53 protein-coding genes and 2 pseudogenes (2 of these 55 cut by a window edge) are annotated in these 57,671 nt (G+C 62.1%); 29 read left to right on the top strand and 26 right to left on the bottom strand.

What is annotated here, in order from left to right; genetic code table 11:
- The 5 genes from EQG66_RS06395 to EQG66_RS06370 all read right to left on the bottom strand — a co-directional run.
- Window positions 1-1,243, bottom strand: the 5' portion of a protein-coding gene (locus EQG66_RS06395) for a TonB-dependent receptor plug domain-containing protein (RefSeq protein WP_164975611.1). Its footprint begins 1,091 nt before the window's first position; only the first 1,243 of its 2,334 coding nucleotides appear in the window; the start codon lies at window positions 1,241-1,243; the stop codon falls past the left edge of the window.
- A 116-nt stretch (window positions 1,244-1,359) separates the two neighbouring features.
- On the bottom strand, window positions 1,360-4,281 hold the full coding sequence (locus EQG66_RS06390; RefSeq protein WP_129403757.1) for a valine--tRNA ligase: 2,922 nt from the start codon (window positions 4,279-4,281) through the stop codon (window positions 1,360-1,362).
- Window positions 4,282-4,344: 63 nt separating this feature from the next.
- A complete protein-coding gene (locus EQG66_RS06385) occupies window positions 4,345-5,019 on the bottom strand; it encodes a DUF2497 domain-containing protein (RefSeq protein WP_245987908.1) in 675 nt (224 codons plus the stop codon).
- Between the two features lie 120 nt (window positions 5,020-5,139).
- Entirely contained in the window at window positions 5,140-5,727 is a 588-nt protein-coding gene (locus tag EQG66_RS06375) for a protein-L-isoaspartate O-methyltransferase family protein (protein WP_129403756.1), read from the bottom strand.
- Window positions 5,728-5,815: 88 nt separating this feature from the next.
- Window positions 5,816-6,601 (bottom strand): 3-hydroxybutyrate dehydrogenase, encoded by a 786-nt coding sequence (locus EQG66_RS06370; protein WP_129403755.1) that lies wholly within the window; start codon window positions 6,599-6,601, stop codon window positions 5,816-5,818.
- A 142-nt stretch (window positions 6,602-6,743) separates the two neighbouring features.
- On the opposite strand from EQG66_RS06370, the gene ypfJ reads away from it, so the two are divergent.
- Window positions 6,744-7,640: a KPN_02809 family neutral zinc metallopeptidase gene (gene ypfJ, locus EQG66_RS06365; RefSeq protein WP_129403754.1), complete on the top strand. Its 897-nt coding sequence runs from the start codon at window positions 6,744-6,746 to the stop codon at window positions 7,638-7,640.
- A 200-nt stretch (window positions 7,641-7,840) separates the two neighbouring features.
- Here ypfJ and EQG66_RS06360 read toward each other — a convergent pair whose 3' ends face one another.
- Window positions 7,841-8,458 (bottom strand): DUF4136 domain-containing protein, encoded by a 618-nt coding sequence (locus EQG66_RS06360; protein ID WP_425470224.1) that lies wholly within the window; start codon window positions 8,456-8,458, stop codon window positions 7,841-7,843.
- Window positions 8,459-8,642: 184 nt separating this feature from the next.
- On the opposite strand from EQG66_RS06360, the gene ykgO reads away from it, so the two are divergent.
- Window positions 8,643-8,768, top strand: coding sequence for a type B 50S ribosomal protein L36 (gene ykgO / locus EQG66_RS06355; RefSeq protein ID WP_003046794.1), 126 nt, complete (start codon window positions 8,643-8,645; stop codon window positions 8,766-8,768).
- A 78-nt stretch (window positions 8,769-8,846) separates the two neighbouring features.
- Here ykgO and EQG66_RS06350 read toward each other — a convergent pair whose 3' ends face one another.
- From EQG66_RS06350 to EQG66_RS06340, 3 genes are all read right to left on the bottom strand, one after another.
- Window positions 8,847-9,296, bottom strand: coding sequence for an acyl-CoA thioesterase (locus tag EQG66_RS06350; protein WP_129403753.1), 450 nt, complete (start codon window positions 9,294-9,296; stop codon window positions 8,847-8,849).
- A 115-nt stretch (window positions 9,297-9,411) separates the two neighbouring features.
- Window positions 9,412-9,822, bottom strand: a complete 411-nt coding sequence (locus tag EQG66_RS06345) for a flagellar basal body protein (protein ID WP_245987907.1) — start codon at window positions 9,820-9,822, stop codon at window positions 9,412-9,414.
- A complete protein-coding gene (locus EQG66_RS06340; RefSeq protein ID WP_129403752.1) occupies window positions 9,819-12,554 on the bottom strand; it encodes a hypothetical protein in 2,736 nt (911 codons plus the stop codon). The genes EQG66_RS06345 and EQG66_RS06340 overlap by 4 nt, the downstream gene beginning before the upstream one ends.
- A gap of 123 nt (window positions 12,555-12,677) precedes the next feature.
- Between EQG66_RS06340 and EQG66_RS06335 the strand changes: the two genes are divergently transcribed.
- The 8 genes from EQG66_RS06335 to EQG66_RS06300 all read left to right on the top strand — a co-directional run bounded on the left by EQG66_RS06335 (window position 12,678) and on the right by EQG66_RS06300 (window position 21,105).
- Entirely contained in the window at window positions 12,678-13,703 is a 1,026-nt protein-coding gene (locus EQG66_RS06335) for a flagellar motor switch protein FliG (protein WP_129403751.1), read from the top strand.
- Window positions 13,704-13,718: 15 nt separating this feature from the next.
- Window positions 13,719-14,372, top strand: a complete 654-nt coding sequence (locus tag EQG66_RS06330; protein ID WP_129403750.1) for a FliH/SctL family protein — start codon at window positions 13,719-13,721, stop codon at window positions 14,370-14,372.
- Window positions 14,373-14,474: 102 nt separating this feature from the next.
- Entirely contained in the window at window positions 14,475-16,100 is a 1,626-nt protein-coding gene (gene fliF, locus EQG66_RS06325; protein ID WP_245987905.1) for a flagellar basal-body MS-ring/collar protein FliF, read from the top strand.
- Window positions 16,101-16,107: 7 nt separating this feature from the next.
- The gene (gene fliN, locus EQG66_RS06320; protein WP_245987904.1) at window positions 16,108-16,569 is read left to right on the top strand and encodes a flagellar motor switch protein FliN; all 462 of its coding nucleotides are present in this window, start codon (window positions 16,108-16,110) and stop codon (window positions 16,567-16,569) included.
- A complete protein-coding gene (locus tag EQG66_RS15560; protein WP_129403749.1) occupies window positions 16,566-17,123 on the top strand; it encodes a helix-turn-helix domain-containing protein in 558 nt (185 codons plus the stop codon). The genes fliN and EQG66_RS15560 overlap by 4 nt, the downstream gene beginning before the upstream one ends.
- Before the next feature lie 3 nt (window positions 17,124-17,126).
- Window positions 17,127-19,208, top strand: coding sequence for a flagellar biosynthesis protein FlhA (flhA, locus tag EQG66_RS06310; RefSeq protein ID WP_129403748.1), 2,082 nt, complete (start codon window positions 17,127-17,129; stop codon window positions 19,206-19,208).
- A gap of 41 nt (window positions 19,209-19,249) precedes the next feature.
- Complete coding sequence (locus EQG66_RS06305; protein ID WP_164975610.1) at window positions 19,250-20,428, top strand: flagellar hook-length control protein FliK; 1,179 nt, start codon at window positions 19,250-19,252, stop codon at window positions 20,426-20,428.
- Window positions 20,429-20,439: 11 nt separating this feature from the next.
- On the top strand, window positions 20,440-21,105 hold the full coding sequence (locus EQG66_RS06300) for a flagellar hook assembly protein FlgD (RefSeq protein WP_129403746.1): 666 nt from the start codon (window positions 20,440-20,442) through the stop codon (window positions 21,103-21,105).
- Window positions 21,106-21,384: 279 nt separating this feature from the next.
- On the opposite strand, the gene EQG66_RS06295 is transcribed toward EQG66_RS06300, so the two are convergent.
- The 7 genes from EQG66_RS06295 to EQG66_RS06265 all read right to left on the bottom strand — a co-directional run bounded on the left by EQG66_RS06295 (window position 21,385) and on the right by EQG66_RS06265 (window position 26,153).
- Entirely contained in the window at window positions 21,385-21,711 is a 327-nt protein-coding gene (locus tag EQG66_RS06295) for a hypothetical protein (protein ID WP_129403745.1), read from the bottom strand.
- Between the two features lie 113 nt (window positions 21,712-21,824).
- Entirely contained in the window at window positions 21,825-22,244 is a 420-nt protein-coding gene (locus tag EQG66_RS15555) for a hypothetical protein (protein ID WP_245987902.1), read from the bottom strand.
- 55 nt (window positions 22,245-22,299) lie between these two features.
- Window positions 22,300-23,154 carry a flagellin gene (locus tag EQG66_RS06285; RefSeq protein ID WP_129403744.1) on the bottom strand — a complete coding sequence of 285 codons (855 nt, stop codon included), beginning with the start codon at window positions 23,152-23,154 and terminating at the stop codon, window positions 22,300-22,302.
- Window positions 23,155-23,452: 298 nt separating this feature from the next.
- The gene (flgH, locus tag EQG66_RS06280; RefSeq protein WP_129403743.1) at window positions 23,453-24,199 is read right to left on the bottom strand and encodes a flagellar basal body L-ring protein FlgH; all 747 of its coding nucleotides are present in this window, start codon (window positions 24,197-24,199) and stop codon (window positions 23,453-23,455) included.
- Entirely contained in the window at window positions 24,196-24,594 is a 399-nt protein-coding gene (flgA, locus tag EQG66_RS06275) for a flagellar basal body P-ring formation chaperone FlgA (RefSeq protein ID WP_129403742.1), read from the bottom strand. Before flgA ends, flgH begins: the two co-directional genes overlap by 4 nt.
- A 14-nt stretch (window positions 24,595-24,608) precedes the next feature.
- A complete protein-coding gene (gene flgG, locus EQG66_RS06270) occupies window positions 24,609-25,388 on the bottom strand; it encodes a flagellar basal-body rod protein FlgG (protein ID WP_129403741.1) in 780 nt (259 codons plus the stop codon).
- Window positions 25,389-25,397: 9 nt separating this feature from the next.
- Entirely contained in the window at window positions 25,398-26,153 is a 756-nt protein-coding gene (locus EQG66_RS06265) for a flagellar hook basal-body protein (RefSeq protein ID WP_129403740.1), read from the bottom strand.
- A gap of 137 nt (window positions 26,154-26,290) precedes the next feature.
- Between EQG66_RS06265 and EQG66_RS06260 the strand changes: the two genes are divergently transcribed.
- The 4 genes from EQG66_RS06260 to EQG66_RS06245 are packed head-to-tail and all read left to right on the top strand — an operon-like array spanning window position 26,291 to window position 28,918.
- Window positions 26,291-26,920 carry a flagellar basal body-associated FliL family protein gene (locus EQG66_RS06260; protein ID WP_245987900.1) on the top strand — a complete coding sequence of 210 codons (630 nt, stop codon included), beginning with the start codon at window positions 26,291-26,293 and terminating at the stop codon, window positions 26,918-26,920.
- Complete coding sequence (fliM, locus tag EQG66_RS06255; protein ID WP_129403739.1) at window positions 26,917-27,951, top strand: flagellar motor switch protein FliM; 1,035 nt, start codon at window positions 26,917-26,919, stop codon at window positions 27,949-27,951. Before EQG66_RS06260 ends, fliM begins: the two co-directional genes overlap by 4 nt.
- Window positions 27,948-28,337, top strand: a complete 390-nt coding sequence (locus EQG66_RS06250) for a DUF6468 domain-containing protein (RefSeq protein WP_129403738.1) — start codon at window positions 27,948-27,950, stop codon at window positions 28,335-28,337. The genes fliM and EQG66_RS06250 overlap by 4 nt, the downstream gene beginning before the upstream one ends.
- The gene (locus EQG66_RS06245; protein ID WP_129403737.1) at window positions 28,334-28,918 is read left to right on the top strand and encodes a MotE family protein; all 585 of its coding nucleotides are present in this window, start codon (window positions 28,334-28,336) and stop codon (window positions 28,916-28,918) included. The genes EQG66_RS06250 and EQG66_RS06245 overlap by 4 nt, the downstream gene beginning before the upstream one ends.
- Here EQG66_RS06245 and EQG66_RS06240 read toward each other — a convergent pair.
- Window positions 28,915-30,528, bottom strand: a complete 1,614-nt coding sequence (locus EQG66_RS06240) for a methyl-accepting chemotaxis protein (RefSeq protein WP_164975609.1) — start codon at window positions 30,526-30,528, stop codon at window positions 28,915-28,917. The genes EQG66_RS06245 and EQG66_RS06240 overlap by 4 nt on opposite strands.
- A gap of 277 nt (window positions 30,529-30,805) precedes the next feature.
- On the opposite strand from EQG66_RS06240, the gene wecB reads away from it, so the two are divergent.
- From wecB to EQG66_RS06225, 3 genes are read left to right on the top strand one after another with little or no spacing between them, the layout of a single operon-like run.
- Window positions 30,806-31,930 (top strand): non-hydrolyzing UDP-N-acetylglucosamine 2-epimerase, encoded by a 1,125-nt coding sequence (gene wecB, locus EQG66_RS06235; RefSeq protein WP_129403735.1) that lies wholly within the window; start codon window positions 30,806-30,808, stop codon window positions 31,928-31,930.
- On the top strand, window positions 31,914-33,215 hold the full coding sequence (wecC, locus tag EQG66_RS06230; RefSeq protein WP_129403734.1) for a UDP-N-acetyl-D-mannosamine dehydrogenase: 1,302 nt from the start codon (window positions 31,914-31,916) through the stop codon (window positions 33,213-33,215). The genes wecB and wecC overlap by 17 nt, the downstream gene beginning before the upstream one ends.
- Before the next feature lie 55 nt (window positions 33,216-33,270).
- Window positions 33,271-33,975: a fatty acid desaturase CarF family protein gene (locus EQG66_RS06225; protein ID WP_129403733.1), complete on the top strand. Its 705-nt coding sequence runs from the start codon at window positions 33,271-33,273 to the stop codon at window positions 33,973-33,975.
- A gap of 72 nt (window positions 33,976-34,047) precedes the next feature.
- Here EQG66_RS06225 and EQG66_RS06220 read toward each other — a convergent pair whose 3' ends face one another.
- The 8 genes from EQG66_RS06220 to EQG66_RS06185 form a co-directional block, all read right to left on the bottom strand.
- The gene (locus EQG66_RS06220) at window positions 34,048-34,332 is read right to left on the bottom strand and encodes a hypothetical protein (protein WP_129403732.1); all 285 of its coding nucleotides are present in this window, start codon (window positions 34,330-34,332) and stop codon (window positions 34,048-34,050) included.
- An 87-nt stretch (window positions 34,333-34,419) separates the two neighbouring features.
- On the bottom strand, window positions 34,420-36,399 hold the full coding sequence (gene parE, locus EQG66_RS06215; protein WP_129403731.1) for a DNA topoisomerase IV subunit B: 1,980 nt from the start codon (window positions 36,397-36,399) through the stop codon (window positions 34,420-34,422).
- A gap of 86 nt (window positions 36,400-36,485) precedes the next feature.
- The gene (locus tag EQG66_RS06210) at window positions 36,486-36,827 is read right to left on the bottom strand and encodes a hypothetical protein (protein WP_129403730.1); all 342 of its coding nucleotides are present in this window, start codon (window positions 36,825-36,827) and stop codon (window positions 36,486-36,488) included.
- 80 nt (window positions 36,828-36,907) lie between these two features.
- The gene (locus tag EQG66_RS06205) at window positions 36,908-37,252 is read right to left on the bottom strand and encodes a hypothetical protein (RefSeq protein ID WP_129403729.1); all 345 of its coding nucleotides are present in this window, start codon (window positions 37,250-37,252) and stop codon (window positions 36,908-36,910) included.
- A 203-nt stretch (window positions 37,253-37,455) separates the two neighbouring features.
- Window positions 37,456-38,577: a sensor histidine kinase gene (locus tag EQG66_RS06200; protein WP_164975608.1), complete on the bottom strand. Its 1,122-nt coding sequence runs from the start codon at window positions 38,575-38,577 to the stop codon at window positions 37,456-37,458.
- A 239-nt stretch (window positions 38,578-38,816) separates the two neighbouring features.
- A complete protein-coding gene (locus EQG66_RS06195; protein ID WP_129403727.1) occupies window positions 38,817-39,641 on the bottom strand; it encodes a response regulator transcription factor in 825 nt (274 codons plus the stop codon).
- Between the two features lie 30 nt (window positions 39,642-39,671).
- Window positions 39,672-41,741: a serine/threonine protein kinase gene (locus EQG66_RS06190; protein WP_129403726.1), complete on the bottom strand. Its 2,070-nt coding sequence runs from the start codon at window positions 41,739-41,741 to the stop codon at window positions 39,672-39,674.
- Between the two features lie 3 nt (window positions 41,742-41,744).
- Window positions 41,745-42,827: a hypothetical protein gene (locus tag EQG66_RS06185; protein ID WP_129403725.1), complete on the bottom strand. Its 1,083-nt coding sequence runs from the start codon at window positions 42,825-42,827 to the stop codon at window positions 41,745-41,747.
- Window positions 42,828-43,134: 307 nt separating this feature from the next.
- Between EQG66_RS06185 and EQG66_RS06180 the strand changes: the two genes are divergently transcribed.
- The 12 genes and pseudogenes from EQG66_RS06180 to EQG66_RS06125 form a co-directional block, all read left to right on the top strand.
- Window positions 43,135-44,070: a hypothetical protein gene (locus EQG66_RS06180; RefSeq protein ID WP_129403724.1), complete on the top strand. Its 936-nt coding sequence runs from the start codon at window positions 43,135-43,137 to the stop codon at window positions 44,068-44,070.
- A 30-nt stretch (window positions 44,071-44,100) separates the two neighbouring features.
- Complete coding sequence (locus tag EQG66_RS06175) at window positions 44,101-46,404, top strand: ATP-binding cassette domain-containing protein (protein WP_129403723.1); 2,304 nt, start codon at window positions 44,101-44,103, stop codon at window positions 46,402-46,404.
- Window positions 46,405-46,423: 19 nt separating this feature from the next.
- On the top strand, window positions 46,424-47,833 hold the full coding sequence (locus EQG66_RS06170; protein WP_164975606.1) for an FHA domain-containing protein: 1,410 nt from the start codon (window positions 46,424-46,426) through the stop codon (window positions 47,831-47,833).
- Between the two features lie 2 nt (window positions 47,834-47,835).
- Entirely contained in the window at window positions 47,836-49,374 is a 1,539-nt protein-coding gene (locus EQG66_RS06165) for a trypsin-like peptidase domain-containing protein (RefSeq protein ID WP_129403721.1), read from the top strand.
- A 15-nt stretch (window positions 49,375-49,389) separates the two neighbouring features.
- Entirely contained in the window at window positions 49,390-50,019 is a 630-nt protein-coding gene (locus EQG66_RS06160; protein ID WP_129403720.1) for an FHA domain-containing protein, read from the top strand.
- Window positions 50,016-51,284 (top strand): PP2C family protein-serine/threonine phosphatase, encoded by a 1,269-nt coding sequence (locus tag EQG66_RS06155; protein ID WP_129403719.1) that lies wholly within the window; start codon window positions 50,016-50,018, stop codon window positions 51,282-51,284. Before EQG66_RS06160 ends, EQG66_RS06155 begins: the two co-directional genes overlap by 4 nt.
- Before the next feature lie 220 nt (window positions 51,285-51,504).
- Entirely contained in the window at window positions 51,505-51,840 is a 336-nt protein-coding gene (locus tag EQG66_RS06150; protein ID WP_129403718.1) for an FHA domain-containing protein, read from the top strand.
- 10 nt (window positions 51,841-51,850) lie between these two features.
- Window positions 51,851-52,993, top strand: a complete 1,143-nt coding sequence (locus EQG66_RS06145; protein WP_164975605.1) for a Ppx/GppA phosphatase family protein — start codon at window positions 51,851-51,853, stop codon at window positions 52,991-52,993.
- A gap of 154 nt (window positions 52,994-53,147) precedes the next feature.
- Window positions 53,148-54,905, top strand: a complete 1,758-nt coding sequence (locus EQG66_RS06140) for a serine/threonine-protein kinase (protein WP_129403716.1) — start codon at window positions 53,148-53,150, stop codon at window positions 54,903-54,905.
- Between the two features lie 178 nt (window positions 54,906-55,083).
- Window positions 55,084-55,575 (top strand): hypothetical protein, encoded by a 492-nt coding sequence (locus EQG66_RS06135; protein WP_129403715.1) that lies wholly within the window; start codon window positions 55,084-55,086, stop codon window positions 55,573-55,575.
- A complete protein-coding gene (locus tag EQG66_RS06130) occupies window positions 55,565-56,227 on the top strand; it encodes a hypothetical protein (protein WP_129403714.1) in 663 nt (220 codons plus the stop codon). The genes EQG66_RS06135 and EQG66_RS06130 overlap by 11 nt, the downstream gene beginning before the upstream one ends.
- A 284-nt stretch (window positions 56,228-56,511) precedes the next feature.
- Window positions 56,512-57,189: pseudogene (locus tag EQG66_RS06125) on the top strand (leucine zipper domain-containing protein); the annotation flags it as partial.
- A 191-nt stretch (window positions 57,190-57,380) separates the two neighbouring features.
- Here EQG66_RS06125 and EQG66_RS06120 read toward each other — a convergent pair.
- Window positions 57,381-57,671: pseudogene (locus tag EQG66_RS06120) on the bottom strand (IS110 family RNA-guided transposase) (it continues 1,006 nt past the right edge of the window).

The raw sequence follows: 57,671 nt of genomic DNA, 5'->3' as shown, positions 1-57,671 counted from the left end.
TCTTGATCGGCGCCCAGCTGAACCCGCCGCCAAAGCCGCGCACAGTGCCGAAATCAGACAGTGTTTCGCCCTGCACATTGGCGTTAAGGGAGAGGTCGCCGATCCAGCGCGTCGGGCTGTCCAGCACAGGAACATCGAGGCTGAGCGAGCCGAGGCCGCTGGTGCGCTTCAGGGAGGCGGACTGCTGATTAGCGGCGCGCAGGGACTGGCTGTCATAGCGGGAAAGCGTGCCGCCCGCCCGCGCGGTCAGCGATACCTCGCCCGCGGGCAGCCGTGCCACCGGTCCATTAATGCTAATGTCACTCACTAGCAGATCATTGTTGCTGCGCGCCTGATCCGCCGGCTGGCCAGGCGCTATCACCGTGGAAATAGCCCTCGATTCGCTATGATCATACGCGCTCGTCCACGTCCCCCGCCACCGCGCGACATCGAGGTTCATCGTCGTGCCAAGATGCGCGGTCTGGCTGCTGGTGGTGCGCGTCTGCGCGCCTATCGCGCCGGTGAGCGCCCGGCTCTCGTCGCTGCTCAACACGCCGTTGACGCTGGCATCCAGCCGCTCGGACAACGGGCGGTGATAGGCGACATTCGCCTCGAACTCCCGCCGTGATGCGATCAGCGAGCGCCCGCTTGCGCCCCCCGCCGCCGCCAGCCCGCGCTCCGCCTCGGTCAGCATCGCGGTGTCGATATATTCGGCACTGAGGTTGAAACGCGCACCATCCCGCACCGAGAAATAGCTCGCCTCCGCGTTGGTCCGCCCGCCGCCCCCCTCGGTGGCGAACCGCTGCCGCCCGTCCAGCGTCCACGCGCGAAACCGTTTGCGCAGCACGAAGTTGACGACCTTCTGATCGGCCGGATAGCCATATTTGAGCGCCACCTGCTCCGGCAGAACATCGACCCGCGCGATCGCCTCGGAGGGGATGCGCTCTATCTCCTGCCGCCCGGAAACCCGCCGCCCTTCGAGCAGGATCAGCGGCTGGCCGCCGCCCGTCCCCCTGATCTGGGGCGCCAGCTCGGCCAAAATCTCGGTCACGCTGCTGACGCCCAGCGCCCGCACATCCGCCGCGCCCAGCGACACCTCCGGCTTGATCTCGCCCAATGCGCCACCAGGCAGGCGCGATGAGGCGGTGACGACGATCTCCTCCTCGGCCTGATCGTCCACCTGCGGCTTTTGCGCCTGCCCCTGCGCGACGGCTGGGACAAAGCTGGCTACGAGGAGGCTGGCTGGCAACAGGAGTGGGCGCATAAAAGGCATGTCCTTGGCGGCTAAAACTTCATCCGGCAAGCGCGCCTCTCCCCTCGCACCTGCTCGCAGCGGCGATAGGGCGGCGCGGATGAACCGCCGCTGACTCTGGTATGCGCCTATCCCAACCGCGCCAGCGCCGCCGCCAGCCGCTCCGCCTCGGCGGATTTTTCAGCATGATCCGCGCGGGCCTTCTCCACCGCTTCAGGCTTGGCCTTCTCGACGAACGCGGGGTTATTGAGGCGGGCAGAGAGCGACGCCGCCTCCTTTTCTGCCGCGTCCTTTGCCTTGCTGAGGCGCGCTTTCTCGGCAGCGATGTCGATCACGCCTTCGAGGAGAAGCACAAATGTCGCTTCGTCAACGACAACTTGAGCTGATCCGCCAACGAGCAAATCTTTATCTGGTGGGCCTGCTGCCGGTCCAGTCAATGTTATTTCAGAACCAAATTTGAATTTCCGTTCGAACAGCTCAGAAACACGCGCCAACCGGCTTATCGAGGGCAGATTTTGTGAAATACGTGACAGCGTTAGATCGTTCGCTTCGGTAATTACCGCTTTCAATTTAGCTGACGCTGGCACTCCCAGTTCGGTCCTGACCGCACGAATTTCGTTCACTAGTTTAACGAGCCATTCTATGTCGGCCGTCGCCTCAGCGTCCACCGCAGCTCCAGGTTCCGGCCATTTGGCGACGATAAGGTCATACTCCCGCTGCCCAAGCGCATGCCACAATTCCTCGGTGATGAACGGCATGAACGGGTGCAGCATCACCAGTATCTGGTCGAGCACCCAGCCCGCTACCGCGCGAGTTTCGGTTCGATGCTCATGATTATAATTTGTAGTTAGATGCCCGGTTTCTGTCTGTAGTACCGGCTTGATCAGCTCCAGATACCAGTCGCAAAACTGATCCCACACGAAATGATAGATCGCGTTCGCCGCCGCGTCGAAACGCAGCTCGGCAAGCGCCTTGTCCAGCGCGGCGAGGGTTTCCACCACTTCGCCGATGATCCACTTGTTCACCGCAAGCGTGGCGGGCGGCGCCGCGACCGAGGAGGAGGCGCCGATGCCGTTGCTCATCGCAAAGCGCGTCGCGTTCCACAGCTTGGTCGCGAAGTTGCGATAGCCCTCGACCCGCTTTTCATCCATCTTCACGTCGCGGCCCTGGCTTTCCATCGCCGCCATGAAAAAGCGCAGCGCATCCGCGCCATATTGATCGATCAGGCCGAGCGGATCGACGACATTGCCCTTGGATTTGGACATTTTCTGCCCATCCGCCGCGCGCACCAGCCCATGCAGATAGAGCCGCTTCCAAGGAACTTCTTTCATGAAGTGGATGCCCTGCATCGCCATCCGCGCGCACCAGAAGAACAGGATATCGAAACCGGAAATCAGCAGATCATTGGGGTAGTGCCTGGCGACCAGCGGTGCAGTATCGTCCGGCCAGCCGAGCGTGGCGAACGGCCAGAGCGCTGAGGAGAACCATGTGTCAAGGACGTCTGTTTCCCGATATAGGTCAAACTCATACGTATAAGGATCTATCTGACGGGCATGAAAAGCCTCAGACTTATACTCTGAACTGTCCTGATCTATGATCCTAATCTGAATGTTAAGGCCAGTAATCTCGGCATACTTTTTCTTGGCTGCCTCAATTACCTCATTTTCTGACTCACCCACGAACTCGAACCAAGCGTCATCTTGATACTTACCGGTAGCAACAATGGTGGTCGAGAACCCGTTAGGTGTGCGAACACAACTCGGACCATACCAAGCCGGTATCCGATGCCCCCACCAGAGCTGGCGGGAGACGCACCAAGGCTGGATATTGTCCATCCAATGGAAAAATGTTTTTTCCCAGCTCTTGGGAACTATTTCGATCGTTCCACGCTCAACAAGCCGCTTAGGTCCCCGCGTTAGAGCTTCAGCGTCTACATACCATTGATCGGTCAGCCACGGCTCGATCACCACGCCGGAGCGGTCGCCATAGGGCGTCTGGATCACGCGGTCCTCGATCTGCTCCAGTAGGCCCGCCGCCTCCAGCGCCGCGACGACAGCCTTGCGCGCCTCAAACCGGTCCAGCCCCAGATACTCGTCCGGTATCCCGCCGCACTGCACGACCTTCGCATCTGCATCGAGCATGTTGAGCATCTCGGCGGCAGCAAACCCTGCGCGCTTGCCGACCTCGAAGTCGTTGAAATCATGCCCCGGTGTGATCTTGACCGCACCACTGCCCAGCTCCGGGTCCGCATGGTCATCCGCCACAATCGGGATGCGCCGCCCGGTGATCGGCAGGGTGATATACTTGCCGATGACGCTGGCATAGCGCGCGTCCGCGCCGTTCACCGCCACCGCCATGTCTGCCAGCATGGTTTCAGGCCGCGTGGTGGCGACGACGATATAGTCGCGGCCATCATCCAGCCGCACGCCATCAGCCAGCGGATAGCGGAAGTGCCAGAACTTGCCCTGCACCTCGCGCGTTTCCACCTCAAGATCGGAAATCGCGGTCTTGAGGCCGGGGTCCCAGTTCACCAGCCGCTTGTCGCGATAGATCAGGCCCTCGTTGTAGAGATCGACGAACACCTTGACGACCGCGCGGGTGAAATGCGGATCCATCGTGAATTGCTCGCGCGACCAGTCCATAGAGCAACCGAGGCGGCGCAACTGGCCGGTGATCGTGCCGCCGCTCTCCGCCTTCCACTCCCAAACCTTGTCGATGAACGCTTCGCGGCTATAGTCCGTCCGCTTTTGCCCGGCGGCGTTCAGCTGCCGCTCGACCACCATCTGCGTCGCGATGCCGGCATGATCGGTGCCGACCACCCACAGCGCATCCTTGCCGCGCAGCCGCTCGTACCGGATCATGATGTCCTGCAACGTGTTATCGAGCGCGTGGCCGATATGCAGGCTGCCGGTCACGTTCGGCGGCGGATTGACGATGGTGAAGGGCTGCGCATCTGGGCGCTCCGGCCGGAACAGGCCGTTCGCCTCCCAATGCTGATACCATCGGGCCTCGATGGAGGCGGGATCGAATGTTTTTGCAAGCTCTGTCATGGCGAAAAGCCAATAACGCTTATGCTCCGCAGGTCAATTCGCGGATGCAGCAAGAAGAAGCAATCAGAGCGACCGGCCAGTGATCCGCGCTATTTCCTTGGCAACCATGCCCTCGACAAGGCGAGGCAGGTTCGCGTCAAGCCAGTCCTTCATCATCGGGCGCAGCATCTCGCGCACCAGCCCTTCGAGCGTATTTTCGGCTGCCTCCGGCTCGGCGGGCTTCACAAGGAGCGAAGACAGGGCGGCAAGCGACGTGCGCGCGGCAGCCTCGCTAGCATGAGAAACGATCGTCTCGGCCTCTACCGGCGCGGGCGCAGCAGATGCAACGGCTGGCATGGCAATTCCTTCCTCTACAGCAGGAACTGTGACTTCATCGGCAATGTCTAGGCTGTCGCTCAGCTCCAGCACAATGCCGTCCTGATCATCCTGCGTCAGCACAGCGTCATCAGCCCATTCCTCCAGATCGAGCGCCGCGGCAGGATCTTCAACCCTGCTTGTCTGGCCGACCCTGGGCATCTCCTCGGTCAGCTCCAGCACCTCGTCGACATAGGAGGATGCAGCAATGCCTGCGTCAGCGTCCTTGGCCAGTCCGGCCACTACAGCCTTGCGACGTGATTCGCGGTCTGCCTCACGACGCGCCGGTGTCCTGGGTTCCTTGCGCGCGGGCATCTCCCCATCATCAGCAATTATCCGCTTGATAGAAGACAATATTTCTTCCATCGACGGTTCCTTGCTCATATCACCCATATCTTTGGTCACCTGTTTGCCCACGCCCCCGCGTCTCGCGCGCACATTGACATGGTTAAATGCTGTGTCAAGCACCGTCCTTGAAGCGGTTTTACAAGCCTTTCCGACCCGTCAAAAGACGAAGCCGGCTTTCTCGGCCTCAAATCCGTTGGCGCGCACCATCTCCATATCCGCGATCGTTGCAAATCCAAGAGTGCCGCCAGCCTTGCGCCCAAGAACCAGTCTGGTGACGCCGCGCTCGATCAGGCCCGTGGCCACTCTTCCGCCTTCTGCCAGCTGCGCATTGAGCGCCGGGGGGAGAGCATCCACCGCCCCATCGATCAGGATGACATCATAAGGCGCCTGTTTGCCGTCTCCCTGCGCAGGTTTGGCGCCACACAAGACAACCTCGGCGCCCATATGCCGCAGCAACGCCAGAGTGTAGCCGGTTGCATCTCCGAGCAGCAGCACCTTCTCTCCCGGCTCGATCTGCGCGGCAGCGAGCAGACGCCCGGTGGCCAGCGGCGGGTTCATCGCCGCTCCGTTGCCCAACGGCACCGGCCTGTCGGTATAGCATGTCTCGCGCCGGGCAGCGGGCACAAACTCCTCGCGCGCCACAGATGCCATCGCCGCGAGTACGGCCGGATCGTTGACATCGCTGGTGCGGAGCTGGCTAGCCACCATGGCGGCGCGCATGGCCGCGAAATCGACATGTGTCATTTCTGCCTCCCGAATCGCGGCGAGTGTGGCCGCGTATTCACAATCCCGGATCGTCCTCTAGGGTTCAAAGCCATGAAGGACAAGTTGCCTATTGCGCCGTCCAGCCGCCATCGACGGAAATATTCGTGCCGGTTATATTGGATGCGGCATCGGAGCACAGGAACAACGCGGTCTCCGCCACTTGCTCCACCGTCACGAACTGCTTGGTCGGCTGGCCCGCAAGCAGCACATCGTTCATCACCTGCTCCCGCGTCATATTGCGGGCTTTCATCGTATCAGGGATCTGGTTTTCCACCAGCGGCGTCCAGACATAACCGGGCGAGATGCAATTTGCCGTGATGCCAAACGTGGCGGTTTCGAGCGCGATCGTCTTGGTGAGACCCGCAAGGCCGTGTTTGGCGGTAACATAGGCGCTTTTGAATGGCGATGCGGTGAGCGAATGGGCGGACGCGGTCTGGATAATCCGGCCCCATCTCTGCTGCTTCATATAGGGGATGGCGAGGCGGCAGGTATGAAAGGCAGACGTGAGGTTGAGGGCAATAATAAGATCCCATTTCTCGACCGGAAATGCCTCGACCGGGGCGACATGCTGCATCCCCGCATTGTTGATGAGGATGTCCACCCCGCCAAAGGCATCGGCTGCGTGGCGCATCATCGCCTCGATCTCATCAGGCTTGGTCATATCATGCCCGCAATAGACCGCGCGCGCGCCGCTCAATCCTTCGAGCGCCAGCCGCTCCTGCTCGATCGCTTCGGGCGCGCCAAAGCCGTTGATGATAATGTTGGCGCCTTGCCCGGCGAGCGCCTTCGCATAGGCCAGCCCGATGCCGGAGGTTGAGCCTGTAATAAGCGCTGTCTTGCCTCTGAGCGTCATGCGTTTTCCCAAAAATGATCTGCGTCCGATCGCGCTGCACCGCAATATCGTGAATTTACAAGCGCGCCAAGCCCGGCGCACTTTTCTTGAGCGGTGAATTGCCCTACTCCTGACAGAATAGACCGAACGTGGAGAGCGTCTCATGCGCCTGGACGACGAGCAAGAAAGCAGCAATTTCGAGGTCCAGCAGGGCGGCGGGGGTGGCTTCGGCGGCGGAATGGGCGGCGGCAACCTGCTTGGTATGCTTCTTCCGATGATCGGCAGCAAATTCGGCTGCGGCGGCATCGCGATTGCGCTGCTGATCTTCGCGGTAATGGGCGGCGGCCTCAACCTCGGCTCGCTGGTGGGCGGGGGTGGCTCAAGCCTGTCTCCGCAACAACAAACGCAACAGGCTGACCCAGCCGGGCTGACTGACATACAGCGCACGTCGCTGCAGGTGCTTGGCTCTACCGAACGGCGGTGGCAGGAAATATTCGCGGCCAACGGATCCGATTATCCCGAACCCACGCTTGTATTCTATAGCCAGAACGGCATGTCCGGCTGTGGCGCCGCACAATCGGCTATGGGGCCGTTTTATTGCCCCGCAGACCAGAAAATCTATATCGACACCGAGTTCTTCAACGATCTGAAAACGCGCATGGGCGCGCCTGGCGATTTTCCGATCGGATACGTCATCGCGCATGAAGTGGGCCATCATATCCAGACCGTCACCGGTATTTCAGAAAAGGTTCGGCAGGCCCAACAGCGCGCCAGTCAGGAGGAAGGCAATGCCTTGCAAGTGAGGATGGAGTTGCAGGCTGATTGTTATGCGGGCGTATGGGCCGCACGTGACCAGAATCTGATGGAACCGGGCGATCTGGAAGAAGGGCTGCGCGCCGCCCACCAGATTGGCGACGACACCCTGATGAAAGCGGCGGGGCGCAGGCCGGTCGAGAGTATGTTTACCCATGGATCCGCCGAGCAGCGGATGTATTGGCTGAAGCGCGGACTGCAAACCGGCGACCCCGGCCAGTGCGATACTTTCGCGGCCGAAGTATGAAATCTCCCCTATAGATAGGGGGTAGGTGGTCATTGGCACGCGACCCGATGGCGATACAGCTCTTGCCAATGACCCTGCTGCATCACCTGTGGGCTTCGGGAAGTCAGTCTTGGGGTGGCGCCTCCCTAAGTCCATGCAATAAAACTGTCATGTCCCGTAGCTGCGTGACAGTCATCACATGCAACGGGCGCAAGCAGCGGTCATTTGACGGTGATAGTTTCCCCAGACTTTCCGGGATAGTCACTATATAATGCACTCGCGAGCTTCGCGGCGGCGAGGCCGGGCTGGGCTGCGGGTGTGCCTTCCTTCGCCTGTGTCATCGCACGGCCCTCCCATATCGTGCTATTGTCCGCGCGCTTGCGGATTTGAACAGAGAGCGATGTCGTCACAATATTCTTGGGCTTGCCTGACAGATCAATGCCGATACCAAGGCCGACGCCGCTACCATAGCTGCCGGTCGATCCACCGACACCGACGCTGACCGGCGAGCGGTTAACAAGGGGGGATTGCACGCTGCGCTGCGCATCCACGCGCACGACATATTCGCTGGGTACAAGTGTCTGCTTGCCCGCCTCATCGGTAAAGCCGATGCGCTGCATCTCCTGGCTCACAGCGGCGGCATAGGTGCGGAACTCGATCGAGTCCGATGCCTGCGGCACCATCGACTCAATGAGAAACCCGCCCGATCGCGCCACCGGATCGGGCGCATGAAAGCGCGTCACCTCTACCGGCGACACCGCCGTCGCACAGCCGCCCAACAGGGCCACCGCCGGGAGCAGCGCGCCCATCACCCAGTGCTTTGCCATACGCTTAGACATGGCCCATCTCCCTTGCTGTTCGATATTGAACCACCATAGTATCGCTGCACACAGGCTGAACAAGCCCGATGATCGGCTGAATTGTAAAAAGCCCTCAGCCCCGGCCTTGACTTTGCGGCCTGATCCCCATAGGGGCAGCGCTTCGTTTTATCAGACACCAGAATCACGTAAAAAAGGCCAAGCCATGAAGATCCGCAACTCGCTGAAGTCGCTGAAAGACCGCCACCGGGACAACCGCGTGATCCGTCGCCGCGGCCGCACCTACGTCATCAACAAGACCAACCGCCGCTTCAAGGCGCGTCAGGGCTAAGCTTCGCGCCAGCCTGTCGCCTTGGCGACGAATGACCCGGCCCACGCAACGGCCGGGTTTTTTATTGGACAAGCGGCCTCAGTCTGCGCCCAACCGGGCCGGCCGGGCGAGATTCGCTTCCATCACGGCACGGACCTGCTGGTCAATCACGCGAGACCCCTTCGGCCCATGCAGCACCATCACGGTATCGCACGTCGCCACACATTCCCCTTGTTGAAAGGCGGCCGAATAGAGCACCCAGCTTGAATTACCGATCTGGCCGATGCCGCTGTGTATAGTGACATCGTAGGGGAAGTGCGCTTCCGTCACATATTTGAGGTCCACCGCAGCCACCAGCCAGCGCACCCCGGAATCCGACGGGTGATGCCCCAGAAGATGATGGAAATGGACGCGGGCCGTTTCAAACATTGCCGCTATCGCGACATTGTTGATGTGGCCTAATGTATCGAGGTCCGCATATCGGGGCGGGACGACGATCGAGACGGGATAGTTGTCAGCCTCCAGCCGCCATGCTTCCGCTTTTGCCATGAAATTGCCCTTGTGTAATCCCGACCATTACGCCCTCTCGCGCCGAAGGGGGAGGCAACGCGAAAGCAACGCGGTTTAGCCTATGACATAGGGGCACCAAGCGCCAGAGCTAAATTCAGGTAGAGCCGCCTTTGCCCAGCGCGGAACGGACGAGCGCCATCTGCTTACGATAAAGGCCGGTGAGCGCGGCATAATCGGCCTGGATCTGCCCCATCTTGAGCACCTGATCCTCCAGCGTCACCGTATTGCCATCTGGCTTCACCTCAGAGATCGAAGGATCGGGGATCAACGCCCCGCCGCTCGTCTGCCGTGCGCCGAGGCGGCGCATGCCCTCGCTCAGCGTGACATGCGGGCGGGCGGTGACGATGCGGCCATCGACCATCGCGGCAAAGCTGGCCTTCGGCTCGGCAAGCTCCTGCGCGCGATAGCCGGGCGTATCGCTGTTGGCGATGTTCTGTGCGATAACGCGCTGTCGCTCGCCCAAATGGCGCATCGCCTGCGCGATGGCATCATTCAGCCCGCTCATAATATGCCCGTAATGCCGCTGATGCGGGTCAGCGCATCCTGATAGCGCGCAAGCTGCGCCTGCTGATAGGGCGATGGTCCGCGCCCTCCCCCGCTGCCTGCCTCGGCAAGCGCAACCTTGCCATCATCCCAGTAAAGCGAACGATAGGCCGTCTGGCTGACCGAAATCGCGTCCTTCACCACCTTGAGGGCGATCGCGGCGTCCTTCGCCGTTCCGATCGACAATGCTTCGGTGAGCGACAGGCCAAAAGTACCGCCGGGGCGGACCTTGGGCTCCCTCGGTCCGGCAATAGCGGGAACGGTCAGGCGCTGCGGCTCCATCCCCAGCTTGGCAAGCGCATCGCTGCCTTGCGGCCCGGCGATCAGCTCTACATCCGCGCCCGCCTTCGCCTCGATCCGCAACAGCCGCTCGCCATTGACGGTCGGCGTGGTGATCGCCGCTTTGCCGGACAGCGCGGACTTCACCCGCGCGGACAAGGTGGCGAGCGTGTCCTCCGCCGCGATGGTGATCTTCCTCACCGCGCCGCTGTTGAGGCGCACGGAAAAGCTGTCCCCGGCGCGCAGTGATGTATGCGTGGTAAGCAGCCCTGAATCCTGCGGGGTCAAAGTGCCGCGCGCAAGGCCCATCGCGCCCAGCACGCTCGCCCCGCCGGGCGCAGCCGCGATCCGCACCGGCCCGGTCTGCTCCGCCACCCGACCGAACTGACTGGCGGAAAGCTGCGCGCCCGATGCAGCATTGAGCGAGACGACAAAGCCGTCGGTGGCCCCGGTGCGGATGGCGCCGGGCAGCGCGCCGCTCGTCCGCCCGCCCGCATACAAGCGGCCATTGAGGAACGCGATGCTGTCGACCTGATCGGTGCCGCTGCTGCCGATATAGCTGGTCTGCGCGCCCGTCAGGCTGGCGGTCAGGCGCGTGACAAAGCCATCCCGCCCGCCCGAAATGCCGTTGACCTGCGCGCCACCCAGCGCCGCATCCGTCGCACCGCCAACCGCGATGCTCCCATCCGCCGCCACCGCCAGCGCGCGTGCATCTGCTAGGCCAAGGTCGATGCTGGCCGTGTCGGTGGCGAGCGTTGCGCTGTCGATCTGGCGCAGCACGGCGTGGCCGGTTTCATTCGTGAGCGCGAGCAGCGAGCCATCCGCGGCAATCCCCAGTGCGCGCACGCTCTCGCTACCGCCCGCGTCTATCGTCCGCCGTGCAGTGACCAAACCATTGGCGTCGAGCTTGGCGATTACTGCATCGCCGGAACCGAAGCCGCCGACGCCCTTCGCCGTACCGCCGACATAGATGCTGCCGTCCGCGCCGGTCGCAATCGCGCTCGCCTGCTCGACGCCGATGGCGCGCACCAGCGTGGCAAACTGCTCGTCGCCGTCTTGCGTGTAACGCGCGACCAGCATGTCGCCATCGCTCGCCGCGCCGTCGAACGCGCCGCTGACCGTGCCCGCCACCACGACATCGCCATTGGCGGCGATGCTCACCGCCGCACCGCTGGCGCTGTCCGCCGCGCCGAGCATCTGCTGCCACAGCACCCGCCCCTCGCTGTCGATCTTGGTGAGCATCAGGTCCTGCGCGCCCACCGGCCGGTTCGCGTCCAGCTCGCCCGCCGTAGTGCCGACGACATAGCTGCTGCCGTCGCTTGCGGTGGCGATGGCTGCGGCGCTGGTCGGCGCAAAAACCTGCGGCTGCGAGAGGGTGACGCCTTTGGGCGCGGTGGTCTTGGGCGCGGAAAGCTTCGCCAGCTCGGTGCCGAGGCGGTCATAGCCCGCAATCGGGCCATAGCTGTGCTGCGCTCCGCCATTGGCGGGGTCGTCAAAGCGCAACAGCCGCACCTGCTCCGGCGAGTCCAGCGCAGTCTGTCCCGCCGCCACCATCACCGCGTCGGGCGCATTGTCCTGCACGATCGACACCTGCTCCTGCGCCGGGTTCTTGATCGCAAAGCCCCATTTGTCGGTGCTCTTGTCCGGCACGAAGCGCACAAGCCATTTGGGCTGCGGCTGGCCGGTGGCAGGATCGATAAACACACTTCCGTCCGGATTGCGCAGCGGAATCGCGGAAATGGCTGCGTTGATCGCGTTCGCCACGCTATCGAGCGTCGGCGGCTGGGGCGTGGAGGTCAAATCCACGCTCACCACATCGGGCGTTCCGCCTCCCGGCTTGGTCAGCGTCAGCGTGAATTGCTCGGTCCCCGCCATGCCCGGTATCGGCGTATCGCGTGCGGACAGCACGCCCTGCCCCTTCACCTCCAGCGCGGCGGGCACGGGCAGGCTCACGCTTTCCGCCCGGCGCGTGGGAATGCCGAAGGCAAGGTCGAGCGTCTCGGAAGGCGCCTGCCCCAGAAAGGCCTGAAGATCGGCCAGCCCCCTGGCAAACAGCGAATCGAGCTTCGTCCGTTCGCCGCTGCCGGTCGTGGCGGCGGACGCGGTCTGGGCGAGTACGCGCAGCCGGTCGAGCGCCTTATAGGCGGTGAAGCTGGTCTGAACATCGGCGGGCAGGCTGGCGTCGGCCTTGTCGATGATCGAGCCGAGGCGCTTGATCGCGGCCACCTGCGCGCTGTCCGGCGGTGGTGCCTTCGCATCCTTCCACGGCGGCGTGGTCGGCGCCAGCGTGAAGCCCGCCTTGGCGAGGCGCACGGCGGCGGACTCGACCTTTTGCACCCCGCCAAGCGCGGCAAAGCCGTTCCCGCCCGTAAGCAGGCTCAAGCCAACCAGACTGTTCGAAATGCTTGTCGTCACGCCGTTACGCCTTCGTCTTTGCTCCGATCCGCGATGCTCCGTCTTTCTCCTATAATAGCGGGATAGGCCTCCACCCGTGCGCGAGTGGCGGAAATTCGTGGTTAACAGGGCCAGTCCAAGCCGATGCAGCAGTTGATCGAACCCAGCGAGCTCAAGAAATTCTCCGGCATGCAGCGCGCCGCCGCGCTGATGCTGGCGCTGGGCAAGGAGAATGGCGCGCTGATCTGGCAGCAACTCGGCATCGATGAGGTGAAGGAGCTATCCACCACGATGGCGCAGCTGGGGCGCGTGCCTGCGCACATCGTCGAGCATCTGCTCGTGCTGTTTTCCAGCGAAGTATCGACCATCTCCTCGCTGCACGGCAGCTTCGAGACGACCGAGCGGCTGCTTGAAGGGATCCTGCCCGACGACAAATTGAAGGAGGTGATGGAAGATATTCGCGGGCCATCCGGCCGCACCATGTGGGACAAGCTCTCCAACGTCTCGGAAACCGTGCTCGCCGCCTTCCTGAAGAACGAATATCCCCAGACCGTCGCCGTCATCCTCGCCAAGCTGAAGCCTGAGCATTGCGCGCGCGTACTCTCCGCCCTGCCGCGCGACTTCGCCATCGACGTGATCCAGCGCATGCTGCGGATGGAGCCGGTGCAACGCGAGATCGTGCTGGAGATCGAGAACACGCTCAAGAACGAGTTCATGACGAATCTCTCCCGCTCTCAGCGCAAAGATCCACACGAGTCGATGGCGGATGTGTTCAACGCGTTCGACCGCGCGACCGAGGAGGCGATCCTCGGCGCGCTGGACGCCCGTGCGCCCGACTCGGCGGAACGCATCCGTGCGCTGATGTTCACCTTCGACGACCTTGCCAATCTGATGCCCGCCGCCATCGCCGCGCTGGTGAAAAATGCCGACAAGCGCCAGATGGCGCTGGCGCTCAAGGGCGCGCCCGAAGAGATGCGCGCCATCTTCCTCGCGGCGATGACCGAGCGCGCGGCCAAGATGCTGCGCGAGGATATGGCCAGCATGGGGCCGGTGCGCGCGCGCGAATGTGAGGAGGCTCAAGGCGGCCTCGTGCGCCTCGCCAAGCTGCTGGCCGACCGGGGAGAGATCGTGCTTGTCGATCCCAAGGACGACGAAACGATGATCATCTAACCGGAGGCCGCGCAATTGGACCAGTCTCGCGGCGCACAGCCCTTCCGCTTCGCCACACATTTTATTGACCCGCCGCAGGGCGACGACATCCCGATCACCGATGCCGCGCTGGCTCTCGCAGCCGTGCGGGCGGAGATGGAGGCGTTGCGTGCCGATCAGTCCGTCGCCATCGCCCGCGCACGCAGCGAGGGCTATATGGAGGCTCTTGCCCAGATGCGTGCCGAACGGGAGCAGGCTCTGCTTTCCGCCTGGGACGCGCTCCACACCGCATCGGAAGAGTTCGAGCATGGCCGTGACGCGATAACCGAGCAACTGCGCGAAGAGGCCACAACGCTCGCGCTCAGCATCGGCGAGGCGCTGGCGGCGCGCGCGCTATCCGATGCGCCGGGCGAGGCGATCGATCAGGCGATCGGGCGGGTCTTGAGCGAAATCGCGCGCGGGCAGGAGGTGATAATCAGCGTACACCCCGATCTCGCGCCCGATATCGAAGCGCGCATCGCCACCCGGCAGGCGGGCGACCGGCGCAGACTCAACCTCGTGGTACTGCATGACGACGCGCTTGCCATGGGCGACGCGCATCTGCGCTGGGAGGGCGGCGGCATGCGCCTTGACGCAGCCGAGCGCCAGCGCGCGATTCACGCGGAGCTTGCCGCCCTGGGCCTCACCTAATCCGGCAAAAATTGCCTCCACCCGGCAAATACTGCCCGCCTCCCTTCCTATAATGAAGTGGAAGCGGCAGGGGCCGCGCATAAACGGACTTCGGGTCGGCACTTGGAATTTTTGGCAACATTGCTGGCGCAGCTGGGGCGCGGGCGCGCGCTGGTGATTGGCGCGGTCGGCCTCGCGCTGGTCATCGGCCTCGTGATGCTGGCGCTGCGCCCCTCATCGGCGGGCCTCGCCTATCTCTACACCGATCTTGATCCTTCCTCCGCGCAGGCGATTTCCGAAAAGCTCAAGGCCCAGAACATCGAATTCCAGCTCTCGGCAGACGGCACCGCGATCCTCGCCCCGCAGGACCGGCTGGCAGAGCTGCGCATGACCCTTGCGGGTGAGCAGCTGGGCGGCAAGATCGGCTATGAGGTGCTGGATGCCGAGCAGCCCTTCGGCATGTCCGCCGCGCGCGAGAAAATGAACGAGACGCGCGCGATCGAGGGCGAGCTGGCGCGCTCCATCTCGACGCTTCAGGCGGTGAGCGCCGCGCGCGTGCATATCGTGATGCCCGACAAGGCGATCTTCGCGCGCGAGGAGCGCAAGGCATCCGCCGCCGTGACGGTGAAAACCCGCAGCCGCCTGTCGGGCGAGAATATCGAGGCGATCCGCAGCCTCGTCGCCGCCGCCGTGCCCGAACTCAGCCCCGAAGCCGTGTCGATCATCGACGCGCAGGGGCGGCTGCTGGCGCGCGCGGGCGAGGCGGGGTCAGCGGGAGGGCAGGAGATCGACGAGCGGCAACTGGCTTTGGAACAGCGGCTGCGCGGCCAGATCGAGCAACTGCTGGAGCCAATCGTCGGCGCGGGCAAGGTGCGCGCCGAGGTTTCCGCCGAGCTGGACCGCGCGCAAAAACGCGAGGAAGCGCGCATGTTCGATCCCGACGCGCAGGTCATCTCCCGCCAGATCAGCGTCGAGAGCGGCAACCAGAATCAGGAGAGCCAGGCGGGCGACGGCGGCGTGACCGTCGGCAACCAGCTCCCCACCGGCGGGGCGTCCGGCCCGGCCTCAGGCGGCACACAAACCCAGTCCCGCGCCAACGAAACATCGGAGGACGTCACCTACGACAACAGCCGCACCGACACCGTAACTGCCACCGGGCCGGGCAGCATCAAGCGGTTGTCTGTCGCCGTCTCCATCGACCCCGGCGCCAAGAAAAGCCTGCCTGCAGACCAGATGCAGAAGCTCACCCGGCTGGTGGAGAACGCTGTGGGTTATGACGCCGAGCGCGGCGACAGCGTGGTGGTGGAGGCAATGCCGTTCACGCCGACAGCCGAGGAGGAAGGCGCGGGTCTGGACATCATGCGCTATGTCCCGACCGCCCAGATATTGCCGATGCTCGAACTGCTGCTGGTGGCGGGCGTGGGGCTGATGGTGCTCAGGATAGTGCGTTCGGGCGGCGGCGGAGATGCTAATGGAAGCGCCGCCCTGCTCTCCGGCCGGCGCGCAGCCGACACGATGGAGCCAGACGCCAATGGTGACACGATGCTGCCCGCGCTGGAGGGCGACCCCGCGCTCCCTGCGCCGCCTAGCCTCGCCAACCCGTCTCACATGGCCGCGCTCGATCAGGAGATCGCGCTGGCGCAGGTGGAGGGAGGCATCAAGGCCAGTTCGCTGAAGCGCATCGGCGAGACGATCGCCAGCAACCCCGCCGAGTCCGCCTCGGTGATCCGCCAGTGGATGAACGCATGAGGACGCGATGATGGACAATCCCGCCGATCCGCCCGAAATCCCGCCCGAAGAGCCGGAGGACGCCGCCGCCCAGCCGCCAGCCGAGGGAGAAGTGCTTCCGCCCGAAACCGAAGAGGCGGCAGGGTTCGACATGGGCACCGAGCTGGCATTCGACGATCTGCCCGACCCGCCCGGCATGGACCTCCCGCTCCGCTCCGCCTTCGCGCCTGAGCTGGACGAGGACGGCGCGCCCTCGCTGGAGGCCGTTTATGACGTGCCGGTGCGCGTGCAGGCGGTGCTGGGCCGCGCGCGCATGCCCATTTCCGAGCTCGTCTCGATGCACCCCGGCCATGTGTTCGAGCTGGATCGCCGCGTGGGCGAACCGATCGACATTTTGGTGAATGACCGCATTATCGCGCGCGGCGAGATCGTGATGATCGACGGGCTGCTTGGCGTGACGCTGACCGAAATCGTGAAGAGCGACGCATGAACCGAGCCGTCCGCCTGCTGCTGGCTGGTGCGCCGGGGAGCGAACTCTCCCGCGCGGCGGAGATGGCGCTGGGCGCGGGCGCGGGCGTTGCCTTGGCCGCCAGCCGCGAGGCCGCGCTCGCTCATCTGCGCTGCGGCGCGACCGATCTCGCGATGATCGACGTGCGCCTCGATGTGCCCGCCCTCATCGCCGACCTGCGCGCGGAAAGCCTCAGCACGCCCGTCGTCGCCTGCGGGGTGGAAGCAACCGCCGAGCAGGCCGTCGCCGCGATCCGCGCGGGCGCGCGCGATTATGTGCCGCTGCCGCCCGACCGGGAGCTGATCGCCGCCGCGCTGATGCTGGTGGCAACGCAGGAGCGGGACGAGCACGATCCGCGCGGCATCGAGGCGCTCGTGGGCCAGAGCGTCTCCGCCGTCGAGCGCGCGCTGATCCTCAAGACGCTCGACAGCTGCCGCGGCAATCGCACTTCAGCGTCGGCCATTCTCGGCATTTCGGTGCGAACGATGCGCAACAAGCTGCGCGAGTTCGAGGCGGCAGGGTTCCGGGTGCGCTAGACGATGCGAGAGCGCTTCCTCTCCCTTCTCCAGCGCTTGGGCGGCGAGCGCGATCTTGCTTTAGCGCTCGCCGTCATCGCGATCATCGGCATGCTCATATTGCCGATGCCGCCGTTCCTGCTCGACATAGGCCTCACTATCTCGATCGCTCTCTCGGTGATGATCCTGATGACGGCGCTGTTCATCGAAAAGCCGCTGGAACTCTCCGCCTTCCCGACGATCCTGCTGATCGCCACCATGCTGCGCCTCGGCCTCAACCTTGCCTCCACGCGCCTGATCCTCGGCCACGGGCATGAGGGAGTCCACGCGGCGGGGGGCGTGATCGCGGCGTTTGGCGAATTTCTGATGGGCGGGCAGACCGTGATCGGCCTCACCATCTTCCTCATCCTCATCGTCATCAACTTCATCGTCATCACCAAGGGCGCGGGGCGCATCGCGGAAGTCGCTGCGCGCTTTTCCTTGGATGCCATGCCCGGCAAGCAGATGGCAATCGACGCGGATTTGAACGCCGGAATGATTGACGAGACCACCGCCCGCGCCCGCCGCACCGAGCTGGAGGCCGAAAGCGGCTTCTTCGGCGCGATGGATGGTGCGTCAAAATTTGTGAAGGGCGATGCGGTGGCGGGCCTGCTCATCACCGCAATCAATATCGTGGTCGGCCTGATCATCGGCGTCGCGATCCACGGCGTGGATTTCGTCACCGCGTTCAACACCTATACCATCCTCACCGTGGGCGACGGGCTGGTGAGCCAGATTCCGGCACTGATCGTCTCCACCGCCGCCGGGCTGCTCGTCTCGAAGGGCGGGATGAGCGGGCGCACCGGCGCGGCGCTTTCAGACCAATTGGGCCGCTTCCCCAAGGCCTTCGGGATGACGGCGGTGCTGCTCGGCACGCTGGCGCTGTTGCCCGGCCTGCCGTTCCTGCCCTTCGCGCTGCTCGCCGGGGCAACCGGCTGGGCCGCGCGAGAGCTGGGTAAGCGAGCGGAGGCGCGTTTGATAGCGCAACGCGCCGAGGAAGCCGCCGCATCCGCCCCGCCACCCCTTGCCGAGGAGCCGATAGCTCAAACGCTTAGCATTGATCCGGTGCGCGTCGAGATCGGCTACGCTCTCCTCCCGCTCGTCAACGAGGGCGGCGCGGAGCAGCGTCTCGACGATCAGGTGCGCGCGCTCCGCCGCCAGATGGCGCTCGACTATGGCTTCGTGCTGCCGCCAGTGCGCATCCTCGACAATATGGCGCTCGGCGCGAACGACTATGTGATCACCCTGCGCGAGGCAGAGATGGGGCGCGGCGAAGCGCGGATAGACCGGCTGCTCGTCATCAATCCTGATGGCGGCGACCTCGGCCTCTCCGGCGAGGAAACGCGCGAGCCGGTGTTCGGCCTGCCTGCCTTATGGATTGGGCGGGAGCTGCGCGAGGAAGCGGGCTTCCGTGGCCTCACCATGGTCGACCCCGGCACCGTCATCACCACGCACCTGACCGAAATCGTAAAAGACAACATCGCCGACCTGTTGAGCTACACCGAGACGGCAAAGCTGCTGTCCGAGCTGCACAAGGACATGGAAAAGCTGGTGGCGGACATCGTGCCCGCCCGCATCTCCATCTCCGGCATCCAGCGCGTTCTGCAAAATCTGCTGTCCGAAGGCGTCTCGATCCGCGACTTGCCGACCATCCTCGAAGGCATCGCCGAGGCCGCGCCGCTCACCCACAACCTCACGCAGATGACCGAGCATGTGCGCGCCCGCCTAGCTCGCCAGATCAGCACCACGCACATGCGCGACGGTGCGATCCCGATCCTTACCCTGTCCGGTCGGTGGGATCAGGAATTTACCGAGAGCATCGTCGGCGAGGGCGAGGAGCGGCATCTGGCGATGGCGCCCTCCTCGCTGCAAGGCTTCATCGCCAATGTGCGCGAGGCCTATGACCGCATGGCAGGCGAGGGCGAAATTCCCTGCATCCTCACCAATCCGATGATCCGCCCGTTCGTGCGCTCGATCATCGAGCGCGTGCGCCCGGCGACGGTCGTGCTCTCGCAGAACGAGGTCCACCCCCGCGCCCGCATCCGCACTTTGGGGATGATCGGATGAGCGCCGGCCCCGCCTATAATGAAAGCAGCGAAGGAGTGACCATGACCGATGCCGCATCGCCCCCTGCCCCCGCCGCCGGTGCGCCCGCGCCTGCGGCGACTATGCCCGGATCGGTCGCCCCGACAGTGCCCGTGGCGGCGGAAGGCGGTGTCCTGCCCGGTTTCGCCCAGATCCTGGGCGGAATCGAAGGTAGCGAAATCCAGACGCCGCAGGTGCCGGGGGCGGCGCGCGCCACAGTAGCGCTCCCAAAGCCTCCGCCCATGGAAGCGGAAAGCCCAGCCTCGCCTTCGCCCATCATACCGCCGCAAGCCAGCTCGATACCACTGGCAATGGTAGCGGTGGGAATCCCGACAGAGGCCGAAACGCAGCCAGATGCCGTGACCGAAACCGACGGCGAGAAGAGCGAAATCCCGTCAGACGCTGACGATCCCGTCGCCCTTTTCACCCCTCCCATTCAGCCCGCTATCGCTGCCCCCACACCCCCACCTGCCCAGCATCAGCCGACGGTCGCACCTCCCCCGCCTGAAGACCTCCCAGCGACCGATCCGGAAACACCCCCCCGCACCCTTCAGACCGGACCCAAGCGGCAGGATGCGACCCTCGTCACATCCTCGCTTTCAGACCTGAAGGGGCAACAGGCACCAAGCCAACCGGGTCTTGTACCTTCCTCCCCTGAGCAACGGGACGACACCACAAGCGCCGCCCCCTCCCCGACACTGGCATTGACCGACCAGCCGACGACGCCCTCCGCGCCCGCCCGCGCGGCCACACCGACCATCTCTACCGCTCCCGGCCGCTTCGGAGAGGAGCTGGGCATCGCGATCGCCCGCCACGTCAGTCGGGGCGACAGCGGTTCGGCGGAAACGCTTTCCCTGCGGCTCGATCCGCCCGATCATGGCCGCATAGAGGTGACGCTGAGCTTCGAGGACGGCGGCCCGCTGCGCGCCGTGGTCGCCGCAAGCCAGCCCGCCACGCTCGACCTGTTGCGGCGGGACAGCGCAGACCTCAGCCGCGCGCTGGGGCAGGCAGGCATCGGCACCGATGCGCAATCCTTCAGCTTCAGCGCACAGAGCCAGAGCAGCGGGCGCGAACGGCAGACATATAGCCAGCCGCCGAGCCTTCCCGATGCGCTTCCACTCACTGCGGATGAGGCTTCGCCCGTCCCCGCGCCAGAGTTTCGCCGCCTGCGCATAAGCGGCTCCCTCAACCTCATCGCCTGAAGGAAACGCGCATGACGGCTAACCCGATCACCACATCTCCGCCCGCCCCGCCTCAGGACGGCGCGCTATCCAAGCTCTCCAGCGACTACACAATGTTCCTGCGCCTGCTCACCACCCAGATGCAAAATCAGGATCCGCTCTCGCCGATGGACAGCAGCCAATATACGCAGCAGCTGGTGCAATATAGCCAGGTCGAGCAGTCCATACAGCAAACCGGCGCGCTGAAAGACATTCTCGCCCGCCTCGGCAGCCAGGACATGATGCAGGCCTCCACTCTGATCGGCCGCCAGGCCGCCTATGCTGGCGCGCAGGCGGGCCTCACTGCCTCCACCCCCGCACACTGGACATGGGAGACAGACGGCGCGCCAGCCAGCCTCGTCGCCAGCATACGCGACGCGGCCGGGCGCGAGGTCGAGCGCCGCACGCTCAGCCCCGATGCGCGCGGGCTGTTGTGGGATGGCGCGCTCTCCACAGGCGGAACCGCACCCGAAGGCGGCTACACACTCGCGCTCGATGCGCGCGACGCCAATGGCAAGCCCGTCACCGCCACACTCAGCGCATCGGGAACGGTCAACGCCGTCAACCGTACCGAAGATGGCATAACTCTGACGATCAATGGCCGTACCATCCCGTTTTCTGATGTGCGGAATTTTACCGCCGCCGGTGCCACCGGATAGCGCGTCCATCCTATAATAATCGAACGGAGTGTCATTCCAGCCAGTCCAGTCCCCACGAACGGGATGCTGCTCCGCCCACGCGCTGAAGCGCTTTCAGACCGCGTGCAGACGGAGCCAGTGGGCCTTGTCCCCCCACGCATGCCCGCTGGCTCCTTTTTTCGGTAGAGTATGCACATAAGGAAAATCCCGGCTCCCTCCGCCTATGTGGGCGGGACGAAGAGAGCCGGGATGCGACACGGGCCAATCAAAGGGGCCTGACCCGCACCGGTGGGGGGAAAGCTATCCGCCGCACAGCATAGGTTGTGGCCTGTCATTGCCTGCAGCACTGCGGATGGAGAACATTTCATAACGCAACCCCTCGATCGGCATCGGGCCAAGGATGGCGGCGAGGCAATCGGCAACGCTCGGATCTTCGGCGGAGCCGATCGTCTCCTCCAGCGCCGCCTCGTCCACCCCGCCAAAGGTCAATAGATGCGCCGCCGCCCTGCGCCAGAGCATGGCGGGGTCATTCACTGTCACCCGGATCGTCAGATCATAATGCGAGAACTGCGTCTCTTGCTCCAGCGGCCACGCACCGCGCGGATCTGGATGGTTCAGCATATTCATGGGAACGCTCTCCCCCGATTGTTCGCCCTCATCTGTGCTCTTGCGCCCGAAGGGTTTTTTGACCGGCTGCGTCCTATGGGATGAAGACTGATCCCTCCGGCACTGCTTGCCAATCAGTGAAGAACCCCTACGGGATTATACCTATCCCCAGCCTCGCTGCGCGCGCGGCCATGGGCGATGACGAGGCACAGCTCGGCATAGAGCCGGTCCCATAGCTGCGCGCCTATCGCGAGGGGGAAGCGCTCGTCCTGCTCGATCACCACGCGCGCTTCGCCCGCGCAATCGAGGCGAAAGCGCGCCGGGTGAGGTGTGTCTGTCTCTTCGTCCGGCATCGGGTGCGGGGCAGACAGGCGCGCGGACATCAGAAAGCCCGATAATATCTCTGCCCCATATAGGCTGAGCTGCGCGCAGGGGCGGTGCGGCTGGTCGCGCCGCTCCAGGCTCACCAGCGCGCCATGGGGCCGCGTGGAGATACTAACGCGCAGGCAGGTGCCCTGCCGGTCTTCGATATCGCGGGTGCGTGAATACATCATGGCCTCCCGGAACACGGAAGGCCGGGAGACGGCGCGCCGCCTCCCGGACCATATATTAACGGAACAACGAGATGATCGTCGAGGGCGCCTGATTGGCGATCGACAGCGCCTGCACGCCCAGCTGCTGCTTGACCTGCAACGCCTGCAACTTCGCCGATTCCTTCGCCAGATCGGCGTCGACGAGGTTGCCGATGCCGGCCTCCACCACATCACTGAGCTTGCCAGTGAAGGTCTGTTGCGCCTCGATCTTGCGCGAGGCAGCGCCCAGTGTCGAGAGCGAGGTGGCGAGGTTAGACTGCGTGGTCGTCAGCGTGTCGATCATCGCCTGCGCCGCCGCCTGCGTATTCACCTGCCCCGTCGCCGCGACAGTCACCACCGAACCGCCGAGGTCCAGACCCTGGTTCGCCACGGAGAGCGAGTCGGGATCGTATGTCGCGGTGCCGGTATTGCCATCTTTCACCGATTGCAGCGCCGTCACGGTGCCGCCACCTGTCAGCAGCAGGTTGGTGCCATTGAAGTCAGAGCTGTTGACGATCGTGGTGATCTGATCGCGCAGCGCCACGAAGTCAGAGTTGATCGCCGCGCGGCTGTTGGCATCGATGCCCGCGTCGGCGGACTGATAGGCCTTGGCCTTCATCTGGTTGATGACGTCGGAAATCTGCTCCGCGCCCGCAATCGCCACGTCGGTGACGCTCTTGGCGCGGCTTAGCGAGCTGCTGACGGACTTGAGGCCACCCAGATCACCGCGCAGCGTCTGCGCGATGGCATAGGACGCCGAGTCATCCTTGGTGGACGAGACGGACAGGCCGGTGTTGATGCGGGTCTGGACCTGCGCCAGGCCGCGGTTGGTTTCATTGAGGGACTGAAGGGCGGCCATTGCGCCCAGATTGGTGTTGACGGAAAAACCCATGATGATCCCTTTCTGGGAGAAGCGGAACCGCTTCTGCGGCCCGGAGCCGGAAACGCCGACCCACGATGCCCCGCGACACTGCGGCGCACAGGCTCATTCTGGGATGGGATGAAGGCGGGGCAAAATGGACGGGGCGATATTCGTGGTTAAGATGGGAGTAACCAGTACCGTCACCCCGGACTTGATCCGGGGTCCCGCTATTCTTTCGAAAGTGCGGCCAAGCTTGTGCCGATTAGTAAGAAGCGGGACCCCGGTTCAAGCCCAGGGTGACGATTGAGGAGAGGTGCAATGTCATTCGTCAAAACGGCGACAACACATCCAGCAATTGCTGCCCCCAGCGCGCCTGTTGTGCGTCGGTGAGTTGCCCCTTGCCGCCATAGCTGATCCGCGCCTCGGCGATCTGGGTGTGGCGGATGCTGTTGTCGCGCGCAACGTCCTGCGGGCGGACGATGCCGCTCACCAGCAGCTCGCGCAGCTCGAAGTTGACGCGGCTTTCCTGCCGCCCCTTGATGACGAGGTTGCCGTTGGGCAGCACGGCGGTGACGATCGCGGCCATCGTCATGCTGATCGTCTCGCTGCGCGTGGTGCTGCCCTTGCCGTCGTTGCTCGATTCCGTGCTGCTGCCGACGAGGGTGTTGCTGTCCACCCCGATCGCGCGCTTCACGATCTTCTCCAGCCCGAACAGCGCACTCGCCCCGCCCGCCTCTGAGCCGGATCGGGAACGGCTGGTCGCGTTGCTGACAGAGGCCTTGTCGGAAATGTCGATGCGAATGGTGAGGATGTCGCCCACTTTGGATGCGCGCTGATCCTGAAACAGCGCGCCCGCGCCATTGCGAAACAGCGAGGCGGAGGCGGCAACGGGCGGATCGGCTGCCTCCCCGCCGCGCTGCGCGGTGGAAAGCTGGGTGAGCGAAGGCTCCGCCGCCGGCGCGGGCGGCGCCTGCGTCTCGCTCAAGCCTGGCGCGCGGCCCACATCCTTCAGCCGCCCCCATGTGCCGCAGGCGGTGAGGGCGATACACAACCCAAGCGCGACATATCTCCTCATGGCGCATCTACCTCCGCCGCGCCCGGCCCTGTCACCCGCGCATCCAGCGTGCGGTCGGTCGCGAGATTGACCACGCGCACAGCCCCGCCCGCCGCGCCATCGCCCAGTGCCCGGCCCGGCGCGGTGATCGTCAGGCGGCCGGAGCGCATGACCAGCGTCACCCCCTCGCCCCGGCGCACCAACGTCGGCGGCCCGATATCGCTCGCGCGCACCGTTGCGCCAAGGGCCAGCGCGCGCCGCGCCTCCTTCCCCGCCACATCCGCCCCGCGCAGGGCAAAGCGGGCGGTGGCGGCAGGCACAGACGCACGCTCGAAATCCGCAGACGCCAACACCTCGCCGCGCGCAACCGGGCGCACCAGCACATCCGCCTCCGCAGCCCCGGCAGCAGCAGCCATAAGCAACACCGCAATCACCGCAGCTGGCTCGATGCAGCGAGCATCTCGTCCACCGTCTTCACCACCCGGCTGTTCATCTCATAGGCGCGCTGGGCGGAGATCAGCGCCGTGATCTCCTCCACCGGGTTGACGTTCGACCCTTCGACAAAGCCCTGTTGCACCGTGCCAAAGCCCGGCTCGCCGGGGTTGGCGAGGCTCGCCTGCCCAGATGCCGCGCTTTCGAGGAACAGATTGTCTCCCTGCGCCTGCAAACCCGCATCGTTGATGAAGGTCGCGAGCTGGATCTGCCCCACGGTCTGCGGCGTCGGGCTGCCTGAGGTGCGCACCTGCACCTCCCCGGTCTTCGAGATGGTCACATCCACCGTCCCCTGCGGAATCGTGATGCCCGGCTGCACGGCATAGCCCTGCGCACTCACCAGCTCGCCTTGGTCGGAAAGCTGGAAAGACCCGTCGCGCGTATATGCTGTCTCGCCCGACGGCAGCGTCACCGGGAAATAGCCGCGCCCCTCGATCGCGATGTCATAGCGATTGCCGGTCTGTTGCAGCGCTCCCTGCTGCTCGATGCGATAGATCGCGCCGGTCTTCACCCCCGCACCGATCTGGATGCCCGAAGGCGCGCGCGCGCCGTCATTGCCTGCGCCGGGTGGCGTTTCCTGCTGATAGAGCAGATCCTGAAACTCGGCCCGCTGGCGCTTGAAGCCAGTGGTGTTCATGTTGGCGATGTTGTGGGAAATCACATCGACATTGGTCTGCTGCGCCAGCATGCCGGACGAAGCGATGGAAAGTGAGCGCATAAATCCTCCTTACCCGATCCTGCCCAGCCGCCCGATCGCGTCGCGGCGCAGATCGTCGATCGCCTTGCTGATCGCCATGCTGGACTGATAGCTGCGCAATATGTCGATCAGCTCGGTCGTCTCGCTGATCGGCTGGACGTTGGAGCCTTCGACGCCCCCGCTCCTGATGCGCGTCTCGTTGGCGCCGAGCGAACGCCCACCGCTCCCCGCCATTAATCCATCACCGCGCTGGCTGAGCGCGCTGTCATCTTCAAACACCGTCACGCCGATGCGCCCCAGCGGCCCCGTCTGCGCGGAAAGCGTGCCATCGGGCGCTATCGCCAGTGTGGGCAGCGCATCGGGCGGGATCGCGATTGGCTGGCCGCCCTCGTCCAGCACTTTCGCTCCACCGGAAGTCACCAGCTCGCCCGCCTCGCTCACCTTTAGGAACCCCGCGCGTGTATAGGCGGTTTCTCCCCCCGCATCGTGAACGGCGAGCCAGCCCGGCCCGTCGATCATGATGTCGAGCGGGTTGCCTGTCGGCTGGAACGCGCCGCTGCGGGTATCCAGCCTGGCGCGATAATCCTGCACAAAGCGGGTGGCGCGCGCATCGCGCGGCGCCTCGCGGGGCGGCGGCCCTTCCATCGTCTCCACATATTCGTGAAACACCGGCGCCTCGCGCCTGAAGCCTGCCGTCTCGCTGTTCGCCATATTGTTGGCGGCGATGTCGAGCCTGCGGCGCAGCGCCTGCTCGTGGCTCAAAAGAACATAGGTCGAAATGTCCATCGCTCGATGTCCCGGCAAAAACTGCATGGATTTGGGTTGGAGGCGGAAATTTTTGCCGCCCCTCGCCTCTATAATAGGAGGGACGACGGCCCGCCCGCGCGCGACAGCCGGATTTTTGACAAGGGACAAACCGCCGCATGGCTCCACGCAAAAAACCCGAAGACACCACGCCTCCTCCCGCCAGCCCTGAGGAGGAGGCAAGCGGCCTTGTCGATGTCGGCCCCGATGCCCCTCCTCCCCCGGCAGGCAAGCTCGCCTTACTCAGGAACAAGAAGGTGATGATCGGCGGCGCGGCAGCACTGCTGCTGGTCGCGGGCGGCGGCGGCGCGGCAATGATGCTGGCGGGCGGTGAGGAAAAACCCGCCTACGGCGAGCAGGCGAAAGAAGTGCATGCGGAAGCAGAGGAAGAAGAGGCCGAGGAAGAGGAAAGCGCTGAAGGAGAAAGCGAGGGCAAGGACGGAGAACTGCCGCTCGTCGATGTGCCGCCGATGATCGTCAATCTGCGCACCACCAATGGCGAGCCGCGCTACCTCAAGATCCGCTTCATGCTGGAGGCAAAATCGGCTGAAAAGACCGAGAAACTCAAGGCCAAGCTCCCGCTCATCATCGATTCCTACCAGCCCTTCCTGCGTGAATTACGGCCGGAGGACATTTCCGGCTCCGCCGCGGTGTTCCGCATCAAGGAGGAAATGCTTGTCCGCGCGACCGAGGCCGCGGGCAAAGGCATGGTGAAGGATGTTCTCATCCAGGATCTGGTCCAGCAATGACCGAGGAAGCGCCCGACGACTTCGAGGAATTTGTCGAGTTCAAGCTGCCCGATCCGCCTGTGATCGGCGGCGCGGAAGGCGGAACCTTCGATCAGGCCAGTATCGACGCGCTGTTCGGCGGCGGCGGCGGGGCGGAGCCTCAGCGCGTGGGCCTGCGCGCCGTGCTGGAATCGGAGATCATCAACCATGAGCGCCTGCCGATGCTGGAGGTTGTGTGCGAGCGGATGGTGCGCGCGCTCTCCACCTCGATGCGCACGCTCACCTCGGACAGCATCGACATCAGCCTTGACGATGTAACCACCGCCCGCTTCGGCGATTTTATGGACCGCGTCACCCTGCCCGCGATGATCGCTGTCATCCGCGTGGAGCAATGGGAAAATTACGGCATCATCACTGTCGATTCCGGCCTTATCTATGCCATCGTCGATGCGCTTTTGGGCGGCAAGCGTGGCACCCAGATCATGATCGACGGGCGCGATTTCACCACGATCGAGACGGCGTTGGTGGCGCGCGTGCTGCGCCTCGCGATCTTCGAGTTCAGCACCGCGCTCGCGCCTATTGCGCCAGTGACGATCAAGCTGGAACGGATCGAGACAAACCCGCGCTTCGCCGCCATCGCGCGGCCGAGCAATATCGGCGCAATTTGTACCTTTCGTGTGGACATAGACGGGCGCGGCGGGCGCTTTTCGATGATGTTCCCACAGGCGACGATAGAGCCGGTACGCGACAAGCTGGCCCAGCGCTTCATGGGCGACACGGCGGGGCGCGAGAGTATCTGGCCGGATCATATGCGCCAGCAGATGCTGGCGACGCAGGTGGAGCTATCCGTCCTGCTCGGCGAGATCGCGCTGCCGCTAGAGCATGTGCAGGCACTGGAGATCGGCCAGAACCTCTCGTTTCACACCGAGCCATCGCAGCGGATGACCATGCAATGTGGCGGCCTCACCATGGCGCAGGTGCGCGCCGGGCAAAGGCGCGGCAACCTCGCCGTCAGCCTCGCCACACCGATCAGCCGGGGGAAACAACCATGAACGTAACGATCATGAGCCAGTTGCTGCTCGCCATATTGTGCGGCGGCGTCATCGTGCAGACGGTGCGGCTTATGCAAAGGCTGCGGATGGTGGCGGACGGGCGGCTGGGCGAGGCGGTGACGGCGCTCGACGCCGCCACGCGCGAGGCGCGCAATGTGCTCTCCGGCCTGCGGCAGGCGCTGGGCGGAGATGGCGCGGCGGTAGCGCGCGAGGTGATGGCGGCGCGCGAACTGAGCGAGGAGTTGCGCGTGATGATCGGCATTGCCGACGCGATGGCGGAGCGATTGTCCGGCGCGGGGTCGGTCGAGGCGCCCGCACCGGAAATGCCGCCCCCGCCTGAACCCGCCCCCAAGCGCGCCCGCAAAGCCAGGGCACCCGCGCCATGACCCGCCGCCGCGCACCGCTGCTGCTGGCCATGACCACCGTCGCCGCGCTGATGACCGGCGGCAGCACGCTCGTTTCGGCGGGTACGGCGATTGCCGAGCAGGCAAAGGCCACGCCCGCCGCCGAACCCGCCCCCACCACCCGTATGGGCGCGATGGTGGCAGATGACATGGCGAAACGAGACGCTGCGACGCGGGCGCGAGCGCGCGCGATCGATCTTCAGGAACAGGCGGTGAAGGCGGCGGCGGCGCGGCTGCAATCGGCGCTCAAATCAAGCACGCAGGCTGGTGACCCGACAACCGGACCACCCTCCGCTCCCCCGCCCCCCGGCACGCCCTCACCTTCTGCCCAGCCCGACCAGTTCGATACGCTCGCCCGCATCTATCAGGCGATGAAGCCCGCCAAGGCCGCGCCGGTATTCGAGCAGCTGGATCTTGAGGTGCAATATCTGGTCGCGAAGAAGATGCGCGAACGGTCCGCCGCGCTGTTGATGGCGGCGATGTCTCCTCAGGGCGCCGCACGGCTCTCGATGCGGATGGCGGGGCGCCCCGGCGCAAAGCCGATACGTCCTACGCCCCCCTAAGCGGCGCTTCGGTCATCCCGCAACGAAGCAAGGAAATCGTTGCTGGTGCTACGCAGCGCCTCGGATCGGGCGCGCAGCGACGCCATGATCGCGCGGATTTCCTCGGCCAGCATATCCGCCTCGCGCGCGCTTTTTGCCACCTCGTCGGCTGTCATCCGCACCTGCTGAGAGGCTGACGCGGTGCGGCCGGCCGCCTCGCTGATCTCTGAGGTCGTCAGGCGCTGGCCGGTGACGGCGCTGGCGATATGGCTGCCGCGCGCGGACATCATGGCGATTGTCTCCGCGACCGAACGCATCGCGCTGTCGGCCACGCCCATCTTCTCGCGCGTCCCCTCGATAATATCGTCTATGCGCGCAACCGCATTGTGCGTCTGGGTGGCGAGCTGCTTCACCTCGTTGGCGACGATCACGAACCCGCGCCCAGCCTCGCCCGCGCGTGCCGCCTCAATCGTGGCATTGAGCGAGAGCAGCCCGGTCTGGCCCGCCAGATCCTGGATCATGCGGACGATCTCACCGATATTGTCGGTCTGCTGCGCCAGAGCCTCAAGGCTGACAAGGCCGTTATCGCCCGCCGCGCGCGCGGCTTGCCCGATAGCAACCTGCTCGTCCGCCTCCGCGGCAATTTCGGCGGCGGATTCGTTAAGCGCGCCCGTGGCATGGGCGACAGATTCGACAGCATCGGTGGTACTGGTGGCGAGATCCAGCACATGTTGCGCCTTTTCGCGCGCATTGGCGTTAAGATGGCTGATATTCTCCGTTGCCAGCGCCAGCGCGCTGATTGCCTCGTCCAGATGCTCAGCCAGCGCCGCGACCGACTCCTCATAGCGTGTGGCGAGCGTCACCATCGCCGCCTGCCGTTCCGCCATCGCGCGTTCACGATCCTTTTCGCGCTGGGCACGGGCGGCGAGCGCGGCGGCAGAGCTGCGCTCTATCTCCTGACGCTCGGCCTCGGCCATGCGCCGCTCGGTCTCGCGGCGCTCCATGTCGGATTTCATCCGCTCGACAAAGGCCTTCGCCATCTGGAGATAGGCCTGCGCCAGCATCATCGAAAACAGTGTGACCAGCGCGGCGAGCAGCACCAGCCCGCCGCCCGGTACGCTGAAAATATGCACCTCAGCCAGCAGCCAAAGGTTGAAGATATAGACCAGCGACGCCCGTGGGATCATCGCGAAGGTCAGGCCGCCAACGCATATCACGCCCACATGCGTGGCGAGCAGCACCATCTTTTGCTCGGTGCCGCTGCCATGACTGGCAGTGACGAACAGCAGCCCCCAGCCCAGAGAGATGAAGAAGGTATATGTGGTAAAAGCCCGGAAACAGGCCGCGACCGAACGATACTGGATGCGGCTGAAACGCGTAAACGGCATCAGGAACTGCGCGGCAAGAGCAATGCCGATCTGTGTCGCGGTCAAAATCCAGAGCAGGGTGGCGTTGTGCGGGTTGGAAAAGAAGCTGCCAATCGTTAGCGCCAATACCATAACGGGCAGGGCCGTTCGCGCTACGCCCCGGCTGGCACCGCGCGCCTGCTCCATACCGATATGGCGCAGGGCGGGAGTCGAATCGGCGTCTGCGGCGGACAGCCACCAGGCAGCCTTGCGCCACGCTTTCACGAAATTCCTGTTTTCTCTAGCCATCAACGGCTTTTTTGCACCTTCTGATCCAAGGTGAAATTGTAGAGAAGAATGGTTGCCAAAAGTTTACGTGAGCGCGCGGATATGTCTCATTTCTTTGTTTTTCCATGCATTCCGGCTGCCCTATCCATAATGGAGCTTTAACCATTATCCCGTCATGACCGCATACGTGTCGTCTTCACATTGTCATGATGTTCAGCAGATGCTTACCTATTGCCGGTACAGGCGAACGCGACACCTTAATCATCAGGACTTCATGGCGAAAATCCTCATCATCTTCGGCACCCGTCCGGAAGCGATCAAGCTCTTCCCCGTGGTGCATGCCCTGCGCGCGCAGCCGGGCATCGACACGCGCGTCTGCGTCACCGCGCAGCATCGCGGCCTGCTCGATCAGGTGCTGGAGATTGCCGGGATCGTACCGGATATCGACCTTGATGTCATGCAGGAGAACCAGAGCCTCGATGCGCTGACCGCGCGGCTCATCACCAGCATCGGCGCGGCGCTCGATGCCGAAAAGCCGGACCGCGTGATCGTCCATGGCGATACGCTCACCACCATGGTCGCCAGCCTCGCCGCCTATTACCGCAAGGTGCCCGTAGGCCATGTCGAGGCGGGCCTGCGCAGCGGGGACATTCACCACCCCTGGCCCGAAGAGGTCAACCGCCGGGTCGTCGCCTGCATAGCCGACATGAACTTCGCGCCGACCCAGACGGCGGCGGACGCCCTGCTCGCGGAAAACCGCGACGCCGCCTCGATCCACATCACCGGCAACACCGTGATAGACGCGCTGCTCGCCACCCGCGCTCGCATCCATGCCGACCCAGCTCTCGCCTCTGGCCTCGACGCGCTGGCCGCGCGCTTTGCGGGCAAGCGCATCATCGCCGTCACCTCGCACCGGCGCGAGAATTTTGGGCATGGGATGGAGGCGATAGCGGGCGCGATCAAAGACATCGCCGCCCGCCCCGATGTCGCCGTGGTATTCCCGGTTCACCCCAACCCCAATGTCCGCGCGGTGATGGACAGCGCGCTCGCGAACCTCGACAATGTCGCGATGATCGACCCGCTCGATTATCCCCACTTCGTCCGTCTGCTCGATATGGCCGAGCTGGTCTTGACGGACAGCGGCGGCGTGCAGGAGGAAGCGCCCTCATTGGGCAAGCCGGTGCTGGTGATGCGCGAAACGACCGAGCGCCCGGAGGGCGTGGCCGCAGGCACCGCCCGCCTCGTCGGCACAGATCGCGCCCGCATCGTTACCGAAATGTTCAGGCTTTTGGACGATAGCGAGGCCTATTCCGCCATGTCGAAAGCGCACAACCCCTTTGGCGACGGCACGGCGGGGGAACAGATTGCAAGGATCATCGCACATGCCCACCAGCACTGAGCAACAGGTCGCCGTTATCGGCCTCGGCTATATCGGCCTGCCCACCGCCGCACTGATCGCGCGTTCGGGCGCGAAGGTCCTGGGCATCGATGTATCCGCGCATGTCGTGGACACGATCAACAGCGGCAAAGTGCATATAGAGGAGGTCGATCTCGATGGCCTGGTGCAGGGCGTGGTCGCGCGCGGCACCCTGCGCGCCTCGCTTCAGATCGAGCCGTCGGACGTTTTCGTCATCGCCGTGCCGACCCCGGTGAGCGAGGACAACGCGCCGGACATTTCCTATGTCTTGAACGCCGCCCGCACCATCGCGCCCGTCCTCGCGGCGGGCAATGTCGTGATCCTTGAGTCCACCTCTCCCGTGGGCACCACCGAGGCGATGCGCGACGTGCTCGCCGAGCTGCGCCCCGATCTCAAGATGCCGCACGCAGGCAATGGCGTAGCAGACATCGCCATCGCCTATTGCCCGGAGCGCGTACTGCCCGGCCGCATCCTTGTGGAGCTGATCGACAATGACCGCTGCATCGGCGGCATTACGCCGCGTTGCGCGCGAAAAGCGCTGTCTTTCTATCGTGGCTTCGTGCGCGGCGCGTGCATCACCACGTCGGCCCGTGCGGCGGAGATGGTGAAGCTCGTCGAAAACAGCTTCCGCGATGTCAACATCGCCTTCGCCAACGAGCTGAGCCTGATCGCCGACAAGGCGGGCATCGACGTGTGGGAGGTCATCAGCCTCGCCAACCGCCACCCGCGCGTCAACATCCTCCAGCCCGGCCCCGGTGTAGGCGGCCACTGCATCGCGGTCGACCCCTGGTTCATCGTCCATGCCGATCCGGAGAACGCGAAGCTGATCCGCACCGCGCGCGAGGTGAACCTCTCCAAGACCGATCATGTGCTTGGGCGAGCGTCTGACCTCATAGATACGTTCCCGGACGATGACATCGCGTGCCTGGGCCTCGCCTTCAAACCCAATATTGACGACTTCCGCGAGAGCCCGGCACTCGAAATCGCCCACCGCCTCGCCCGCCGCTATGGCCGCCGGGTAAAGCTGGTCGAGCCTTACGCCTCCGCCCTGCCGATGGAGTTTGCCGACACGCATGCAGAGCTGATCGACATCGACACCGCGATCGAGAGCTGCGGCATCTTCATCGTGCTGGTGGATCATGATGTGTTCAAATCAGTGCCGCTTGACGAACGCACCGGCAAAGCCGTCTACGACACCCGCGGCATCTGGCGCGACCAGCCGGAAAGGCTGACGGCGAAGGCGATGTTGAGAAGGGTCGGGGATTAGAACAGAGACTCGCTCCTCTTGCCCCCTCCCCGCTCCGGCTGGTACAAGCGCGGCCATGCTGATGCGGCTTGCCATCTTCGCGCTCATCCTGTCTGGCCTCGCCAACCTCGGCTTTGCCGCGCGCGATTTCAGTCTGTGGATGATCCCGGCGGTACTGGCGGGCTGGTATGTGGCGGACATGATCTCCGGGCTTGTGCATATGGTGATGGATTATCATCCGGCGCGGCTGGGCGCGGGGCTGGACCGGCTCTATTTCTACACCGGCTCGCGCGAGAGTGACGAATATCTGGGGATGTTCCGCACCAGCATGGCGCGGCTCAACCCTTTCGAGCGGCTGGTCTATGACTTCAAGAACCACCACCCCCGGCCCGATGCGCTGGGGCGGCGCACGATGCTGCGGCAGATCGGCTCGACGATTGTGGCGGGGTCCCTGCCGCTGTCGCTGTTGCTGAACGTGGCCTGCCTGTTGTTTCCCGTGCCGGGGTGGGCGGTGGCGGGGATGCTCAGCCTGCTCATTGGGGGCACCTTCGCGCAATATTTTCACGGGACGCTGCACCGCGCGGAGAACCCCCGGATTATCACACTGATGCGCCAGGTCGGCCTGTTAATGACACCTGCGGCGCACCAGCTCCACCACGACACTTTGCGCCGCGACTTTGCCACCAATTCGGGCTGGAGCAACGCGCTGCTCAATCCGGTATTCCGTTTCGCGCACAGGCGCGGCTGGCTAAGGGATATGGGGCTGGAGCCGCAGGGCTGACAGGCATTGCAGCCTAAAGAAACGGGGGGCAAAATGCCCCCCCGAAAACGTCTTTGAACCCGGAACGGCGCTTTATTCCTCGCCGTTGTCTTTCACACCCACCGTCGGCACATCGATCGTTTCTTCCTTGGTGCCGACAACAACCTCCTTGGAATCCACGTCAACCGCGGGCATCTCGCCTCCGGTCGCGCTCACATCGACATCCGGCAGCGCGCCTTCTTCCACATCGGCGGTCCAGAAACCGGTCGCGAACAGCAGTCCGACGATGACTGCCGCGACAATCGCGACGATCAGCACGATGCGGCCTGTTCCGCTGCGCCGCTCGTGCCCGATATTTTCATTGCGATATTCGGCCATACTCAATCTCCTCGCTTGGCGAGAAGAAAACCATCCGGGTGACATTCTGTTCCATGGTCGGGCGCGCGGCCAGACCGGGCCCGCTCGTCAGGCGTCGATCATGTCGTCGTCCACCGCCGCCGCATTGTCTTGTATGAACGCAAAGCGGTGGGCGGGGTTGGTGCCCATCAGCCGGTCGACCAGATCGCGCACCGCCGCCGCTTCCTCATATTCCTGCGGCAATGTGATGCGGATCATGCCGCGCGTCTTCGGGTCCATCGTCGTCTCGCGCAGCTGAGTCGGGTTCATCTCGCCCAGCCCCTTGAAGCGCGAGACATCGACCTTCTTGCCCTTCAGCTCGTTGGCAAGAATTTCGTCCTTGTGCGCGTCATCGCGCGCATAGATGCTCTTGCCGCCGGTGGTGAGCCGATAAAGCGGCGGCTGCGCGAGGTAGAGGTGCCCGCGCTTCACCAGCTCCGGCATTTCCTGAAAAAAGAACGTCATCAACAGGGTCGCGATATGCGCGCCGTCGACATCCGCATCAGTCATGATGACGATGCGTTCATAGCGCAGCAGATCGGGGTTGCAGTCCTTGCGCGTGCCGCAGCCTATCGCCAGAATAAGATCCGCGATCTCGCTGTTGGCAAGGATCTTGGCCGATGTGGCCGATGCTACGTTCAATATCTTGCCGCGAATGGGCAGGATCGCCTGCGTCTTGCGGTCCCGCGCCTGCTTGGCGGAGCCGCCCGCGCTATCGCCCTCGACGATGAAGATTTCGGTGCCTGCCGGGTCGTCCGCGCTGCAATCGGTGAGCTTGCCCGGCAGGCGCAGCTTGCGCCCTGAGGTCGCCGTCTTGCGCTTTACTTCCTTCTCGGCCTTGCGGGCGAGGCGCTCGTCCATCCGGTCGATCACATAGGAGAGCAGAGCCTTGCCCCGGTCCATGTTGTCGGCAAGGAAATGGTCGAAATGGTCGCGCACCGCCTTTTCGACGAGGCCTGATGCCTCCGGCGACGTCAGGCGATCTTTGGTCTGGCTCTGGAACTGCGGATCGCGGATAAAGACGCTGAGCATCAGCTCGCACCCTGTCATCACGTCTTCAGCGGTGATGTCCTTCGCCTTCTTGACCCCCGCCAAATCGCCAAAGGCGCGGATGCCCTTCACCAGCGCCGCGCGCAGCCCCGCTTCATGCGTGCCGCCATCGGGCGTGGGGATGGTGTTGCAATACCAGGAGTAGGATCCGTCTGACCAGAGCGGCCAGGCGATCGCCCATTCCGCGCGCCCGGTCGCGGTGCCGAAATCCTGCGTGCCGGTGAAGAAGTCCTTGGTGGCGCACTGCCGCTCTGCAACCTGCTCGGCGAGATGATCGGCCAGCCCGCCGGGGAACTGGAACACCGCCTCGGCGGGCGTATCGTCGCTGATCAACGCCGGGTCACAGCGCCAGCGTATCTCCACCCCCGCGAACAGATAGGCCTTGGACCGGGCGAGCTTGTGCAGGCGCGCGGGCTTGAAATTCTGCGCGCCGAAAATCTCCGTATCGGGCACGAAAGTAACGGAGGTGCCGCGCCGGTTGGGCGCCGCGCCGACCTTTTCCAGCGCGCTGACCGGATGGCCCTTGCTGAACCGCTGGCGAAACAGCTCCTTGTTGCGGGCGACCTCCACGCAAGTGTCAGACGACAGCGCGTTCACCACCGAAACGCCCACGCCGTGCAGACCGCCGGAGGTGGAATAGGCCTTGTCCGAGAATTTACCGCCCGAATGGAGCGTGGTGAGGATCACCTCAAGCGCCGACTTGTCCGGGAACTTGGGATGCGGATCGACCGGGATACCCCGGCCGTTATCGGTGATCGTCAGGCGGTTTCCCGGTTCGAACACCAGCTCGATCCGCGTCGCGTGGCCCGCCACAGCCTCGTCCATCGCATTGTCGAGCACTTCGGAAGCCAGATGATGCAACGCGCGCTCATCCGTCCCGCCGATATACATGCCGGGGCGGCGGCGGACAGGCTCCAGCCCCTCCAGCACCTCGATCGAGGAGGCGTCATAGTTGCCGGAGGATGTGGAAGGGGCGGATGCGAACAGATCATCGGACATGACAACGCTATAGTGCGCCGAGTCTCGGCAACGCAAGGCCACGCTGCTTTTGAGAGTCTGTTTGGAAACGGACTGTGAGAACCTCCCTATTTAGCAGACAGGGTACACTGCAAGGCCGCCGCCGCAACAATGGCGACAATCTCAGGATCGTTCAGCGCGTACATGCCATTGACAACATCACCCAGACTGAGGCTCCCCTGCCTTACATTACCGGGATTGCGTTCCTTCGATTTGCTGAACGAGCGGAGTTTCAACAACTGCTGTGTACTGAGCTGCTGCGCCATAGGTTTGGCCATGCACTGTGCCATCGCCGCGTTCAAGCCTGCGTCAACAAGCCCGCGCCGAATGTTTGTTTCTGGGCTTACGCAGGCAGCGAGCGCAGCCAGGCATCCCAAGGCGAAAAAGTGCTTTTTCAGGCGTAATTGCATGAGTGTTCACCGTAAAAGAGGTGCCCGGTGCGGTAAGGCACCGGGCAGTTTGGAGGAAGGAAGGCCGGCATGCCGAGAGATCAGTCTATAACATCCAGATAACTCGCTTCGCAGACATTGTAATTATACTTGTAGCGCGTCGACCCGTCAGACATGACGAATTTGAAATCAAACCGACAGTAGCCAGATCCGTCATCGACATTCCAGACCTGTGACCGGTTGCTGCCGATAGATTCGGACGCGCCAAGCTGATCGCTGTTCCAGCGCCTGCTGCCAGCATTGCTGATGTAGAGGTGATATACAGGCAGACTGGAATAATTATTGATCCGAATACGGCGGTTCTGCGTATCATACGCATTGGCCGAAGTTGATACGACGGAAAGAAGAGCCAGTGTGGCAATGGTCATTTTCTTGAAAACGGACATTGTTCAATCCTTTCATGCTATAGGTTCACATAGGCGAAACATCTCTGTCAGCTTGTTCGGGCCATCGTCTTGTTGCCAGCCCGGCTATGAACCCTGTTTAGCGGTCTGAAGGATTCGAATCTTCTGTCGAGCTTCTGGCGCGCGCCGCGCGATACGCGACAGTCCACGTCAGACGCGCAGTGCAGCAGGACAGCAGACTGATGTCAGGAAACGATCGGATCTCGTCCGATAGGGAGGCGGACGACCATGCACATCCCATCCGCAATAGGCTCTGCATAGGCGTCCCCGCCGTGACGCCGTGCCGCAGCCCGAACGAATGGCAGGCCCAGACCATAGCCTCCCCCACTGGTAACCGAGGTGGCGACATGAGGGTCGAAAATCTGATCGAGCCGATCTCCCGATACGATCGGCCCCGTGTTGGAGATGCGAACGCAGGCCATCACGCCGTCACGGGTCAGCCGGACAAGAATGGCCGTACCCGGCTTGGCGAACTTCAGCGCATTCTGCAAGAGGTTGGTAAACATGCGCTGGATCATTTCAGGCTGGCCGGGAACGTTCAGCTCCATCGGCGCTTCGAGATCAAGCGAGACGTTGCAACTGATCGAATGGTCCAGAAACATATCTTCAATCAGCATGCTGAGCTGCTCGCGCAACGGAACCGAAGTAAAGCTGGCAGTACTGGTCGTTTCTATCCGCGCAATGGCAAGCAGTTGCTCGCACCGCGCCATGAGGGCAGTCACCTTCTCCCGCGCTTCTGACATCTCTGAACCGATGTCGCTATCCCCCATTTGCTGGTGCAGCCGCCGCAAATGCCGCTGAAGAATCTCCAGCGGAGATCGCAAATCATGGGCGATATGTAGTGTGAGGCGCGACAGATTGCCGGTAAGATCGCCCATGCGAGCAATCATGGCATTCACATGATTGACCAACAGATCGAAAGCCGCGCCGCGTCCATCCGGCTCGGCCCGCACAGTGAAACCGGATGTCTCGATCGCATCAAGCACGCGCGTCAGGCGGCCTATGCGCGCCACCTGCGACTGTTCCGCGCGGCGACCCAGCACATAGGCCAATCCGACATTCAGCACGACGAGGCAGACAGCAATCAGGAGCGCAGCCTGCCTGAGCGACGGGTCGCGCTCAGCAAGCTGCGCGACCATAAACTGGCCACCAGAGTATGTACGCACGACACCAATTGCCTCGACACTATGTTCCAATGCGCAATGTTCGGGGGGATTGACGGCAACACGAAAAATGCCATCGCTTGCGCCCGGCCACGCCAGTATCGAGCCAGTTGCCTGTAGCGGCCGCCCCTCTTCACGCAGCATGACGATAAGGCTTCCGGGCGCGCTCCTTGTGCATGCGTCCAAAACAGATTGGGATTGGGCAAGCGCCCGTACATAGTCAGGAATAGTATCGCCATGTTCTGCAATGGCGACAGCTTGCGCCTCGACTCGCGCCTGAATTGCTTCCGCCTGCGAAGACGAAGCGATCCTCGCGGTCAACAACACACCAAACGCCGACAGGGATCCACCCAGGGTCGCTATCAGAAGGAAGGGGCGCATCATCATGTGTCAGGGCGCCATTCTGCGTTGTCGCGAATGACGAAACCTTCCTGCCATACATTGGCGATAACACTATGACGGTCTCGTAATCCGTCTGGCATCTGCTCGCTAAGGCGCTTGCGAACAGCCTTGATACGTGTATCGACAACATTGACATAGGTGTCTGGCCGAAATCGCCAGTCTACCCAACAACTATCCCATAACATGGTGTGGGATAAAGGAACACCTTTCGCGCGGATCAATGCCTCGATAATCGCCAAGGGCAGCTTGCCGCCTCCGGCATCGATAGCCAAGTTCTGGAAAAATAGCGTGCGCGGGCGCAGCAGAAAGCGCAGGCCGCCATAGCTGATCTCTTCGACCTCGGCTGTTCTGGCAGGCGCGGCAGGCCTGGGCGTAACCATCAACTGAGAAGCGACGCGCAGCACAACCTCCCGTTCAGGGAAGTCGACCCGTTTCGGGATATAATCGTTGGCACCGGCCATCAGTCCCTCAAGCCTGTCTTCGTCTGACCCGTACATGGATATGACGAGGGCGACGGCATCTCTGCTCGTCCGTTCAGGATCGCCAGCCGCACGAACACGGCGCAACACCTCTAGCCCATCAAGCCCCGGATTGTTTCTGTCGAGCAGCAGCACGTCAAAGCGCTGGCACATCGCAAGCGCCAACGCCTGATCGCCTGTGCTGACCAGCACCACCTCCTGGAACCCCGCATTGAGAAGTGCACGACGAACCGGCTCGCCAAAATCAGGAACATCCTCCAGCATCAGAGCAATCCGTCCTTCGAACAGAGTGCGCAGGATGCTGTCGCTGTCAACTAAGGTGGTCATACGCCCCGCCCGATAAGCCACAGGTCCATATCAGTTGATATACACCCCATCCCCACTATCGGTCTGGAGGCATGCCTGTTGACCCGCATTTGCGCGCACCAGTTCCGCCATAGCGGACTGGCCGCTGCAACTGCTGACGTAGACGTCATTAATGTTAAATCGAACATTCTTGAACACCTGTGTTACGACAACCGGATCGTTGGGGGTTGCCCCTGACATCATCATGGAAGACAGACGGCTGCGATCAGTAATGCTGCGGACAGCGATGCCCAGTTCCCCAAACCGGCGCATCTGAGCCGCTACAACGGGCGGCTCAGGCACCGCTGGCTGGGGCGCTGGCTGTGGCATTGGCAAAGGGCCGGATGGCATCTGGGGATTAAGACCAGTGACAGGAAGCTGTATTGGCGCTCCCTGCACTGGTGTTCCCTGTACTTGCGCCACGCGCGGATCCGGCTGCTGTGTCAGGTCTCCATTGGCGATTTCAGCGCCACTGCCTGCAATGTTTTGGATTTCGGAGACCGGAACGGTCGCGCTGTCAGGCGCGGCAGTTTTGCCATCCATTAATTGCATCACCCCAAATCCGAGCAACAGCACGGAGAGAGCGCCTACGCCGGCAGTAACAAGCTGGTTGTGGCTGACACGTAACCTCGGCCCCGGTGCCTCGTACGCCGACGAATCCAGGGCGTCCGCGTCATCATCCTTACTGTTATGCGTGGACCGGAACGGTTGAACCGAGAGGGTTGCCTGGTTCTCGTCCTGATCCCGGATGTCGGTATCTGCACTCTCTGATCCAAGACCCCATATTTCGGAAGCGGGGGCCACCTTACCTGTGGGAATGGCTGTTCGTGCTATACCGAACGCCTTGCGCCATTGCGCGATGGATTGAGGGCGATCCTCCGGCTCGATTGCGAGTCCCTGTTCGACAGCCCGTGCAATCGCGGTTGGGATTATGTCCGGCATGGGAGGGAGCAACGTCATCGGGTCCGGTTGCCCGCCCCTCGTCTCCATCCGGCGTGAATAAGCGGAGGGCATCGCCTTGAAATCAAGGCCGGTGCAGAGCATCCGCAATATTACCGCCATGGAATAGATATCGGTCCACGGCCCCGCGCTGGCCTTGCCACTTGCGCGGGCAGCGCTGCCTCCCTGATTGGCGGCAATCGGGTCGATCTCGATCGGGGCATAGCCCGATGTACCGCCCATCATGCTTCGCGAACGATCCCCAATCGTGTTTCGTGCCAGCCCAAAGTCGATCAGCACCGGATCGTCAGAATTCTGAGACCGGAACATGATGTTGCCCGGCTTCAGGTCGCAATGGATGAGTTGCTGATCCGGGATGCCGCAGTGCAGCTCTTCCAGCGCGTCAAGCGACTTGCCAATGAAGTGTTCAAGCTGCGCGACTTTCGGGGGGTCGATCAGATCATACTGAACACCATGATACATCTGCTTGCGGCGGCTCCCTTCGCGTCGACCCTGAGCCAGCCTGTCACGCAACGTGCGCCCATCGAGAAATTCCATCACATAATATGCGGTGCCATCAGCCAGAAAATAATCATGAACGATAGGAAGCGGGGCGGACTCAATGGCCTTGCGCGCAATATGTTCGAGATTGCCCTCAAGCTGGTTCACCAAACGCATGGCAGCCCCGGTGTTGCGCAGGAACGCCTTGTCCATGCCGCTATCCAGGCGGGTGCGGATGCTATCCTGCACCTTACGCTCGGCATCTGAGCCGGGAACGGCATCAAGCGCAGCGCGTAATGCACGCAGGCAGGTGAGAAAGTATAGCCGTTCCGCCTCGCGCAGGAACCTGTCGAACGACTGCTGGAATATCTCTTTGTAATCGTCTTCCGTGTCCAAGACCACTACTTCGAGGCCGCGCCGTTCGGCTATCTCGTCCGGGAAAAATTCCTTGATCGCGACCCGCTGATAGGGAGCAAGCCAGAAGTGGGCGCCGCCCGCATCGTCTCCCGGCGCGCGGATCGCTTCGTAAGTAATGCCAAAGCCACCGGCGTCGAGCTTGCGCTGAATGACATATCCGGCATCGGAGCCTGCGCGGTGGTCCGGACGAAGGATGTGGCCATTGGGAAGGGGAGAACGGCTCATCGCTCAATTACCTGTGTTGGGAGAGCAAGGATAGGCACTGGCGCTACGGGAGGCCGGCGCTGGTGCGCCGCGCTTTGGGCGGATGGCATCGCGCGCACGCGCAGCAGCCAGTTCTTCTGCTAGTTCTTGCCGCAGGACCGTCTCATCCGCGACAATTTCGAGCGCCTTGGTGCAGCCTGCGAATGCCCTGTCTTCCTCACCGTTCACGCGATCACGCTCCTCACGCCATTGGCTCAGCAGGCTAATCGAGGCCTGCCTGATTTCGGCTATACACTGCCCTGCCAGCCGAGGGCGACTGTCAGCATCTGTCACGGCCTGCCCGGCGTAACGATTGACGATGGCCTCATGTGCGGCCGCATCATTCTTGTCATGTGGACCTGCAATAACCTGTCGGGATGCACTCATGAGGGTGTTGCACTGTGGCGCCAAGAAGGGAGCATTGTCATCCAGCTCGACCCTGCTCAGCACTGCCTCACAATTGAGCGGGCGCACACCAATTACGCGTTCGCAGCGGCTTGCCGCATAGATTGCGGCGCCGTTACCCTCGAATCCGAAGGTTGGCCGCGCCCTCCTCCTCACCGCTGCTCGGAAACACTGGCCGTTGCGGTAGCGCCCACCGTCCTCTCGCGCCAATATTGCTCGCGCGTCCACCAGACGGGCTTCGAAATCCCGTATATCCTTCTCGATCTGGGCAACAGAACGGTCGGTCTGCCGCTGCGCGCCAGTGGTGCCGCGCTGTTCCCAGAAGGGATTGCGGAACCCGTTCTGCGCGCTAAACCGAATCAGCGTCTGTGACTGGGTATTGACGGCAAAAAAACACACGCCAGGCCGCGGACTGACACGCGACAGATTTAGACGGATGACCCCGTCCGATCCAATCGAATATACACCGAGGTGTCCAAGGTTGATCGCAAAGAAATCGAGCTGCTCGCCAGCTCGCGATGCGGAGAACTTAAGGGTTATGCCATTCTCGTCCAGAGTCGTCTGGGTCGGGGTTTGAGCAAGGAGTGTGAAATGTATCGAAGCGAGCAAACAAAAAAAAGCGCACCCAATACCCGTTTTCTTAGAAAAATACCTAGCTATCATGTATTTTCAGAGCAGGCGGCTCATGACCCAACCTGCGCCGCCCCCTTATTTCGCCACGGCCTGACCATATTCGTTAAGCCGGGCCTCGTCCAGAGGTGTGCGGACGCTAAAGCAGATTTGCTGCGCCAGGTCCTCCCTCTGTCATGCCGATCAGTTCATAATGAATTATTTTGGGGGACGCACCGCGCAATTGCACAGCATGCAATTATCGTTGCGAATGAAGGCCATAATACAGCACGAAAAAACGACCATCAAAATTTCGATGGGAAGTGTTCCCATTTTTGAACAAGGACTGCTCTGAAATTTCTTGGCATCACTTGTTTTTGAAAGCATTACTCAACAAAATCGTACAACGAATCTCTTGGGGAATTACATCATGTCTTATCATGCCAAAATAGGCGGCGCTGTTGCGCTGTCCCTGATGATCTCATCTGCGTCCATTTCCCTGCCCGCAACCGCAGCGCCGAGCACTGCTTCGGCCAGCAAGCAATGCGACGTCGGCTTTAGTAAGGGCGCGAAGATCGGTGCTGTTGCTGGTGTTGTTATAGGAATCGTTGCGGGCCAAATATTTGGCAAGAAGGGACATAAAACTGAGACCAGTATAGCAATGGCCGGCGTTACGGGAGGTCTTGGCGCCCTTCTAGGCAAGGACATGGACAAGAAGGCGTGCGAAAAGGCCAAGCAGGCCATGACACTGGCGCTCACCACCGGGAAAAGCCAAACAGTCCCCGTCCAACTCGGCGACAACCAACAAGGCCAATATTCCTACATTATCGACAAGACATATTCACGCTCCACGCAGGCGTCTATCCCCGTATTGCAGGGTCGAGCAGTCGAAACGGCCAATACGGCTCCGCTGAGCGGTGTATACAAGGTCGTCAGCGTGGCCAACATCCGCAGCAAGCCGTCTGCGGCCTCCGGGTCAACCATGTTTGAAACCTTGCCGGTCAACAAACAGATGGTGGCGATGGCGTCCACGCCCGACAAGAAATGGCTGCTTATGTCCAGCACCGGTCGGGCAGCCGAGGGCTGGGTTCCCGCCGCATCGCTGAGCCTCACCTCGATGGATCAGACTCAGTTCATGGCGATGAACAAAGAGAGCCGCCCGGTATCCGTGGTTACGGTCGCGATGAAGCAAACCTGCCGTGACGGACATGCGCTCGCCATAACCGACAAGGAAAAGGCGACTGGCGCAAAAGAAAGCCGCTGCATGAACAGCAATGGACAATGGGTAACCGTCTGATCGGCTGAGGAGGACAGGCGGAGAACGGGCATGTATGCGCTCATAGACGAAAGCGGAAACAGACGTGATCTGACCGGCAATGGCCCATGGCTGATCGGTCGGCATGTCTCTGCCGATATCCGCTTCGATGATCCCTATTGTCCGCGCAAGGCTCTTCAACTGGAGCGGGTCGGCAATAGATTGATGCTGACGCCGCTGAGCGAGAGCAGCCCGATCCTGCTGGACGGGCGCGCAGCCTCGGATGCTGTGGAGGTTCGGGTAGGCTCCCTGCTATCCTTTGGGCAAACACGGGTTCGCCTATCTTTGGCGCAGGACGGTGAGGATCGCACCACCGCGCTGATCGGCCATGCTATGGCGAATGGCGGCGGCAACCGAAACAGAGGCGGCCCCGCGCTCATGCGTCCGGGATCAGTCATCGGGCGCGATCCAGGCGAAGGCGGCTATGTGCTTGACGATCCGACTGTGTCGCGTCGGCATGCCGAGTTGCGCCAGGGCCGTAACGGTGTGGACCTGATCGATCTGGGCAGCACCAACGGCACTTTCGTGAATGGCCAGCGCATCGCCGGCGAACAGATGCTGCGGGAGGGGGACCAAATCGTCATTGGTCAATCCCGTTTCGTGTTTGAGCGCGGAACACTCGTCATGCCGCGCATGAAGCCGGATCGGCCACTAGTGGTTGCGCAGGACGTGACGGTCGATGTCAGCACCGTTTCAGGCCAGCGACGTATCCTCCAGCCAAGCTCGGTCACAATACGGGAAGGCGAGGTCGTCTGTATCATAGGCGGCAGCGGCGCGGGCAAGACCACCCTGATGAACGCCATCGCTGGTCGGTCACCTTTGTCAGGTGGACAGGTCGACATTGACGGAACCGATTTAACAACTGAGTTCAACGCGCTCAAACAGCTTATGGCATATGTGCCACAGCGCGAGATCCTGCATGAACGGCTTACACTGCGCAAGGCGCTGGGTTATGTGGCGGAGCTTCGACTGCCTCTCGATACCCGGCCGGAGGAGCGGAGAAGCGCTATCGACGAAGCGGTGGCACGAGTCGAGATGAGCGATTTTCTGGACATTGAATTTCGTAAGCTGTCCGGCGGACAAAAGAAGCGCGCTTGCCTCGCCGCAGAAATTCTCTGCAAGCCACGCATCCTATTTCTTGATGAAGTCACCAGCGGTCTCGATGAGCAGACCGAGTTCGAGATCATGCGCCTGATGGCCAATCTGGCGAAGGACGGCATGACCATCATCTGCGTCACCCATGCGTTGGCGAACATTCAGGCTTTCTGCAATCAGCTTGTTGTGATGGCGCCCGGCGGGCATCTCGTATTCCAGGGAACCCCGGACGATGCGCTTCACCATTTCCGCGTTGACCGGCTGGGTAAAGTTATAGCGCTGTTGACGCCTGAAACATCCGAAGGCTGGGCAAAGCGCTATGTCGCGGAGCCAAGACGAGACAGCGATTACACAATGTCGCAGGGGGTTACGTCCCTATCCAGGCGCAAGCAGCGGTCCTTTCTCACCGCGTTTGCCCAAAAAGTTGATCAGACTGGTGTTTTGATGCGCCGCAACCTCTCCCTGTTGCTTGCCGACGGGCCGACGCTCACGCTCGCGTTGGTGCAGGCGGTGGTTATCGGTTTCTTTGTAGGGTGGGCATTTAGCGACTTCGGGGAAGGCTTCCAGATAGTCGAGTCGAAGAAAATTCTCATCACTTTATGTGTCATGTCCGCAATGTGGATCGGGGCGAGCGGCGCCTCCAAGGACATCGTTGCAGAGGCCGTCATCGTCCAGCGCGAACGCGATGTGAACTTGTCTTTGACAGCCTATCTGATCTCCCGCATCGTAGTGGGTTCCGCGTTCGTGACGGTGCAACTTGCTTTTGTTCACCTGCTTCTGCTTCTATTAAGCGACGGCATACCGGGTAATATTTTCGCACAGTTTTTCATCATCAACATGGCCGGGTATCTGGCAGTTACGATCGGGCTACTCGTGTCAGCGTCGGCAGTGTCCGAGAGCCAAGCGACAGCAATTGTGCCGTTGGTCCTTGTGCCACAGCTCATCACAATCGGTTCCATCGTACCCAATCCGCCGAAACTGCTGGCTGACTTCGGAGCGATCGCAGTGCCGACCAATGTGCTGCGTGAGGCGATGACGGCTGTTTTCGTGCGCAGCGGAGAAGTGGTCGAGACGATCAATGCCGCCACAGGCAGGCCGATCGCGCTGACCGCCAAGCCGCTTAATGATTCGCTGTCGCTGCTCGCGATCCACTATTTGGTGATCGTCAGCGCCACGGCTGTTGTTCTATGGTATCGCTATCGCAGCGGTGCGACACGATAATCGAGGGGGAATGCGACTTATGCATATTTATCGGACTTTCAGACGCTCGCTGCTGACTAGCCTACTCCTGACCGTCGGCGCAGCCAATGCCACTGAGCGAAAGCCCGACCCCCAGCCTGCTGCACCAGCGGTAGCTCACATCACTCAGGGCAAGGCAGACAAGGCGGGGGTTGCCGTTCGCATCAGCTCGGATACGCTGCTGACAAGCCTTTCCATGCAAAAGGGCGATGTTGTGCAGGTCTCTTTTGGCACAGGGGCGGCAGACCCGGCCAAGCATGGCCGCGGTACACGTCATGATTCTGCGGGTGCGGCAGCCGGAGCCGGCGGAACCGTGATTGCCGTCAATAAGGACCGGCATCTGGCACTGGTAAAGACCAATGCACAGTTGCTCGACAAGGCCGGCCTCACAACCTATCGCCTCGCTTATACTTCACCGGCCTTTGCCGATCCTCTCACGCTCCATGCGGGTGCAGCGCCTGAATTGCGGGCTGTGTTACAATCACCCAAGCGCTTTCTCGTCATCGACCGTGACCCTATTCGTATCACCGGTGATGCCGCGCCGGAAGGCGGTGCTCTCCTCAATGATTGCGGAGAGCTTGTTGGCTTCCTACCCGGCGGTGATTCCACGGAAGCAGCAGTTATACCAACTCTGCGGGCACTGATCGACGAAGCCAAGATTGACGTCGTGGACTCGACATCGAAATGCGTCATAGCCAAGGATAAAGATGGGCTGTCGCGCCTGATTACTGCGGAGAGCGATCGTGCCGGGGCTGCGCGCGCGCGGGTGAAGGAGCTGCAAGCACAAGCAGCCCTCTTCCAGCAAGGCAACTCAGCCGAGAATCAGGCGAAGCTTGCGTCTCTGCAAACCTCGATCAGCAACTACGAGCGCGTCGCACAGAAAGCCGAAAATTTGATCGAGACGATCAAGGATTATCGCGCAGCGCACAAGCGCGACATGATCATCACCATCATCGTGCCAATCTTGCTCGTTGCGCTGTTGGTTGGAGGCGCCTTCCTGCTTCGGCGTGGGCGACGGCATGAGATGGACCGCGAAAAATCGATCGCGGTGCTGCGCGCCAGATCTGACGAAGCCGAGCGCGCGCTCTCAATCAAGCCCTGGCGCGATGTTACGCTGCGCGGCCAGAGTGGCATTTTGAAGATCAGCGCGGCTCAACTTTCCATAACGGGCAAGGGCGTGGTCATAGGGCGCAATGCCCAGGAGTGCGACGTGCTGTTTGGCCCTGACGATGTAAGCCGCGTGCATGCGCGTCTCTTCGTTGGCGAGAACAGCCTGATGGTCGAAGATTGCGGCTCATCGCAGGGGACATTCGTTAACGGGCGCCCGCTCGAACCGCGATCGCCCGTACCGTTGTCGAGCGGGGACACGCTCCGCCTCGCATCTCACGAACTCGAAGTAAGGATTCTCTGACGATGCTTCGCCGCTTCCTCACGAAATGCGCCCCACTGCTGGCGCTGCTCAGCTTTTTTTCCTCCAATGCTGCCGAAGCTGGCAGCTTCGACTATCGCCGGGTGTCGGGATCGGTGGTGTATGTCGCCATCCTAAATGCGTCAGGCAAATTAGCGGGGCACGGATCCGGGTTTATCGTAGCCCCCGGCATCGTCGTCACCAACCATCATGTATCGAGCGCCGGGCAGGGCCTTGCGGTAGTGCCCAATGGAGACGACGGCAGCCATGCGGTGAAGGCGACGGTACTTCATTCCAGCCCGGTTCATGACCTTGCAGTATTAAGCGCGCCGGGTCTGGGAGGTCGCGCGCTCCCAATCGCGTCGGGGTCTCCGGCTTTGGGCGTACCTGTCTGGGCAATGGGCTTTCCTGGCCTAGCGGATGTCGTCAATGTAGAGGAAACGGTATCTGCATCACTGACCTATGGCACAGTCTCGCGGGTATTCAGTGGCAGAGCGGGTAGTGGCGATGCCAAAAATCCCACATGGCTGATACAGCACAGCGCACAGATTGCACCGGGCAATAGCGGTGGACCGTTGTTCGATCAGTGCCACCGTGTGGTCGGCATCAACACGCAAGGTGCATCCAAAGATGGGTCGACCTTCCTGTTCTCCGTTGCATCACGGGAACTGGTTGCAATTCTGAAACAGGCTGGTGTCGCCGCCAAATATTCCGGGGCAGCCTGTGGCGATACGCCCGCCGTCGGCACTGCAGGCGCGCCTGACCAATCGCCTCCCCCCGCGAAGGGTGGCGACAACGCAACTGACGCTCTACCGGAAACGGCACCAGCACAGAAGCCGGATGCCGAAGAGAGCGCACGCATCCAGGCCGAAGCGCGCGATCAGGGCCGCGAAGCCGCAAAACAAGCTCGCCAGCGTGCTGCTGCTGCCCGTGCCGCGCAGCGGGCTGCCGAAGCAGCCAGCAACGAGGTCGAAGCCAAGCGTCAAGCCCGCATAGCGGAGGACGCCGAACGAACGGCCGAGGAGCTGGAAGACTATACCGAAAAGCTTGATAAGCAGCTGGAGGAGTCGGTCGATCCGCTGGAACGCTACACGCCCATCGCACTGGGCAGCGCGGGGGTACTCGGCTTCGGTGGGCTGATCTGGTGGCTTAGCCGCCGCCGCAAGTCTGTTCTGGCCAAGCGGGCCAGTCAGGCAGCTCTTCTCAGCAAGCGGGAGAAGGATCTTTCCGCCCAGCAGGATCGCGATGTCGTTCTTGATAGCGCGGAAGGGGCAGTGAAGCTGCCCGGTATCGATCTGGAGCGCGGCGTTATCGTCGGGCGGTCGATCGAAATGGCCGACGTTGTCATCCCCAAAGAAGAGGTCAGCCGCGAACACGCACGATTCACGCGCCAGACAGGCCGACTGTTTATCTGCGACATGGGATCGGCGAACGGACTCTTCCTGAACGGTCGGCGTCTCACGCCGAACCATGAGGAGGAAGTACGCAATGGCGATCGTGTCAGCTTCGGTCCCAACATCGTCTTCACTTGCAAATTCCGTTAATTACAGGAGAACATCATGAACAGAAGAGACAGTTCTGGTGACAAGCCCACGCAAGTGGCGCGACCGGACAAGCAAGGCTGGGGGCTGGGAGTCGACCCGGACGATGTCGACGGCGAGAAGGCGACGAGGATTGCAAGGAACAGCGGGTCGGGCGATGCGGGGAAAAAACAGGACGCAGTGCGTCAAGATAGTAACGCCGCTGGGACCGATCACGATGACGAGGAACGCACACGCCTTTTCAAATCGCCGAAGCAAAGCGGCAAAATAGATCTGTCGGAAGTTCCGGTTGGCTGGCTGGCGATAGTAAATGGACCCGGTTTCGGCAACGCTCTCCCTTTGTTCTATGGCTCCAACAGCATCGGGCGCGGCGCGAATGTAGAGGTTCCGTTGAACTTCGGCGATGAATCCATCTCGCGCGGTCCCCACGCTCGGATCATCTATGACGCAAAGGGCCGATCATTCTATGTCCGGCCCGGTGAGGGAACGGGATTGACATATATTGATGGGCGGCCTGTTCTGGCGCCACTGCCCCTCACGCCGAACATGCAGATTGAAATCGGCCACACCACTCTGCGCTTCATCCAGCTTTGCTCCCCGGAGTTCGACTGGCAGGATTTGCCGGCGGCGAAGGATAGCAACCCGTGAGCCAATTCAACGCGTTCGGCTCTGCCAAGACGATTGGGCAGCGCAAGGCCCAGGAAGACAGCATTGCCTGGACGGAAGAATTCGTTGACGGCGCCATGGGACGCCCAAGGCTTGTTGTGGTCGCGGATGGCATGGGTGGACATGCCGCCGGGGATGTAGCGAGCGAGCTTGCCGTTAAATCCTTCATCACTGCCTATCAGCGGGATACGAGCGGAGAGGCGACGATCTTGCGCGAGGCGCTGGACTGGGCAAACGAACGTCTTGCGGATTTCGTTGCGCGCAACAGCTCTGCTGATGGAATGGGCTGCACTGTCGTCGCGCTCGAATTGAATGAGGAGGGATCCGCCTTCCGTTGGCTGAGCGTTGGGGACAGCCTGCTCCTCAGCATACGCAAGGAGGGCATTTCCCGCATCAACGAGGACCATTCCTTTCGCGAGGAACGACGGCGCACTGAGGAAACCGGTGGTGATGTATCGGCGGTGCCGTCTGCCAATATGCTCCGCTCGGCAGTGATGGGAAGCCATATCCCGCTTGTGGATGATCATACCGTTTGGCGCCGCTTCTCTGAGGATGAGATACTGGTGCTGGCCACGGATGGCATCGAGACAATCGAGATGGACCGCATCGCCGCTATCGTGCGAGGAAGCGCAGATGCACCGAGTGCCGCAGAAGCCCTGATTGCAGCAGTGGAGCAAGCGCAACGCCCCCGGCAGGATAATACAACGGTAGCAGTCATCTTCGGCGGCTCGGCAAGTATTGGAGATGTCGCGGCGGGCAGCGCGAACAAAAAGGCTGAGCGCAAGTCATCACCGTCAGGCCGTCGAACGTCCAGACAATGGCAGGTCGGTTTGCTCACAGGCTTGCTCGCCGGCCTTGCTCTTGGCACCATTCTTGGCGCGTTGGGAACTTGGCTGATCCTAAGCCCGGACAAGGAGAAAATCGAAGAAGCGGCCGACAACGCCAGCGTGACGGGCGATACAGCCAAGGCGCGTGTGCCTATAGCGGGGGTGCCGCCGGTGCCGCAACCCGCCGTAACCAAGGCGGATGCCACGACCCGGCTTGTTGATACACCGGCTGTCGTGGAAAAGCCTGCTCCAGTTGTTAAACGGACGGAGCGATCCAACGCTGGCGATAAGGGCGAGCCGCTTAAACCGACGCTCACAGGGAACGGGCCTGCGACAAAATCGGCACAACCGGCGGAGCCGACTCCTGCACCCAATCCTAGTAAGGCCGGGCAGGGATCATCCCAAGATGAAACATCATAAATAACCAGAGCAGAGGCAGATCATGTCGGAAACAACCAAAACATCATGGGGCCCCACCCGCAAGCCTCGTCCTCAACGAGCGCCAGAGCCGGCAGCAATAGATGCTCTGACAATCACGCCGGATCGCGATGATCAGACCCCCCGCGCGCCGATTCCGTCAGATTCTGCTGAAATCAAAGCCCCAAAACGTGGTATAGAAGAAGCCGTCGTCGGCTGGCTCGTGATTGTCGATGGACCGGGCAAAGGAGCGGATTTCCGTATCGTATCGGGCATCAACTCTGTGGGGAAGGGCGGCAGTGCGCGCATCAGGCTGGAGTTCGGCGACAAGGGCATAGAGGAAGGAGCGCATTGCCGGGTTACATTCGATCCGCGCAGTGGGGGGTTCTACCTCAGCCCCGGCGACGGCCGCTTCATCTGCTATACCAATAACAAGCCGGTGCTATCCGCGCAGGAACTGGAGCCGATGCAGGACATCGTTCTGGGCGATACTACGCTGCGCTTTGTTCCCTTCTGTTCGCCAAACTTCAACTGGGCCGAAAATGGCCGCTGGGAGTAAAAGGATGAGTATGAAATCGTCGATGGACCGTCGAGACATCCTTCTGGCAATGGGGGGATGCGCCGCACTGTCGGTAGTACCGCCACTTTTTGCGGCAGAGCCCCCTCGCGATGGCAAGCCATGGGCATTGATCGAAGTAGGATCGAGCGGCGTGAAGCCCTCAATCGTTCGCATCAAGCGCGGCCTGGAGCCTGATCTTGAGGTGATGAAAGCATTCGAGCCGACAGAGGCCAATGCCATCGACCCCGGCAACGCGCCTTTGGTGGCAGAGGCGGTCGCGAAAGCCATCACACAGATCAAAGCCACAGGCCTTGCCTTTGAGGCCATAAAGCTGGTTGGGTCCAGCGGCGTAGCATCCAAAGCCGACGTTCGCGACGCTGTGGCAAAGGCTGTAGCCGAGCGGACCGGCCTCGTCATGAATTTCATTTCGGTACAGAAAGAAACCGAATACACGTTCGACGGCGTGGTCAACAAGGTGCGCCTCAGCCATCGACGGCCACAGGTCACGATGATCGATATAGGGTCAGGGAACACAAAAGGGTGCTATGTCAGCACAGCACCCGACGCCTCTGAACAATTCCATCATTTCAGCATGGATTTCGGAACAAAGAGCTTCGCCCGCAAAGTTTCATCGGCACAAGGCGAAGACGAAAGTTTCACGGCAGCCGCCAACCGCCTGGCCGATGCTGATCTGCGCGCCGAAATTCGCAAGATGGTGATCAGCGCCGGCGCAATCATGGCACAGCGCAACCGCGTATATCTCAACGGGGGGCTTCCGTGGGTGCTGGCGACCACGCAGGCGCCGCTGAATACGGATCGTTATGTCCCGCTGAAGCCAGCGGATATTGATCGGTTTTGCACCCTCGCCCAAACCGATCAGGCAAACCTCTTCGCAGTTGATACCAGTGCCATCCCAGCAGGCGCCCACAAGGATCTCATCGCTGGCGATCTGGGACGTATGGCTTCCGGCAAGGTGTTCACACCTGAAGAGCTGAAGGCAGGCGCGGCTCTGCTGCGTGTGCTGTCGGAAGAGCTTGTATTCGCACGTAAGACGCTGTTCTTCACCCGCCCCGGTAGGTTGGCATGGATCATGGGTCTTGCCTTCTTCGACGCCGCTGACGGCAAGATCTCGAAAGAGGTTCTGCCCAACTAGGGCGAAGTGACACCAAGCGGAGGCATAATTGGGGGAGCTTCAACCAGGATCGGTTATATCGCCACTGCGGGGAGGGTCTCACTCAAATTCCGCAGCAGAGCCGCGCTATGTCATAGACAGATGTCTGGGCGCAGGGGGGTTTGGCATAACCTATTTGGCGCGCAAGGAGGCGCTGGCGGGACCATCCGACCTCGATTACTCGCAATATCTCTGGTTGCAGCCTGGCGAAGCTGTTGCAGTAAAGGAGTTTTTCCCCGCCCAATTCGCAGAGCGCTCGCTTGGCGAGTCACGCGTCCAGCCCAGCTCTGGCTTCGAGAGGGTAGAGCATTTTAACCTGTTTCTCACCCGCTTTCGCAAAGAGGCGGAGCGCCTGTTTTTGCTGACCTGCCTGCGTGCGATTACCGCAGTTCATAAAGCTGGCGCAACCGATCTGGCGGGTGCAGACAGAGAACGGATAGAGCGGGTGAGTGCCTTCATGGAACGCCTGCCCCATCTGGGAACCCGCTCGGACCTCACAGATGACGCCCTCGACGTTATTGTCGATTTCGACGACCGGATGCGCGAGATTGCCTTGTCCGCCTTCGCTACATCACCACTGCCCATAGTATATGATTTCTTCGAGGCGAACGGGACAGCCTATTATGTGATGGAATACCTGCGCGGGGGATCGTTGCGGGATGTTCTGGGCACCGGGCGCGCGGCAGGCACCAATCCGGCACCGTGGCCTTATGCGATCTTCCGGCCATTTACGGACAAGTTGCTCGACGGGTTGAGCGAACTTCATACCGCCTTGCCTTCCAACCCGATCATTCATTGCGACATCAAGCCGGGCAATGTCATGTTCCGCAATCAGTCTGCCACGGCGCCTGTACTGATCGACGTGGGCCTTTCGCGATCCATGACAGGAAGCGGTGATGGCGATACGTCTTACGTTCCTGCCTATACGCAACGCTATGCCCCGCATGAACTTATCCATGAAGCGGAACAGCTTGCCGCGGGCAAGGGGCGCGGCGATGAGATCGGGCCGTGGACCGATATTTACAGCGCCGGGCTGATGCTGCTGGAGATTGCGACGAAGCCTCTGAGCTTAGGCCCGACAGCCCTGATGAGCACCCGCGCCCAAGGATCGCGGCAACTGGAAGCATTGAGCAAGGCCCTTGCTTCTATCCCATCAGACTATCCAAACAGTGTTGCTCGCGGCCTCCGGTCCGCAGTCGAGTGGGATATAAAGCAACGGCCTCGTTCCATCGCGCAATGGACCGACATGCTAGATCTTGACCGCGCCGTTCCAGGCAAAATGACAGATGCCGACAAGAATGGCGAGAAGCGCAAGCCGTTTCCTGTTTTGGCAGGCCTTGTGGCATGTCTGCTTCTCGTTGCGGGTATCTATGCTTTCGTAATGCCCGGTTCAGACAACAATGAGGGCGGTCGGAATATAGCAAATTCGGATGGAGGAAATGCTCTAGTATCGGGAGAAACCCCCAAGGAACCGGACGCGAACGATGAAGACCGTGGTGATATTCCTAAGCCGCCTGTCGCGGTGACGCAGGATGATCCACCGGCTCCGGCACCAGTCAGGCCGGTTACTGATCCGCCTGAGACGCCAGCCGCACCACGCTCAAGCGATTTTCTGGCCCAGGCACCCAACATCGGGTTCGGCAACATACGCCCCATCCAGCTAGCCAGCGCTATAGAAGAGCTTGAAAAAGACTCAGGCGGGCCGGTAAACGGCCCTGTAGTGGTGAACCAGATATTAGCGGGAAGCCGCGCCGCCAACGCAGGCGTAGAGGATGGCGAACGCTTTGCCCGGAGTTGCAGCAACGGTTCTGCAAGCGCGGCCATCAGCCAGGCGGAGCAAGGACAAGGCACAGCCTGTCTTATCAATCAAAGAGGGAAAAAGATTTGGCTATGATCGGTGTTTTGTGCGGAATGACAACGTCATCATGACATATTGTGCGCTATCCCTCAGGCACTTGGCCGTTGCGGTCCTATGCGCCTGCGCTCTGGTAATGGGCCCGGTGGCAACGGACGCGCAGTCGGCTCAGCCCCCGCATTCAATCCAGCGCCAACCGCTTCAGGGCATTGGCACTATGGTCGGTGTCCTGACTCTGTCTTGCCCAGCCGGGCGGCGTCTATGGGAATTCAAGCTGAACGGGGTTACAGTCGCGAGCAGGGGGCGTTGCGAGCCTGGTCAAACCTATCGCGTCGCGGATCTGCCAGGCAACGGCAAGCCAGCCCTGTTCCATAGCGATCAGTCCAGCGATGTGTATCTTAAGTTTGATCAGGCAGCAGCCGGAGCGCGGGCGATCGCTATTCGGGTCAGCCGGACGGCGACACCCGTGCTGGTCGACTATAGCGCGCTCAATGTCGATCTAACGATCAGCTACCTCAGCGACGATATTGTAGATTTGCAGTTTAACATCCCGCCAGCGGGTGGAACAGCTCTGCGCTGCGCAGTTCAGATCGACTGGATTCAGGGTGCTATCCTGTCGACACGCGTTCTGGCTACCCAGCCGGACAAGGCAGACCAGAGCCGTTGCGATGTCGCCGCCAAGGCCGTGGAGGTTGATAGTGTCGACTAAAACTCTTCTGTGCACCCTGTTTTTGGCTGTTTCGCTGATACAGGGGCATCCCCTCATCGCGGAACCACGACAAGGTATCCTGACCTCCTATGGCGCCCTCACTATCGCCTGCAAGCCCTCAGGACAGGCAGGAAAAACAGAGGGTGGAGAAAGCCAGGAAGGCCAGTTGACATTCGCTCTCGATGGCAAGATCGTGGCGCAGGGCAGCGATTGCCGCTCGTCAAGAGACGCATCGCTATTTCCGTTCTGGCTGGGAAACAGCAAGGATGGCGCACCAGCTATCTTCAATGACGCTTTCTTCACTGACGCTATCTTCGTGCCGATGTCAACCGACGACACGGCCTACTTCCTTTTGCTCCATGTCGAATCATCAACCAGTGCGAGGGCCTTGCGTTGGCCTCAGGTGTTAAAGCCTCTTGGCGTTCGATATAACAACCGCGATCTGGTCGAGATCAGCTTCGCCATTGACTGGTTGCGTATGCCGCCTGCGTTCATGCCATTTAAGGCAGCCAACCCATCCTGCACCATGACCATAAACTGGGCGGACATCACGAACCGCTCGATGCGAACGGAATCAGCGTCAAAGGATCCACAGATGCAAAATTTCTGCGCACAACAGTTTGGTACGATTTTTGAGATGATTGGCGAATGAGAGACCTGTGACAGAATCCCCAATCCAGGTGCCGGCAATATACTATCAACGTTTAGATATGGCGATGTAGGTAAGGAGTTCGGCACACGGTTCGAATGCGAAGGCTATGATGTAGGCTATCTTTACACGCCGGCTGATTTTGCCGCCCGTAAGCTGATCATGCTCCCTTTTCTGATCCAGATTTAACGCCGCGCTATCTAGGTGTGAGCTTTCAGGAGGTTGTTCATCCGGTTTGATCCGGCCGGACTGATGTTGCGACACGTCAGCTTGGGAGGAACGACCGGATGAACATTCACCAGAATGCCCGAACCACACCTTGCAGTCGTGCCGAGATCGTTCGGCGCGTCATCACGCTTGGCGAGACACCCAGGGCAGTCGCGACTGCCCTGGGTGTCTCGCAACGGACCGTCGCCAAGTGGTTGGCTCGTTATCGGGTCGAGGGCATCGCAGGGCTGGTTGACCGCAGCTCACAACCGCACCACTTGCCCACCGCCACGCCGGACGAACTGGTCGAACAGATCGTCGCCTTGCGCCGCCGGCGCATCATCGGCAAGCAAATCGCCAAGGCGCTCGGTGCCTCGCCCGCCACCGTCAGCCGGGTGCTGCGCCGTCACCGCCTCTCGTGCATACGCGACCTTGATCCGCTTGAACCCGTGCGCCGCTATGAACGCGAACATCCCGGCGAGTTGATCCACATCGACATCAAGAAGCTCGGGCACTTCGAGCGCGTGGGGCACCGCATCACCGGTGACCGGCACGGACAGTCTAACAGCAGAGGCATCGGCTGGGAGTTCGTCCACGTCTGCATCGATGACGCCTCGCGCATCGCCTTCAGCCAGATACTCCCCGATGAGAAGAAGGAAAGCGCCGTCGCTTTCCTTCACGCGGCGGTCGCCTACTACCGCAGCCTCGGTATCGTCGTCTGTCGCGTCATGACCGACAACGTCCTATGTTGGGAAGCAGCTGAGGGAAAAGGCCAGCAGGTCTCGTTACGCCGATTGTGATCGGCGCTGATGATTTTATGATCCAGATGGCTTCCATCGTCAAGGAAAGCACTCTCGGCCATAGCAAACACAGGATCCATCGATCATCGCGATCGTGGTCCTCACCGTCCTTAAGATGAGATGCGCATGCCAGATGGAAGGCCCGAACATTATCTACAGGGTCGCACTTGCGCCCTCACGGCACAGCAGAGAGGGGTCCTTCCATCTGGTGTCCGCTCGTTCGAGGAACGGGCGGTACTCGGTTCCCGTCTTGATGACGGCGTGTACGACACGCGCCATCTTGGCGGTGAGAGCGGTCATTGCCTTGCGGCGACGATCGGGGTCGTCGGCATGCCCGGCGACATAGCGCCCGAGCTTGTCGCGAAAACTGTTGTTGGGTTGCCGGATCGCGACCTGAGTGGCCATCCAGAAGGTACGTCGCAATCTGGCATTGCCGTACT

Origin of the sequence: Sphingobium fluviale (genome assembly GCF_004122115.1) — a bacterium.
Taxonomy (GTDB): domain Bacteria; phylum Pseudomonadota; class Alphaproteobacteria; order Sphingomonadales; family Sphingomonadaceae; genus Sphingobium; species Sphingobium fluviale.
The sequence above is the reverse complement of the archived record's forward strand: the minus strand, read 5'-3'. Positions and strand labels throughout refer to the sequence as shown.

Coding starts and splice junctions, on each gene's coding strand:
- wecC (WP_129403734.1), top strand. CDS start 31,914: ATGCCCACCAGCACTGAGCAACAGGTCGCCGTTATCGGCCTCGGCTAT.
- flgG (WP_129403741.1), bottom strand. CDS start 25,388: ATGCGCTCACTTTCCATCGCTTCGTCCGGCATGCTGGCGCAGCAGACC.
- flhA (WP_129403748.1), top strand. CDS start 17,127: ATGCGAGAGCGCTTCCTCTCCCTTCTCCAGCGCTTGGGCGGCGAGCGC.
- EQG66_RS06135 (WP_129403715.1), top strand. CDS start 55,084: ATGGTCGGTGTCCTGACTCTGTCTTGCCCAGCCGGGCGGCGTCTATGG.
- EQG66_RS06250 (WP_129403738.1), top strand. CDS start 27,948: ATGAACGTAACGATCATGAGCCAGTTGCTGCTCGCCATATTGTGCGGC.
- EQG66_RS06165 (WP_129403721.1), top strand. CDS start 47,836: ATGCTTCGCCGCTTCCTCACGAAATGCGCCCCACTGCTGGCGCTGCTC.
- EQG66_RS06185 (WP_129403725.1), bottom strand. CDS start 42,827: ATGATAGCTAGGTATTTTTCTAAGAAAACGGGTATTGGGTGCGCTTTT.
- EQG66_RS06160 (WP_129403720.1), top strand. CDS start 49,390: ATGAACAGAAGAGACAGTTCTGGTGACAAGCCCACGCAAGTGGCGCGA.
- EQG66_RS06245 (WP_129403737.1), top strand. CDS start 28,334: ATGACCCGCCGCCGCGCACCGCTGCTGCTGGCCATGACCACCGTCGCC.
- fliN (WP_245987904.1), top strand. CDS start 16,108: ATGATGGACAATCCCGCCGATCCGCCCGAAATCCCGCCCGAAGAGCCG.
- EQG66_RS06195 (WP_129403727.1), bottom strand. CDS start 39,641: ATGACCACCTTAGTTGACAGCGACAGCATCCTGCGCACTCTGTTCGAA.
- EQG66_RS06370 (WP_129403755.1), bottom strand. CDS start 6,601: ATGACGCTCAGAGGCAAGACAGCGCTTATTACAGGCTCAACCTCCGGC.
- EQG66_RS06200 (WP_164975608.1), bottom strand. CDS start 38,577: ATGCTGCGTGAAGAGGGGCGGCCGCTACAGGCAACTGGCTCGATACTG.
- flgA (WP_129403742.1), bottom strand. CDS start 24,594: ATGGCTGCTGCTGCCGGGGCTGCGGAGGCGGATGTGCTGGTGCGCCCG.
- EQG66_RS06390 (WP_129403757.1), bottom strand. CDS start 4,281: ATGACAGAGCTTGCAAAAACATTCGATCCCGCCTCCATCGAGGCCCGA.
- flgH (WP_129403743.1), bottom strand. CDS start 24,199: ATGAGGAGATATGTCGCGCTTGGGTTGTGTATCGCCCTCACCGCCTGC.
- EQG66_RS06225 (WP_129403733.1), top strand. CDS start 33,271: ATGCTGATGCGGCTTGCCATCTTCGCGCTCATCCTGTCTGGCCTCGCC.
- wecB (WP_129403735.1), top strand. CDS start 30,806: ATGGCGAAAATCCTCATCATCTTCGGCACCCGTCCGGAAGCGATCAAG.
- EQG66_RS06265 (WP_129403740.1), bottom strand. CDS start 26,153: ATGGACATTTCGACCTATGTTCTTTTGAGCCACGAGCAGGCGCTGCGC.
- EQG66_RS06385 (WP_245987908.1), bottom strand. CDS start 5,019: ATGAGCAAGGAACCGTCGATGGAAGAAATATTGTCTTCTATCAAGCGG.
- EQG66_RS06300 (WP_129403746.1), top strand. CDS start 20,440: ATGACGGCTAACCCGATCACCACATCTCCGCCCGCCCCGCCTCAGGAC.
- EQG66_RS15560 (WP_129403749.1), top strand. CDS start 16,566: ATGAACCGAGCCGTCCGCCTGCTGCTGGCTGGTGCGCCGGGGAGCGAA.
- EQG66_RS06360 (WP_425470224.1), bottom strand. CDS start 8,458: ATGTCTAAGCGTATGGCAAAGCACTGGGTGATGGGCGCGCTGCTCCCG.
- EQG66_RS06220 (WP_129403732.1), bottom strand. CDS start 34,332: ATGGCCGAATATCGCAATGAAAATATCGGGCACGAGCGGCGCAGCGGA.
- EQG66_RS06205 (WP_129403729.1), bottom strand. CDS start 37,252: ATGTCCGTTTTCAAGAAAATGACCATTGCCACACTGGCTCTTCTTTCC.
- fliM (WP_129403739.1), top strand. CDS start 26,917: ATGACCGAGGAAGCGCCCGACGACTTCGAGGAATTTGTCGAGTTCAAG.
- EQG66_RS06345 (WP_245987907.1), bottom strand. CDS start 9,822: ATGAGCGGGCTGAATGATGCCATCGCGCAGGCGATGCGCCATTTGGGC.
- EQG66_RS06285 (WP_129403744.1), bottom strand. CDS start 23,154: ATGGGTTTTTCCGTCAACACCAATCTGGGCGCAATGGCCGCCCTTCAG.
- EQG66_RS06175 (WP_129403723.1), top strand. CDS start 44,101: ATGTATGCGCTCATAGACGAAAGCGGAAACAGACGTGATCTGACCGGC.
- EQG66_RS15555 (WP_245987902.1), bottom strand. CDS start 22,244: ATGATGTATTCACGCACCCGCGATATCGAAGACCGGCAGGGCACCTGC.
- EQG66_RS06170 (WP_164975606.1), top strand. CDS start 46,424: ATGCATATTTATCGGACTTTCAGACGCTCGCTGCTGACTAGCCTACTC.
- ypfJ (WP_129403754.1), top strand. CDS start 6,744: ATGCGCCTGGACGACGAGCAAGAAAGCAGCAATTTCGAGGTCCAGCAG.
- EQG66_RS06305 (WP_164975610.1), top strand. CDS start 19,250: ATGACCGATGCCGCATCGCCCCCTGCCCCCGCCGCCGGTGCGCCCGCG.
- EQG66_RS06260 (WP_245987900.1), top strand. CDS start 26,291: ATGGCTCCACGCAAAAAACCCGAAGACACCACGCCTCCTCCCGCCAGC.
- EQG66_RS06295 (WP_129403745.1), bottom strand. CDS start 21,711: ATGAATATGCTGAACCATCCAGATCCGCGCGGTGCGTGGCCGCTGGAG.
- parE (WP_129403731.1), bottom strand. CDS start 36,399: ATGTCCGATGATCTGTTCGCATCCGCCCCTTCCACATCCTCCGGCAAC.
- EQG66_RS06335 (WP_129403751.1), top strand. CDS start 12,678: ATGCAGCAGTTGATCGAACCCAGCGAGCTCAAGAAATTCTCCGGCATG.
- EQG66_RS06375 (WP_129403756.1), bottom strand. CDS start 5,727: ATGACACATGTCGATTTCGCGGCCATGCGCGCCGCCATGGTGGCTAGC.
- ykgO (WP_003046794.1), top strand. CDS start 8,643: ATGAAGATCCGCAACTCGCTGAAGTCGCTGAAAGACCGCCACCGGGAC.
- EQG66_RS06190 (WP_129403726.1), bottom strand. CDS start 41,741: ATGAGCCGTTCTCCCCTTCCCAATGGCCACATCCTTCGTCCGGACCAC.
- EQG66_RS06145 (WP_164975605.1), top strand. CDS start 51,851: ATGAAATCGTCGATGGACCGTCGAGACATCCTTCTGGCAATGGGGGGA.
- EQG66_RS06210 (WP_129403730.1), bottom strand. CDS start 36,827: ATGCAATTACGCCTGAAAAAGCACTTTTTCGCCTTGGGATGCCTGGCT.
- EQG66_RS06350 (WP_129403753.1), bottom strand. CDS start 9,296: ATGGCAAAAGCGGAAGCATGGCGGCTGGAGGCTGACAACTATCCCGTC.